Origin of the sequence: Nonomuraea sp. K271 (assembly GCF_009908215.1) — a bacterium.
In the GTDB taxonomy this organism is placed as follows: domain Bacteria; phylum Actinomycetota; class Actinomycetes; order Streptosporangiales; family Streptosporangiaceae; genus Nonomuraea; species Nonomuraea longispora.
This window is the reverse complement of record NZ_JAAAHR010000026.1, coordinates 1-56679: the sequence shown is the minus strand read 5'-3', so window position 1 is coordinate 56679 and position 56679 is coordinate 1. Positions and strand designations below refer to the sequence as shown.

Sequence of the window (56679 nt, the reverse complement as noted above, 5' to 3'; positions counted from 1 at the left end):
CGTTCGAGGATCTCGTGTCGGGTCGGAGACGGGACGCCGTGCACCGTTTCGGGTGTCGGTTTTCCCGTGCCCGCCCAACCGGACGTCCCCGTTAGCCGAGCATCCGGCTCTCCACGTGATCCGATAAATCAGGCGAGGTATTCACTGACCTGGCCGACGAAGCCCACATCATCGTGGTGGGTCTTGCGGAAGCGAGCTCCCTTGGGGTCCACCTCGTCGATGTTGTAGGGCGTGCTGATCTGTGCTCCGCGATAGCGGTAGCGTTCGACCTTCATCTTCGCCGGGTTGTTGAGGACGATGTCGTCCGCCGCGATGCGGCAGCCCGTCCCAGTGCCGCTCATCCACCACGTGCTTTGCACGACACCGGATGGCCGCAGCTGTGCCCGCGCTCGGCCGAGATCCTTGCCGCCCTCATAAACCATCCACAAGCTACGACCACCCAACTCGCCGAGGCGGCCGCCGCTCGGACACCACACCGCTGGACCAGCGCCGAGCAATGGCTGGAGTCCAGCGTCTGAGATGTCGTCGTCGAACACCTTGGGGCGGCCGCGCTCGCGTGCCGACATGATTGCCTACATGCGCAGCTTGCGCGAGCGCGGGGTGCCGGTGCCGGAGATTGCGCCAAGCCGGTCATCCCCACCGCAGGAACAAGGGCGTCATCCGCCGCTGGCCAGCGTCTACCGGGTGCTGGCTGGGGGACACCGTCACCGGCTGATCACGGGTTTCTGTTTGCCGCGGGTTGTGGGAGGTGGCGTTTGCTGATGAGAATTAGTACCAGTGCGATGGTGATGATGGCCAGGCCTGCGGAGCTGTAGAACACGGCCGAGGCGCCGGAGGCGATGGCATTGCCGAGAAGGTCTTCGATCGTTGCGCGGGCGCTTGCGGGGGTGAGGTCGAGGACGCGTTGGACGTCGCCGTTGGCGGCGGCGAGGACGGCCTCGCGCGCTGCGGCGGGCAGGGGCGGTCCGGCGGCGACGAAGTCGGCGATGCGGGCAGTGTAGACGGCGCCGAGGACGGCGGTGCCGATGCCGGCCCCGATGGAGGCCAGACTGGTGATCGTCCCGGCGACCATGCCGGCATGTTCTTTGTCGGTGACGTTCATTGCGACGGCCATCACCGGGGCGCCGGCGATGCCGCCGCCGACGCCCCAGATGAGCAGGGGAATGGTCAGCAGCCATGGGGAGATGTCCGGGGTGGAGGCCAGTGCCAGCAGGGCAGCGCCGGCCGCTTTGCAGGCGTAGCCGGCGGCGATGACGTAGCCGGGGACGTATCGGCTCAAGAGCTTGCCACCGAGCATGCCCGCCGCCATCTGGGCGAGGAAGACGGGCGTGAGGAGCAGGCCGCTCTGCGTGGGATTCAGGTGCAGCGACCATTGGAAGTACTGCACGAAGTAGACCGTGCCGCCGATACTCAGGACACGAGAAATGAAAACCGCCAGGGCGGCGCCGGTGAAGGCCGGCTTGCGGAACAGGGCGAGGTCCAAGGTGGGCGCACCGGCCCGGACCTGGATCAAAAGGAAGAAGGCGAACAGGACGGCCGCGATAGTGAGCTGCGTCAAGGTCGCCGCCGATCCCCAGCCCTGGTCCTCGCTACAAAGCAGCGCCAGGTTAGCCAGGGCGAGTACAGCGATCAGCAGTACGGTGCCCGCCCAGTCGAGGCGGCCGTGCCGGAATCCCTGTTGGGCCCGGCCGGAGGCGTCGGACGGAAGGGTACGCAGGCACATCACGAAGGCCGCGACACCGATCGGGACGTTGATCAGGAAGATCGCGCGCCAACTCAGCGTCTCGACGAGGACGCCACCCAGCAGGGGAGCGATCAGACTGGCGGCGGTCGCCGCGCTGCCCCAGGTGGAGATGGCCATATTGCGCCGTTCGCCGTCCAGGTGCCGGGAGAGCAGGGGCAGCGCATTGACCATCAAGATGGCGCCACCGATTCCCTGGACAGCCCGGGCGAGGTCGAGCACCACGGTGGTCGACGCCGCGCCGCAGACGATCGAAGCGGCGGTGAACAGGGTGATGCCGAGCAGGTACATGCGGCGCCGGCCGATGCGGTCGGACAGGCTTCCCGCGACTTGGGTCACCGCGCCCATTGCGATGACGTAGCCGATGATCACCCATTGGATGCCGGCGAGTGTTCCGCCGAGGTCTTCTTGGATCGCAGGCAGGGCGAGGGTGACGATCGTCATGTCGATCACGACCAGCGCGGTGCCGGCGATGACAAGCCCGAGAATCGCGTGTCCCCGGACGGTCATTGGGTGGCTGGGGGCGGCGCGCTCATCGGAGAACGCCGGAGAGTCGCGTTTGGGTAAGGCACCTAAGGAGGATGACGTAGATCGGGTCTTAAAGTCAACGATACGTGAAGTTCGTTGAGAGCTATGCTCGGGGGGTGCCCCATGATCCCGACAGGGCCGGCGCCGCCGACGCGGAACCCGCCGATACCCAGAACCCCCGCCGACGACGGCGGCCGCTCACGCGCAAGGGCCGGCCGACCCTGACCAAGGACCACATTGCCCAGGCGATGCTCGACCTTGCCGGCGTGCACGGCTTCTCGTCCGTTACCATGCGGCTGCTCGCCGAGCATCTCGGCGTGACGGTGCGAGCCCTGTACAACTACGCCGAAGGCCGTGATGAGATCGTGGCCCGCGCGGTGGCGCTGTTCGTGGAGCAATGGCCGGCGCCCCGGCCGGATCCGAAGCGCTGGGAGCACAGCATCCGGGAGTACGGTGCCGCGATGCGCGCGGTTTACCGGCGCTACCCCCGCGCCCTGCTGGTATCGCTGGACGAGCAGATCGACGGCCTGGCGATCCACGAGGATCGCCTGGCCCACACCGATGCCTTTCTGGGCATGCTGCGTACCGTCGGGCTGGACCTCGCCGACGCTCAGGTCGTGCACAGCGATCTGGCACTGCGCGTCTTCGGGTTCGTCCTGCTCGTGGACTACCGCCAGGACCAGGGCGAGCCGGTCATGGAGCACACCCCGGTCCCGCTGCCCTGGCTGCAGGTACATCCCGCCCTGGCCGTCCCGCACCTGCGCGAAGCGGTCGCCGCCGCTCCTCTGATGACCGTGGACGAGGCGTTCGAGCGCACCATGGACGGACTCATCGTCATCGTGCGCGACCTGCTGGCCACCACACGGCAACTCCACTAGCTCTGACGCCTGGCGTGGCCATCGGGCACGATGGCCACGCCGGGTGGTGACCGCGTCGGGGACGAGTCGCCAATGAGCCGGATCTGCTTCGCTCACAGGAGCAGGAAGCCGATCGCCAGGTCGGAGATCACGGTACGCAAAGCCATCGCCGATGCGGTCTCCAGGCTGCTCACGCGATCCTCGCGTCGGATCCAGGCGAGGTAGTGAATGGTGACCGGGACGGGACACCACCGCCGCGGTGGACAGGGCCAGGCGAGGCGAGTGCTGCCCCAAAACGATCCAGGTGCTGAGGGGAAAGGGCGTTGACGCTGACCTGCCACTGGAGCGCGGTGGCGAGTACCACTCAAATGGTGCGGAAGGCACAGTGAGCGCAGCCGAGGACCGACTTTCCACCCGGACGTTTCCCACCCATCACGCCCGCGTGCTGATCGAGATCGCACGCGATCCCGAGGCGCGGACACGCGACATCCGCCGTCCGCATCGGCCTCACCGATCGTGCGTTCCACGGCATCGTCACCGACCTGCACCAGGCCGGCTACCTGCCCGGTGCGCCGGTCAGATGCTCCGGGAGATCAGTCCTTCGGCGGGTTGGCCTCCTTGCTCTCCAATTGCTGCTTGGCCCCGCGCACCTCTGCGCGTACGTCGGCGGGCAGCCGGCGACGCAGGATCGTCTCCAGCAGCCAGCGCAGGAACGGTACGAATTCGAACGCGAGACGCTGCTCATGATGGCGAGAGCCGTGTGGGACGTGATCGACGGCGACAAGGACCTGGGCCGACTGTCCATGGGTAGATCATGAAATTGGGCTCTGGCGCGATCAGTGGGGAGCTGTTGCGGAACGTGACGGTCGTGTCGGGCACGCCGTGAGCTACGCGCGTTCGCGGTAGGGGACGCAACCGACGGCGAGATGCCCGGCCTGGATGGCTGCGAGGATCCGGGCCTGGAAGGTCTGGTCGTCTCCGACGCGTGCGTCGCCGTGAGCGCCCAGCTGGCGCTTCAGCACGCCGTGGAACTGGTCTCGTTGTGGCCCGGATACGACCTCGAAGCCGAGGCGGACGGACTCGGTAGGCGAGCCAGGTCCTCGATCTGCTCGCTGAGCCGGTCCATCATCTCGCGATGTCGGTCCTGCGCGGCGCGCACCGCGTCGGCGAGCGCCGGCGAATTCTTCGGCTCAGCCCGATCCTGCTCAAGGGGCATGGACACGAGCCTGTCCACGTGGGTCAGGACCCCACGGTAGCCCTGGCGCGACACACCCAGCACCCGGGCCACCAGGGAGACCTCGTGGTGGTCCTTCTCCGCATGGATCAGCCGGAACTTCATCTCGGCAGATCCGTCTCCCGGATGCTCCTATGTCGTCAAGCCGCGGCTGCGATTGGCTGGTCGGTGTCGCGGGCCGAGGTGTCCACGGTTTCGAGCGTGCGGTAGACCACGTCGGATAGGCGTCGGCGGAGCAGCCGGATGGGCCTCGGTGCGGGTCTTGCCCTCGGCCATGAGCTTGTCGACGTAGGACTTGCCAGCCCCGGTGGCGCGGGCTTGGGTGACGGCGATCATGTGAAGGGCGCAGTTCATGCGCCGGTTGCCGCCGCGGTTGAGACGTACCCGGCTGCTGTTGCCCGACCACACCGGGATGGGGGCGGTGCCGGTGAAGCGGGCGAAGGCGGCCTTGGAGCGGAAGCGGTGCACGCCGGCGGTCTCGCCGATGATGGTGGCCGCGCCGAGCACCCCGCAGCCAGGGATGGCCAGCAGTTGCGGGGCCAGAGCGCGCACCAGCTTGCGCAGCTGGCTCTCCAGCTGGTTGATACGCACCGTCAGCTGGCGGCAGCGTTCCAGCAGCTCACGAGCGATCTGCGCGACCACTCCGGGCATGTCTGCCAAGTGTTCGCAGAGCTCATCCTGCAGGCAACGGCGACGCAGGCCGCGGGAGGGAATGTCCAGTTCGGGGTCGAGTTCGTGCAGGTGCCAGCGGAGCTGACTGCAGCTGCGGGTCCGCTGGACGACCAGGTCGTCGCGGTAGTCGGCCAGCAGTTTCACCTCTCGCGACGGGCCGTCCAGGTGCGCGATGGGCAGGTCCGGCTCGCGCAGCGCGACCCGGCCGACCGCCAGCGCGTCGATCGGGTCGGACTTGCCGCGTTCTCGGCCACCGCGGCGCTGGCCCGCCATCAGCTGGGTGGTCACACGCACCACCCGGTAGCCGGCCCGGAGCAGATCGTCCTCCAGACGCCGGGTCACGTGCCGGCAGTCCTCGATGGCGAACACGACGTCGGGCCATTGGCTCGCCCAGGCCACGGCGTCCACGTGACCGTCCGGGGTCGCGCGGACGGTGCGCTCAGCGAGTTTGCGGCCGACCCGGTCGACCGCGACCAGGCTGTGGGTGCGCTTGTGGGCATCGATGCCGATGACGACCAACTGTTCCTCCTGCAGCCTGTTTACCAGGCAGTTCGGTCCATGCCAGTCCGGCGGGCACGCCTGCATCGAGCCGTCGCACGCTCCTATCAAGCCACACCGGGCGGCAGGACCCCGGCGGGCCGCACATCGGGACAAGCCACCAGCACCTAACCGGGGCAGCGAAAAACGAGCGAACCCGCCGGGGACGTCATCGATAATATTTACGCAAAGGAGAGTCGGCGGCGGGAGTTTCACCCGCCGCCGCTCGCAGAACCGTGAGTGAACCTCTCAGCTCACACGGCTCTCATCATCCAGTCGTCCTCGGCGGCAATCGACTGCCCATCAACACCCGCCGCACCTTTATTGGCCGCAACCTTCTGATACGCCTCCCACACCAACTGCTTCGAAATATCGAACGGTTTCGACCTCGACTCATCCACGCGTTCCTCCCGCGCACGGTTGACACGCAAACAAGCCACGGATGACCCGCCCCCTTCGCTCCACTCCCATTACAGGAGGTTCCGCACTACTACGGGACGGTCCGCCCCTGTGCTCTGGACCGGCACTCCGCCTCTCACGGTTTCCGCCGCTTGAGGAACTCCCTCCACCTCGCCTGTCGTGCGAGGATCCCAGGACGACAGGCTCTCCTGTTCCATGCAAGAGCCTGGATCGCGCTCGCGCCCTCTTCATGCCGGACACCACCAGAGCAGCAAACAGGTATCCCTCTGGCTCATCCCGGAACCGCTTTCCCATCCCGGTTTTGATGTCATCTACCGCATTTCGACACGTCAACAAGGGTTCGGTTCCACTCGCCTTCACGATCCACACCTCCGGGCTAACTCCACACTCACCACCCTCCGCTGCTCGCATCAGATGCGAGAAAGCCGCATCCCATGCGAGTCGCTCAGGCAAGCGCAGGTCGTCCGTAGAAAAGACCTGAATCAACCGACCGCCGAGCCCCTCAAATCGCTAACGTCATCCCTGGCGCTGCTCTGTCGCTGCTGGTCGACGCAGTCAGCCACCCGCCCGTCGATAACGCTTCGCGAAGGATCGCGAATTCGCATCAGATGCAATTGGCGGCGTTTGGAGCAATGGAACAGTGGTTGGCGTTAAGCATTGACCGACGTCATCATCACCGCGAAGTCCGCCGGGCGCAAGGTCTCGGCCTCGCCACCGCAGGCGTCCGTCTCGCTTGACCTCTTGCGCGTCAGTCCGGCAGCCAGTGCAGCTCGTGCGCCAGGGTTTTGGCGACGGCACGGATGCGGCGGTGTAGCGGCGACTGCTCGCGTGGGAGGACCAGGTGGATCGTCAGGCTGGGCGCGCCCCGCAGCGGTCGCCAGGTGAGACCGGTCGGTTGTGCCGTGACCGCGGCTTCTCCGGCCGGGGCGAGGGTGACCCCGTCGCGCAGGTCGCGCTGAGACATGTCGAAAGAGACTGCGGGCGTGCGGAATCGGGGGTGTGGCCGGGTGTCTCGGAACAGTGCGGACAGCTGATCGTGGATCACGGGGTTGGCCGCACGGTCCGGGAGTCGCAGCGGATACGCGGCCGCGTCGGCGATCTCGATCTCCGGGTGTTCGGCCAGCGGATGGTGCTGCGCCAGCTGGACCCCGACGCGCATACGCCGCAGCAGGAACCGGCGCACGCCACGGCCCGGCTGTTCACCGCGGGTGATCCCGGCATCGATGCGGCCGTCGGCGACCGCGGGGGAGATCTCCGGTGTCGCCATCGGGACCGCGCCGACCTCGAGTCCGCTGTTGCCGCGAATCAGCCTGTCCACCAGGGCCGGTGCCGTCTCGGCCCCGGCGCTGAGGCTGTATCCGATGCGCAGCGTCCCCAGTTCACCGGCCGCCGCGCTTCGGGCGGTGTCCCATGCCCGGTCCAGCACCGCCAGCGCGGGCGGCGCGGACTCCGCCAAAGCCGCACCGGCCGTGGTCAATACGACGCTACGCGTGTTGCGGACCAGCAGGGCCGTACCGAGTTCTGCCTCCAATCGGCGCATCCGGGCGCTGAGTGCGGGCTGTGCGATACCGATCCGTGCGGCCGCGCGGGTGAAGTTCAACTCCTGCGCCAGCACCAGGAAGTACCGCAGGCTCACCGTATCCGGCGCCACGTGCCCTCCCCGCCGATTGATAACGATCCGTTCTGAGTTTATCCCGTACCGGTCTTTCCCTCGACCGCACATCAAGCCCTAACCTGCGCATATGACGATTCAACTGACCGCAGTACCCGTCGCCAGGATCGATCGATCTGAGTGTCAATTCGAAGTCGGACGTGTCCGGCCCAACACAGGAGATTTCCATGGCTAAGGGCTACTGGGTCAGTGTCTACCCCGCCATTTCCGACCCTGAGAGGCTGACTGCCTACGACAAGCTGGCCGGTCCGGCTGTCCAGGCTGGAGGCGGGCGCGTCCTGTCCCGGATCCCGTCCCGTGGCGGTCGAGTCGTCGCCCGCGAGGCCGGAATCACGCAACGCGTCGTTCTGATCGAGTTCGACAGCTTTGAACAGGCCGTCGCGGCGTACGAGAGCGAGGCATACCAGACGGCGCTGGTGGCCCTCCCCGACGGCTTCGAGCGCGACTTCCGCATCATCGAAGGCGTCGACTGACCGGCGGGCCCAGCCATCGCTGAACGGGTGACCGGCGGGAACGCCCGCCGTCAACGGCGTCCATGACGTCGGTCAATGCTCAACGCCAACCACTGTTCCATCGCTCCCCGAGGCCGGATCCGAAGACCATCCGCAGCACTCTTCTGCATGCATCCAGCTGTACATGCAGGTCAGAGCGATGCAGTGCCCAGAGTAGACAAGGCGTCGGCCGCACTGGACCTCGATAGCCGGGAGCGAAGACACCGCCTCACCAACTGAACCCACCCCAGCACCAACGACTCCCGAGCCAACGCTCGGGAGTCGTTGCATCACCGCTCCGACCAGCTCAACACGACCCGGCGACCCTTTCTGCCAGTGTGGCGCCCCGGCCCCAGCGGCTACTCGTCGGTGCTGTCGCCGGTGGCCCATACTCCGCGTACGTGCCTGATGTGGCGGCGCATCAGGGCTTCGGCGCCGTCGGCGTCGCCCGAGCAGATCAGGTCCAGGAGTTCGGTGTGTTCGTGGGCGGTGGAGGCGAGTTCACCACGGTCGGCCAGTTGGGGGATGCCGTACAGGCGGGAGCGCAAGCGCAGGCCGCGGACGGTGTCCACCAGGCTCTTGTTGTTGCCGTACGCGAGCAGTTTCAGGTGGAACTGCAGGTCGATAGCGCTGAACTCGATCGGGAGCTTGTCGCGCGCCGTACGTTCGAGTTCATCGGCGAGATGGCGCAGTTCCGCGAGTCCAACGACGCCGAACGCCGGCTTGAGCAGTACCCGCACGAGATTTCCGGCGGCATGCGCCAACGAGTGCTCATCGCCATCGCCATCGCCATCGCCAACCAACCCGACGTCCTGATCGCGGACGAGCCGACCACCGCGCTCGACGTGACCGCCCAGGCCCAGGTGCTCGACCTGCTCAAGACGACCGCGGACCGGCACGGCATGTCGGTCATCCTGGTCACCCACGATCTCGACGTCGTCGCGGAGTTCTGCGACGAGGTCGTGGTGATGAAGACCGGGGAGATCGTCGAGACCGGCACCGCACGGCAACTCTTCTCCGCTCCACGCGAGGACTACACCCGTCACCTGCTCGACTGCATCCCGCGCGCCGGCGACCGCAGGCCGGGACCCGAGTTCGACTACCAGGTGGAGACAGAGCCGGTCGTGCGCGTCACCGGCCTGCGCAAGCAGTACGGCAGGACGACCGTGCTGGAGGACGTGGACCTGACGATCCACGCGCGGGAGACCGTGGGCATCATCGGCGAGTCGGGCGCGGGCAAGTCCACCCTGGCCAGGACCCTCATCCGGCTGGAGACCCCGTCGGGCGGCACCGTCGAACTGGCCGGGGCCGACTTCGGCCGCGCCAGATCAAAGCACCTGCGTGAGCTGCGCCGCGACATCCAGATGGTGTTCCAGGATCCGTTCAGCTCGCTCGACCCGCACATGCAGATCCAGGACATCGTGGCCCAGCCGCTGATCGTCCACGGGCTCGCCAACCGCGCCGCTGCCCGAACACGCGCCGCCGCGATGCTCGACGGTATGGGTCTGGGCACGGAATACCTGGAACGGGTGCCACGCAACTTGTCAGGCGGCCAGCGGCAGCGGGTCGCCATCGCGCGGGCGCTCATTCTCGGCCCCGCCCTGACCGTTCTGGACGAGCCGATCTCCGCGCTCGACGTGTCAGTCCGCGCCCAAGTGCTCGACCTGCTACGCGAGGAACAACTCGCGCTGGGCACCGCATACCTGTTCATCGTGCATGACTTGGCAGTGGCCAGATATTTCTGCGACCGCATCGCGGTGCTGTTCGAAGGGCGGATCGTCGAGTACGGCACGCCGGAGGACCTCTTCGAAAATCCGGTGCACCCCCACACCAAGCGACTGCTGGGCGCGATCCCCGACCCATGGAGGAACAACTGATGAGCGTCATCGGACTGCGCGGCGCGACGGTCTTCGATTCGACCGGCCGCGACCCTCACCGTGCCGATCTCCGGCTGCACGACGACGTCATCGACAAAGGCACGGGACCCGCCGACGAGGTGCTCGACCTCGACGGGCATACCGTACTGCCCGGTTTCATCGACGCGCACGCGCACGTGGGCTTGCTCTCGTTGTACGGCCAGGCGTTCTGGTCGGCGGCCGAGCAGGCGGGCTATGTCTTCAGGAACCTGCGAGAATCTCTCGACCAGGGCTTCACGACCCTGCGCGACCTCGGCGGCATCGACGGCGGTGTCCTCAAGGCCATCAAGGCCGGCCTGATAAATGGCCCGCGCGTACATCCGAGCGGGCAGATCCTCTCGCAAATCGGTGGGCACGGCGACATGCGGCCGAAGTTCTCCGACGAGCCGGACAATCCCGGCCTTGGCGGTGGCCTGGTCCGCAATCACGCCCTGTGCACGGGCCCCGACCAGGTCAGAGCCGCCGTGCGCAACCAGTTCCGCCGCGGCGCCACCCAGATCAAGATGTTCGTGACTGGCGGTGTCCTGTCCGAGGGCGACCCGCTGGAGTCACCCCAGTTCACCGTCGAGGAGATCCGCGCGGCCCAGGACGAGGCCCAGAGCCACGGCTCGTACGTCACCGTGCACGCCCACACGGACACCGGACTGCTGCGCGCCCTGGAAGCCGGCGTCCGCTCATTCGAACACGCGTCGATGATCGATGAGGAAACCGCGTCCGCGTTGCAGCGCAGCGGCTCCACCGTCGTGCCGACGCTCGCGGTAGACGAGATCCTCGCCTCCGACCCCGCCGCCTGGGGCGTGCCTGACCATCTACTCGATGACCTCGACCACCTGCACACCGAACAACGCCGCTCCCTCACGATGCTGCACGATCTGGGGGTATCGCTCGGCTCCGGCGCCGACCTCATCGGTACTGAGCAGCGCACCAGGGCCCGCCAGATCTACCTGATGGCCAAGGAGATCGGCCTCGCCAACGCCATTGAGTCGGCCACACGCGTCAATGCCGAACTCCTTCGCATCTCCGACAGGGTCGGCACGATCGAGCCGGGCAAGCTGGCCGACCTCGTGATCTATGAGGGTGATGCCGCCGAGGACCCCGAAATCATCGGCACCCGTCCACCGAAATACGTCATCCAGTCCGGCCGCATCATCCGCAGACTTTGACCCGGGCCGGCACAGTAGGTCTTGGTAGGTTCGATCTGGCGTAGTGTCGGCTTCCCATTCACGCCAGGAGTGTTCAGTCAGCCCGCACGGATCTGGGGTGCTTCGTACCAGCCGAGCATCTCAAGGCGAACGGCACCGCCCGCACCGCCTGTCCGGCGGCGAGTTCCAGCGCGCGGCGCTCGCCCGTGCCCTCCTGCCCCCAGGCCCCGGTCTCTCATCTGCGACGAGATCACCTCAGGGCTCGACACGCTCACCCAGGTCGCGCACGCGCTGTTCGTCGCCGCCCACGACGGGCAGGACTCGCCGCCACGTCCAGATCGGCGGCCGCTCGCCCAGCGATACCTTCTGCATGCCCCGCGACAGTGCGCGGGCTGGACGTAGGCTTGGGTGTCAAAGTTTCCGACAGTGAACAGTATGGTCACCGTCTTCGTTAGTAGCCGGTTAGCCCTATACCGGATGAAGTGGAGTTTTTGTGAGGCGCACCACCTCGACGATCGTGATGTCCGCCGTAGCGGCACTGACGCTGGGAGGTTGCGGCCTCGCCGGAGGAAACGACGAACCCGCCGCGTCCGGGACGCCCAAACCAAAGCAGAGCACTGACAGCAGCAGCGCCCCTGCGGCCGCATTCGTCAAGGAGGGGTTCGTCGGAAGCTGGAGCGCTCACCAGAACGCACGCGTGAAGATCGCCGAACTCGCCGCGGTCGACGGCATGACCAGGCTCACCGTCGAGTACACCAGCCTCGCGGACCGGCCTATCGCGGACGTCGGCAAGAATGACAACGCGATGAGCGTCCAGCACTTCTTCCGCGTCCTGGACCCGGTCCAGCAACTGCGCTACACGCCGTACGAGAAGATCGGCTCCAACATCTGGGACTTTTACGAAGAGGAGCTCTGGCAGCCCGGCGTCACCTACACGCTGGTGGCCTTCCTGCCGCCGCTCAAGGGATCCCCGCAGCGGGTCACCGTCGAGGGCCCCGGCGGCATCGGCGAGTTCGCCGGTGTCCCGGTCGTGCAGGGAAAACCGCAGAACTATCCGTCGGCCCTGCCGGAGGAACGCGCCGAGGGATGGCCGCGCAAGGGCGAGAACGTCATGGTCCCGGTCACCACCGGCGAACCAGACGAGGAGCCGGTCATCACCAAGCTCATCTCCCAGGTGGAGACCGTGGTCGGCCGCCGGGAGACCGACTCCGACCGCGAAACGGTGGCGCTGCGCGCCGATGTGCTCTTCGCCTTCGACAAGGCCGACCTGAGCAGGCACGCCAAGGGCGTCCTCGGCGACGTCATCAAGGAGACCCGCGAGCGCGCCGACCCTGACAAGCCGCCCATCACCATCACCGGCCACACCGACGGAGTCGGCACCGACCGCTACAACCAGACGCTCTCTGAGGATCGCGCCGACGCCGTACGCGACCTGCTCGCAACCGAACTCGGCTCCGACTACGAGTACAAGACGCGAGGCAAAGGCTCCACCGACCCTGTCGAGGCCGAAGGCGGCGACGACGACGCCTGGGCCCGTTCCCAGAACCGCCGCGTCGAGATCTCCTACACCTTCAAGAAGGACGTGGCAGCCGAACCCGAGCCCGAGGACGAACCGGAGACCGAGACCAAAACGCTCACCGTCAACCCCGCCGACGCCGCGCCGCCCGCGAGCTTCCACCCCCTCACCCACGCCAAGCCCGCCGCCGAAGCCACCTTCGACCAGAAATACTTCTTCAGCGGAAACCAGGAACACTCCTGGAAGCTGCAGGTGTACCCGTTCTACCGGGACGGCGCATACCTGGTGGCGCGGTTCCGGACCACCCACCAGGGCGACGACCTGCCGGGGAACAACCCCTTCGGCACCGAAGGCTCCTTCGAGTTCAGCGCCTTCGAACCGAAGACCGGAACCATCTACCCCCAGGTGTACAACGGCCAGGACAAGTCCCACGTGGACCGCGTGGGCTCACGGCTCTGGCCAGCCGCGCTGGCCTCGGGGTCAACCCAGTACGGCTACTTCTACATCCCGGCCCCTCCCGAGGAGACCACGGAGCTGACCTTCAACGGCGGCGGCTTCGGCCTCCTGGAGGGCATCCCCATCGAGAAGTGACAACCGCGCGCTTCCATCCCCTCTGGGGGAAGGCACGCCGGGATATCTTTGGACGGCATCGGCGGCGAGAGTGACCGCGTCGCCTGTGACGTCCGGTCCAGCAGTACGTGGCCAATGCGGGCTGACCGCTTCCACCCGGCGCCACCTTCTCCTCTTGCATTCTGCAGCAGCGCGAAAGTGCTCAGGGCCAGCATGTTCGCGGTGGTGTCGAGCCCGGCGACCAGCAGGACCGGCCATCAGATCCTTTCGCTGTGAGCAGCCGCATCCGCCGTACGGTGAACTTGCCCACCAGCGGCTTACGGTAGTGCCTCTGCCGCGGCTGACCCGACTGAGCCCAGAACAGCGTTGATCTAGCTGTGACTTGCCTGATCGATGTCGGATCGGCCGGCCGGGCGATGCGGCTCTTCGGTCGGTCCCGGGCGCCGCCCTGCAGGAAGCGCCCACGATCCTCCAGCAGCCGCCGGTCCTCGGCGGTCACCTCGGTGCCTCTGGAGTCCCTGGAAGCGGTAGTGCTGGATGGCGGTGCCCTTGCGTGAGATGGAGGTGCTCCAGGCGGTCAGGAAGTTGGCCAGGCGGGTCGTCCACGGGTAGTCGGCGACTTCGGGCTCGCGGCCCGGCAGGATTTCGCGTACCAGCTTCAGGCGGGGTTCCAGGCGCTCGATGTCCTGCGGGGTGTCGAAGCCGGGAGACCTCAGGAAGGGGACGACGGACTGGGTGCCGGCGTACTTCTTGGCCGCCCAGACGTGGAACCTCGTGTAGCCGTTGAAGCAGATCTCGCCTGCGGGGAAGTGGCGGATGAGGCGGTCGAGGAGCGTGGCCAGTTCCTCCTTGGACAGGAACCCGATCAGGCCGTCGGCGACGATCACGGCGGGGCGGTCGGCGGGGACTTCGCTGATCCATCGGGGGTCGTTGAGGTCGGAGCCGATGGTGTGGAGGTGGGGGCGTTCGGGGAGTAGTAGTTGCCTGGTCTTGGCCACGCCGGGCAGGTCGACGTCGTACCACTCGACGGTGGTGGGCGGGTCGACGCGGTAGACGCGGGTGTCGAGTCCGGCGCCCAGGTCGAGCCCGACGGCGTCGGGATTTTTGGCGATGAACTGGCGCACGATGTTGTCCATGACCAGGGAGCGGTGCGCGATGCCCACGACGGGGCTGGCGGAGAGCTTGAACTGCCCGGCGTCGTAGTCGAGCTTCCTGAAGATGTCGTATGCGATCTTGTCGTGCAGGATCGGGTGTTTGGCCTGGTAGTCGAGCGCCTTGCCTGCCAGGGTCAGCCAGAGCGTGTTCTCCAGCGGGGTGAGGTCGGGGAGGGTGATGGCCATCGTGTCAGTCCCTTTTCTGTGGTGACTCATCCAGCGCGGTCCGGGCTGCCTTCAGCGCGGTGTCGTTGGTGAACAGCCCGTGGGTGTAGAGCTCCAGCGTGGGCAGGGCGAGGCGGCGCAGCAGGTCGGGGCCGAACCGCTCGTAGCCCAGCGCCCGCGCCAGGGGCGGCGGCATGGTCAGCGTGGCCACGCTGTTGAGCACGGTTAGCACCGCCAGCGCCCGCACGTCCGAGGACGGTCGCATCGAGCCGTCGGCGATACCGGCCCGCAGGATCTCCTCGGACTCCGCCACCAGCGTGTCGACGAACGTGGCCGCGGCGGGGGTGTCCTCCTCGATCGCACGCAGCATGTACTGCACCTGGAGGCGGTATTCCTCCGGGTTGGATAGGTATTCGCGAAAGAGGTCCTGCATGCCGCTGGGCCGTGCGTTGTCGGCCCGCTGGATCAAGATGCGCAGGACGTGGTCGTCACAGACGCTCCGGAGCTTTTCCTTACTGCCGAAGTGATGGATGACCAGGCCGGGGCTCACTCCGGCGGTGGCTGCGACGGCGCGCAGGTTGGCCTTCTGGAAGCCGTCCTTAGCGAAGTGTGCGATGGCCGCGTTGCGGATCTTGGCCTGGGCGGTCAGGTCCGGCGATGCTGAACACATGTTTAGGACTTTAAACGTATGTTTAATAGTTGGCAAGTGGAGAGCGGTGCCCAACGAGCGCCGCGCGGATGCCGGCTTGGCGTGACATTCCGTTCCGAACTCATCTGGACGAGAACGACGCCGCGAGCCTCCGCGCCAGGCTGATCTCGTTCCGCGATTGAGGCGTGATCAGCAAGCGCGTGAAGGTGCGGCCGGAGTTCGCCAAGGCCATGGAGTACGCCCGCACGATCAAGACCGTCGTCTCGCACCAGCGGGTGATCTTCACGGTGCATGAGATGAAGCGCCTGGGCCGCGGCGCGGCCGAGCTGCTCACCATCGCCGAAGGGCTGCGTCGGGCCGATATCCAGCAGCTGCTGACCGGCCCGTTGCAGGGGTGTACGACCCGTCCGGGCAGGCGCGGCGTTGTTCGCGTTCTTCGCCGGGATGGCCGAGTCCGAACGCGAGTACATCCGGGAGAAGTCTCTCGAGGGCCAGGCTTCAGCCCGCGAGCGCGGCCGCCACGGCGGCCGGCCGAAAGTGTTCGACGACGACATGGTCGCTCATGCACGCAGCCTGCGTGAGCGGGGTCCCGGTGCCGGAGATCGCGTCCAAGCTGGTCATCTCCACGGGCAAGAACAAGGGGCGTCGCCCGTCGTTGGCCAGCGTCTACCGGGCGCTGGCCGAGGGCGCCGGGCCTCAGCTGCCTGGACAGGTCGCTGTCCTTGTCAAGGCTCCCCGGCGCGGCGCAGCACGGCCCAGCTGCCCCAGCCGGCTTCGGACTGCACCGCGCTCCAGGCGTCGCCCAGCGCGCCGATGACGGTGGGTGTGTCCAGGAACAGCGGCCCGTCGGCGCCCAGTTGGTTGGCCCAGATCAGCACGCCGTCGGCGGCCAGCACCCGGGTGATCTCAGTGGGGAACAGCAGCGCGTCGACCAGGACAACGGCGGCGATCGACCCGGTGGCCAGCGGAAGCCGGGCGGCGTCAGCCTGCAGCCGCGGGGCCAGTTGCCCGGGGGCCCGGCGAAGCATCTGCCGGGCCAGGTCGACGGCGATGACGTGGTCGAAGGCAGCCTCAGCGATCTTGGTCACCAAGCAGGCCGGCATCGGTATCATCGCCGACTGGGGCGGCAGCCTGGTCGCCTCCACCGACGGGCTGCGCTTCGTCGTCCAGGTCCGTTCCTGCATTCGCGCCCGTCGCCGCTGTACTTCGGGATCGGCAAGCGGCCGCGTGGCACGACGTGGCTGAACACGGTGTCGGACAAGGTGATGGGGCTCGGCGGGCTGGCGGTGCCGGGGACGATGCGGGATTCGATGTACATCCTGGACGCCACCCACCGCTTCGACGCCACCGAACCCCCTGACATCGTCACGATCGACACCGGTTCCTACAGCGATGTCGTCTACGGCATGTTCGCGTTCTGCGGCTACCAGTTCGCGCCCCGCCATGCCGACATCACCGACACCCAGCTGTGGTGGGTCGATAGCGCGATGCTGCGCGGGGAGATCACTCGAGACCACCGCGGATCCAACGGGGTGAGGCGCGTTCAACGAGCTGCAGTTGCGCCGGGTGTCGGTCCCGGCGACCGTCCAGTACTGGGACGACATGGTCCGAGTCGCCGGCTCGTTGTCGACGAACAAGGTCCGCGCCTACGACCTGATCAAGAGGATGACGGCTGATGGACGGCTGACCGGTCTGGGCGAGGCGTTCGCCGCATACGGGCGGATCTTCAAGACCCTCCACCTGCTCCAGATCATCCACCTCGAGTCCTACCGGAGGATGATCGGCACCCAACACCGGCGAGTCCCGCCACCAGCTCGCCCGCCGCGTCTTCTTCGGCAACCTCGGCCAGCTCCGTCAAGCCTACGAGCGCGGCATGGAGAACCAGCTCGGCGCCCTCGGCCTTGGCCTGAACGCCATCACCTGGTGGAACAGCCTCTACATCGACGCCGCCGTCGCCCAGCTGCAGGCCGGCGGCCTGGGCATCAGCCGCGAGATCAAAGCCCGCCTGTCACCGCTGGTGTTCAAGCACATCAACTTCCACGGCTCCTGCCCCTTCCACCGCCCCCACCTGGAGGAAGGACGCCTGCGGGACCTACGCGACCCCAACGCCGCCGAGGGCGAGCCGCAGGAGTAGGGCACCTGGTGAGCGAGAACCCCACCGCACGCACAGACGAGGCACCAGTCGGGCCCGGCTTCACCGTGCCCTCCCGTCCCGACGGCTGGCCAGACCTGCTCGGGCGCCGCCCCCTGACCAGCACTGAGCGTGCGGACCTGCGGCGGGCGCTGGAGGCCGAGGCCACACCAGCCGGTACGACGCCGGATCCGTTGTTCCTGGCCTACCTCACCATCGACGGCCTGGACCGTGCGGGCGACCCGCGTAAAAGGGATGCGGCTACGCGGCCGGATCCTCGCCGCTGCGGCGGAGCATGTGCAGAACGCCTTGCTCGAACAGAGACTGCATGCGTTGTGCTTGCAGGGTAAGACCGCTGTCATGAGCCCCAACGGGGCTGCCCCTCCAGCAGAGTGAGTCCGGTGAGCACCGCGGCGGCCGCGGCCACGAGCAGAGCGTTCTGGAGGAACGCCTTCAAGACAGGCAACTCCGTCCGGTCACGAAGGAGTTCCACGCGACGCGGCTGCCAGGGAGGCGGGCAGCTCACCACCGCCGTTCAGGTGCTCAATCAGTGCGAGGACGGCCTGGGAGCCGCCATTTGCCTGGAGCCCACTGACTCGCCCGGCATGCACCTCACCGACCGCGTCCAACGGCTGGAGTCATGGGCGTTCGCCGCCGGTGCTGACGTCGCCGACATCAAGGCGGCCGTGGAGCAGCTGCCGGGCACGATCGGGCAGGAAATCCTCGACTACACCTCGCCGGTCCTCGGGGAGATCATGGCGGGCCGCGCTACCCTCGCCACGCGCCAGGACGTGGACGACCTGAAGCGGGAGATGAGCAGCCGCTTCGCGAGCATGGACGCCAAGCTCGACCGGATCCTCGCCGCGCTCGGCGGCGCGGACGACCAGCCGCGGGCCTGATTAGGCGTCCACGCCGGCCCGTGCTACGGCGCGGGAGGCACGTTCAGTGGTTCGTTGGGGCAGCCCGCCGCCAGCTCGGACAGGACGGCTTTTTCCGCGGTGTCGGTTGCGAGCAGCCACTGTAGTTTCACCGTCAGCCAGTCGGCCGCGTACCGGCAGTGCGCGCCCTCGTAGGGGGGAAGACATTGGGCGGGGTCCTGGTCGGCCTTGGACCGAAGCGCGCGGGTTCGCGGATTCCTCGTCTCCGAGCCAGCGGAACTCGTTTGTGATGGGGGGCGAGCGATCGGATGCGGGCGAGTTCGTAACACACGGCGCCGTCCGGCCGCTGGCCGCACGTGTCGCGGGCCTTCGGCGGCCGGTGTCACGCGCGCCAGTCAGCTCGGCTGTCTCCAGACCCGTCGCCCTACCGAACATGGCGTCGCCTGACGACCACAGGTTGACAATGAGCGTTCCAATCCAACACCCTTTCACTATTCGAATAGTGAAAGAGTGCTTTGGTTGATCGAGTTCAACCTGGACCGCGGCTCGGGGGTTTCGACGTACCTTCAGCTCGTTCACCAGGTCAAACAAGCGCTTCGGCTCGGTACGCTGCGGCCCGGCGACCAGTTGCCGACCGCCCGCGAGGTGGTCGAGAGCCTGGCCATCAACCCCAACACCGTGCTCAAGGCGTACCGGGAGCTGGAGCGCGAAGGGCTGGTCGAGGGGCGGCCGGGGATGGGGACGTTCGTCCGGCAGGGCATCGCGGGTGCGACGCTCGCCGAGCACACGCGGCTGCGGCGCAGTCTGGAGGGATGGGTGCGCGACGCCCGCGCGGCCGGGCTCGATCAGGAGGACCTGCGGGCGCTGTTCACCGTGGTCCTGCTCGACGCCGCGAAGGAGGGCGTGGCATGAGTCCCGCGCTGGAGGCGACCGGGCTGGGAGTCCGCTATCGCCGCACGTGGGCGTTGCGCGACTGCTCGCTGTCCGTGCCCACCGGGCGCGTGGCGGCGCTCGTCGGGCCTAACGGCGCGGGCAAGACCACGCTCATGCACGCGGCCGTAGGCCTGCTGCGCCCAGCGCTGGGAAGCGTCCGCGTGGCCGGCGAGGCCGCGTTCGTGGCACAGGAGAAGCCGCTGTACGAGAGCTTCACCGTCGCCGAGATGCTCGCCTTCGGCCGCCGCATGAACACCCGCTGGGACGACGCCGCGGCTGCCGACCGGCTCGCCGGGCTGGGCATCCCGCTGAAGCGGAAGGTGAGCGGGCTGTCCGGCGGGCAGCAGGCGCAGGTGGCGGTCACGCTGGCACTGGCCTGCCGGCCCGACCTGCTCGTGCTGGACGAACCGCTGGCCAACCTCGACCCGCTCGCCCGCCACGACGTGATGCGCTCGATCATGGCGGAGATGACCGGGCAGGAGCTGACCGTGCTGCTGTCCTCGCACGTCGTCTCCGACCTAGAGGAGACCTGCGACTGGCTGGTCGTGCTGAACGGGGGCCGGCTGCAGGTCAGTGGTGACATCGAGGAGTTGCTCGACGGGCATCTCGTGCTCACCGGGCCGGACGCGGCATCGGCGGCGGGCACGCAGGTGGTGGGCGCGAGCCGTGCCGGCAGGCAGGTCAGCATGCTGGTCAGGGGCGCGCCGCCGCTCGATCCGCGCTGGCAGGCGCGGCGGCCCGGGCTGGAGGAGCTCGTCATGGGCTACCTGCGCAGCCCCGAGTCGGCGGCGCTACCGGGACTGACGGGGGTGGGCGCGTGATCTGGGTGACCTGGCGCCAGCACCGGGCACAGATCCTCGTGACGGCGACCTTCCTGGCGCTGCTGGGGGTGCTGCTGCTGGGTTCGGCGGTGGAGGCGAGCCGGTACGTGGCCGAGCATGCCCCGCCCGGCTGTCCCGGGGCCGCCGTGGCGTGCGGAGACCTGGCGGTGGCGCTCGGTCAGCGCTACGACGCGGTCTACTCGATCTTCGGCTGGATGCCGCTGGTGGCGCCCGCGTTGATCGGGGCGTTCTGGGGCGCGCCGCTGCTCGGCCGCGAGTACGAACGCGGCACCCACCGCCTGGCCTGGACCCAGTCCGTGCCCGTTTGGCAGTGGTTGGCAGTCAAGCTGTCGCTCCTGGGCGCAGCGGTCGTGGCGGGCGGGCTGCTGCTGTCGCTCATGGTGAGCCTGTGGCGGCCGGTGTTCAGGACGGGGGTCGACTCCACGTTCGGCAACATCGGCGTGTTCAACATGGTCGGGGTGGAGCCGGCGGCGTGGTGGCTATACGCGTTCGCGCTCGGCACTGCGGCCGGCACCCTGTTCCGGCGTACGCTGCCTGCGATGGCGCTGGTCGTGGCCGGTGTGACGGTATCGATGTTCACGCTGTTCCAGCTGAGCGACCACTACGCCGAGCCGGCGCGTACCGAGCTGTCCGGCACCGTGCTGCTGGACGATCCCGACGCCCGGCTGGTGAGCGCCGCCTGGGTGGAGCCGTCCGGGAGGGAGGTCGCCGAGCCGGCCGACAGCGGCTGCCCGCGTCGGGTGGACGTGGGGCAGAGCAGCAAGAATGCCGAGGCGTGGCAGGCGTGCCTGTTCGGCAAGGGCTACCGGTACGCGGTGTACTACCATCCGCCGTCCAGGTTCTGGCGCTTCCAGTGGACCGAGGCAGGGATCCTGGCGCTCGCGTCGGCGGCCCTCGGCGGCCTGGCCGTGCGCCGCACCCTCCGCCGCCCCGGCTGACAGGCCTGTTCTGTCAGCCGGAGGCAGGCCCGGACTGGTGATTGCTGTCGGGGCACCGCGACGGGTTGCGGGATACTGCTGCCCACTCCCCCTCCCGCCGGCCCTGGCATGGCACCTACCGGCGCGATCGCACGCAATGTCCAGGACTCGGGGGCGGCGTCGCCGCCCCCGACATTTTTGGTCAGGGTCAACCGCACGGTGCCCCACTGCACTGCCCATCCCAGCTTCGTCGCCGGTCGGCGCTTACCCGCCAGCGTCTGCAGCGCCTTGGCGTCCAGCCGAAAGAACTGCTCGAGTTCGGCCACCGAAACCTCGGGCCGGAACCGGCGATAGCGGGCTACTTGCTCATCTGAGAGGAAATCCACAGGCATGAGCAGGCACGTTAGGCGCTCGACCAGGGCAAACAGCCGTCGTCACCGAATCGTCGTCAAGATCGACTCTGTAGCGCCAAAATCCGGTCCGATCCTCAAGGCCGGTTGGCGGTGTTGGGCCAGCGAGCGGTGCGGTGGCGGAGCCAGTCGAGGAGCAGCCGGTGTGTGAGGTCGTCGAGTGGGCAGGCCCGCCCGGCGATGACGATGCGGCGGTTGCCGAGGTCGACGTCGTCCAGGTGCAGCGCGAGCATGTCGGCCGCGCGCGCGGCGTGGACTCCGGCGAGCGCGATCACAACCCGGGCCGCCGGGGTAGTGGCGGCCTGGACGGATCGATCGATGTCATTGGCGAGCAGCGGTTGCAGAACGCCGTAGGGGTACTGGCCGACTCTGACGCGGCGGGTGGGGTCGCGGCCCGGCCGAGTCGACCTGGTCTTCGCCGGGTCAACCCTTGGCGGCGGCCTCGATCATGGCGAACGCGTGGGGCTGGGGGAGCGTGGTGATCACGGGGGTGGAGAGGCCCGCGAGGTGGCACAGGTTCTCGAATTCCTCCGGGGTCCTTTCTCTGCCGCCGACGTTGACCAGCATGTTGAGGTCGCTGAGGTAGGCCAGCCCGCCTTTGACCTGTCCGGCCTGTGGCGGAAGCAGGGGTTCAATGATCAGGACGCGGCCGTGTGCGGGTAGCCGTTCGGCGCAGCGCCGCAGGATGCCGGCGCACTGCTCGTCGTTCCAGTCGTGGATAACGCTCTTGAGTAGGTAGAGATCTCCTCCTGGGGGCACGGAGACGAAGAAGTCGCCCGCCACCTGCTCGGCCCGGTCGGTGACGGCGGCCCGTTCGAAGGTGCCCGCGGCTTGGGCCATGCCCTCGGCGGTGTCGTAGAGCACGCCGTGCAGCGCCGGGTAAGCGTTCAGGATGGCGGCCAAGACGGTGCCGTCGCCGCCGCCAACGTCCACGACGGTGCTGAAGCGGCCGAAGTCGTAGTGGGCGGGAAGCGCGTCAGCGGTGGCGCGGCTGCCCTGGCTCATCGCGGCGTTGAACCTGGCCGACAGGTCGGGCCGACGTCCGAGATGGGTGAAGAAGCCGGCGCCGAAGACCTTGTCGAAGGACGTCTGGCCGGTGCGGACGCTGTCGGCGAGATGCTCCCAGGCGCGGGTCATGAAAGGGTCGGAAAAGGTCCAGATGAGCGAGGCGAGGGAGTCGGACCGGCGCTCGTCCAGCAGCAGGCCGGCCGGAGCGACGGTGAACGCGCCGGTGCCGGTCTCGCTCAGCAGCCCGAGACCGGCTAGGGCGCGCAGCATCCGGAGCGTCGTGACGGGCTGCGTGCCGCAGTCGCGTGCCACCTCCTCGGCCGTGCGTTCCTCCTCGCCTATTACCTCGACGATCTTCAGCTCGACGGCCGCGCGAAGGGTCTGCGCAGCCATGGTGCCGAAGACGAGCTGCATAAGGCGGCCCCGCTCGTTCATGAGGCCCTCGGTTGCCGCGGTGTTGTCCGTCATGGCACCCCTTCGTCCAGCTCAATTAAGCTTAGCTAGCCTTACCATGCTGGAGTCTGCCAATGCCGCGGTGGGTGAAGAAGTGGTCGAGCGCGGTCAGGTGGGCGTTGACGGTGTTGGCCTTCCGCTTGGCCACCGTCTTGAGGTTGGGTCTTGTAGTCGCGCACGGCGAAGTCGCGGCCGTGCGGGTCGGCGAGTGGGTCGGCGTTGTCCAGGTCGGCGCTGTCCAGCCAGGCCAGGAAGGCGCGGACCCGGGAGGCGTAGGCGGACATCCCCCGTCGTTCTCCCGGCAAAGATATACAGAAAGGGGGACGCGCGATCGGTACGACCCCCGCGATCCTTATTCGTCATCGGCGCGGTCACCGCCATCGCCCCGGTCACGACCACGCCGCTGTCGTGGCAGGACTGCGGAGACGGTCTGCAGTGCGAGCAGATCCAGGTGCCGGCCGACTGGGCCCGTGGATCAGGGCCGAAGGTCACGATCGGCCTCGCCAAGCTGCCCGCCCAGGATGAGGCCGGCAAGAAGGGAGTGGTGTTGGTCAACACCGGTGGCCCTGGCGAGCAGATCGCGCTTCTCCGCCAAGGAAAGAAGTACTTCACAGATCTGACCAAATGGTTCGACGTGGTGATTTTCGACCCGCGAGGGTTCGGCAAGTCCACTGCCGTCAACTGCCCCATCCCCTCACCGTTCGCCACTGAATGGGTGTTTCCGCGCAAGTCGGCCTACGACGCATACAGTGCGAAGAATCGCACGTTCGGGCAAGCGTGCGCCAAGGAAGCCGGGCCACTGTCGGGAAACCTCAACTCCTGGCAGATCGCACACGACATGGAGGCGATCAGAAAGGCCCTGGGCCAGGCCAAACTGACCTACGTGGGCAACTCGCACGGCACCGTGCTCGGGCAGTCCTACGCTGAGTTGTTCCCCCACAAGGTCGGCCGGATGTACCTCGACAGCGTGTGGGACCACACCACACCTGACCTGCATGAGTGGCTTCGCCGGCGCGCCCAGGCCCTGGAAGGCAACGCCGAACGCTTCGCCGCCTGGTGTCAGAGCACCACGATCTGCGCGCTGCACGGCAAGGACCCCCTGGCCGTCTGGGACAAGGTGATGGACAAGGCCCGCCGCGAGCCCATCCCCGCGCCCGAGGCCGGTCCCGAGGTGCGCATCAGCGACACCCAGATCGCCTCCCGCGCCAACTTCACCTACGAGGCCACCTGGGAGCACCTGGCCGCCGGACTCGCGCGGGCACAGGCCGGTGACGCCTCGTTCTTCGCCAAGGTGGAAGGAGCGCCGGACCCCAACCTGTCGCGCGTCATCCTCTGCGCCGATCTGCCCTACCCCGGCTACGACAAGCTCAAGAAGCTGGAGACCACGCTGCGTCGCGATACGCCCCACATCGGATGTCGGATGGTGTGGCCGATGGCCAACCATTGCGCGGGCCTGCCCCCGACCAGGACATACGCGCCCCATCCCATCAAGGCGCCGGGCCTGCCGCCTGTGCTCATCGCCAACGGCGAACACGACGACAACAGCCCGGCCGCCGACGGCCGCCGACTGGCCGACCAGCTTCCCCGCGCCCGCTACCTGAAGGCTGTGGGAGGACATGCCCTCTACTTCTCCGGCCACCCGTGCGTACGCGAGCACGTGCACCGCTACCTGACCACGGGCAAGATGCCGCCTGCGGCGCCTCCTGCGGACCGGCGAAGTAGCGTAGCCGACGTGTACGTCAGAGAGGGGCTGCTCGTGCTCGCGGCCACGGCCGTGCTCACCGCCTTCGCCATGCTCGACGGCGGGCCGCCGCGACCCGGGCTGCCCCTCCTGGCGGGCGCCAGCCTCGCCGCAGCCCTGCCTTTGACGCTGCGCGCACGCTTCCCTCTGCCGGGAGCGCTGCTGTCGGCAGCGATAGCTTTGCTCGGCCTGGTGATACCGGGCTGGCCTGGCCGGCTGGTGACCATGGTCATGTTCGGGGCGGCGGCCTTCCACGTGCCGCGCCGCCCATGGCTGGTCATCAGCCTGTCCATTGTCTGGACCATCGGCTACGGCCTGTTCATACCGCAGGCTTACAAGGGCCTGTCCGTGGTCACCGACCTGGTCATCATGGGCGTGGCTCCGGTCGCCGTCGGCCACGCCCTGCGGCTGCACGGTGAGCGGGTCGCGCAGGCGGCGCGGCTCGACCACGCCGAGGCCAGGCGCGCCATGGCCGAGGACCGCGCCGTACTCGCCCGCGACGTACACGACAGCGTCGGCCACCACCTCACCGCGATCCACATGCAGGCCACCGCCACCCGCCGTGCCCTGCGCGGCCAGGCGCCGACCGCCGACAGAGCACTGGGCACCATCGCCGAGTTGTCCTCCGCCGCGCTGGAAGAGGTACGCGCCTTGCTCGACACCCTGCGCGAGGCGCCCGCCAGACCGGGCTTAGAAGAGATCGAGGACCTGGCCGCGCGGCTCTCCACTCCGCACCTGCGGATATCGGTCCACCGCGTCGGCCCCGGTGTCCCGCTGCCGCCCGGCGTGGGTCGTACGGTCTACCGCGTTGTGCAGGAGGCGCTCACCAACGCCGCCCGCCATTCGGGTGCCACCAAGGTGGAGGTGCGAGTGCGGCGCAGCCGGACCGCGGTGACGATGTCGATCACGGACAACGGCCGCGGCCCTGCCGGAGCGGAGGGGCGAGGCATCAGGGGCATGCGCGAACGCGTACACCAGCATGGGGGAACGTTCACGGCAGGCCCGGTCCCGCAGCACGGCTGGCTGGTGGAGGCCGTCGTGCCGATCGCGAAGGGTCTGGCATCACCGAAGGGTCAGGCACAGCCCTCCAGCGCTGCGGGGAACCCGACGTGAGCGACCGGATGACGGATGGTTCGACATCGACAGTCCGGCATCATGGGGTGCATCGCATGCTGGCCCGGCCGACCTGGATGAGGAGTGTGCTGTGATCATTCGGGTGGTGATCGCCGATGACCAGCCGGCCGTACGCGACGCACTGCGCGTGACGCTGGACGGCGAGTCCGACATCGAGGTGGTCACTGAGGCGGCCGATGGAGCCGAGGCCGTGCACCAGGCGCTGTGGCGGCGTCCCGACGTGGTGGTGATGGACCTGCGCATGCCGTATGTCGACGGGATCTCCGCGATCCGGCAACTCGCCGACGTGGAGGCACCACCGAGGGTGCTCGCGCTCACCACTTTCGACACCGACGAGTACCTGTTCGGAGCGCTCCGGTCGGGCGCTGCGGGATTCCTGCGGCGAGCGGGCGGTCCAGCAGGAGGCACTTCGTTCCCCCCGGCCCTGCAATGCCGCGGGGTTCGTGCTGGTTGACCCTTCAGTTCGTAGTGTCGGTCGATTGTCGTCTCGGCCGTCGCGGCGATCACGCGTTCCACTCTGCCCGGCATGAACGCGGTCCCGGTGAGTGCCGGTCCAGGTGGTCCGCTCGCGAAGGAGATCGCGTGATCCGGCTGATCTCTGCCTGCCGCAGCCGGTGACGATACTGACGTGACGCTGCATGCGATGTCGATAGTTTCGTGCATTCGAGCTGCCGATGGCCGCCGTGACGGTCTGAATCTGCGGCCGCGGCGCCCGTAGGGAGGGCTGGACACCGATACGGCCAATATATGGAACGAACATAGAACATAAATCTGCTATTCCTATACTTCCGGAATCGCATTGAAAAGGAGGTGACATACGTGATCACGACGTCGGTTGCTGCTCGCCTTGCCGGCAATGACCTGCAGCAGCACATTTTCGCTTCACAGTCCACCGTGATTCAGGAATGCAACACGAATGGCGAAACCTGTCTATTCGACTGGGACTGCTGCAGCGGATTCTGTAACTGGTACAACTCCAACGGCGCTCCGGACGGCCACTGCCGCAAGGGCGACCAATAAGAAAACCGAGACACTGTGTGCTTCGGTGGCCGTCACTGTGGATCCAGACGGGCTTACGGTGCCGGCCGCTTGGCGTTGAGGCTGGGTTGGGCCGGTCGATGTACGGCCCAACCCAGCTCTTGGGAGATGACGGATCGCGCGCTGATGCCATCCTTTCGATGTGTCGCGTCCGCGCTGCGATTCCGATGCCGGACATGCACGTAACGGAAAGGGATCCCGTGATGGTCAGAAAGGCGGCGATGGAAGCGTACGCGTTTCTTGAGTCGGTACTGGACGGGGTGGGAGCGTACCGGATCGAATCATGGCCGCAGGTGGCGCCGGTCCGCCCGGAGCCGCGGGTCGACGACGTCGTTACCTCGCTGCGGTTGGAGCAGCGCAGAAGCATGGGGTTCCTGGATCCGGTGGAGGACGCACTGTATGTAACGGCAGGACTGCGGAGGTTGGGTTTCCCGGCCACGTTCCACCTCGGCAGGGAAACGGTGCCGGCGACGTCACCGGCGGGATTTTACGCGTGGGTGGAGTGTGACAGCGAAGTGGTGAGCACTTCGCTTCCTGTCAAGGAGACCTACCTCCAGGTTCATCAGTCATGAACCGGGTCGAGATAAGTAGGCGTGGAGTGCGGTCGAGTGGTCCTGGGTCGGCAACTCCCGGCCTACGAACCGTCGAATCGAAGAGTTCTTTCGAACTGGCCCTGGAACTGCCGTCGACACTGCCCGTGTATTACCGGATCGGTTCTTCGGGGTTGGAGTGGGGCGAGGGCTTGGCCGCTGTCGCCGGTGACGCGGGCATCCCTGCTCCGGAGTCGTGGGAGTTGCTCGCTTCGGTGCACGGCGGCGTGGCGGCGCCGGATGACGCGCTGGGGGTGCCTGGCGTTCAGCGACTGACGGTCGGCACAGTGGTGCGGGTGGACGCCGCGGGGGTACGGGTGGAGCGGCAGCCACCACGATTGCCCGGCCCTGAGAGGGATCTGATCGATCTCATCGGATCGGCGCTGCCCGCCGGCGAGTTCGGGATCGCCTACAGCGGCGGACTTGCCTCGGCGTTCCTGGCGGTGGCGGCATACCGGGCGGGTAAACGGCCGCTGCTGGTGTACGCGGATCTGGGCGCGGCCTTCGCGCATTTGCCCCTGCCCGAGGTGCCCGGGCTGGAGCTGCGGCGGGTGCCGATGGATGTCTCAGGACTGCTGGACCACCACCCGATCTCCACCCAGTCGCCACGACCCCTCATGCTGGAGGTGGAGGTGCGCCGCCGCATGCTGGCGCAGCTGTCCTCGGCGGTGGACCTGCCGTTGGCATCCGGGGCACTGCTGGAGGACCTGGTCTCGGTCCGGTTGGCCGAAACCGAGATCAGCGACGAAAAGCTGCTCGAATGCGAGCCGTTTCACGTGGCTGGGAGACTGCCCACGTTGGCCGAGGCACGCAAGCTCCTGGAGGAGCGGACCGTGTACGCGCCCATGGCCAGTGCGCAGGGTCCTCCGGGAGCGCAGCGGCAGGGTGCTCAGCCGCCACAGGTGCCGACGGGAGTGAACTTCGTGCCCGGTCTGACCGAAGCAGGCCGGGAGGAATACGGCATCGCTCAACAGCTGCGCCTTCCGCTATGGAAAGCACACATCGATTCCCTCCCGCCGGTGTTGGGCAAGGCCGACGCCGCTCTCGCCGAACGTGGAGATGCCGGCGCGGTGCTGCCGGCCCTCGACCCGCGGGTCCTTGCCGCGGTGGCTGCACTTTCGGCCGACGACATCGGCCGGATCGAGCGGGGCATGTTCCGCAACAGTTTGCCGCTGTGGCAGGCGATCGGCGCGCACCGTGTGACGGGCGTACGGCGGTCGCCGGCGGGTTACTGGCTGCGCCTGGCCGCTGCGGAACACCTGTATGCACACAGGGACAAGCTGGCGGCATATGTCTGTGATTCCCCCTTGGCGGATGCGGGCCTGATCGAGGCCGAGCAGGTCGCCGCAGCGCTGCGAGACCCTCGGCGGATGAGCGAGCATGCCCTGGCGCTGCTGCGGCTGGTGTGGACTGACCACTGGATGCGAGGTCAAGCATGAGCACGGTGAAACTGGCGCCCCAGGTGACGCTGACCCGCTTGCCGTATGGCGGCGCGGTTCTGGTGAACGGTGTGAGCCTGGCGATCGCCGAGTGCGATGAGCCGCAGACGGCTGCGATCCATGAATTGCTGGCCGGCGGCGTACCGAAAGGGCCGATGGCCCAGGAACTGATCGCGGCCGGATGGGTGGTGCTGAGCAGTGGTAGCTGATGTGCTGGTGGCGGTTCTGGCCGGCCCCCTCGTCGCGTCCGGTGTGGCGAAGCTGGTGGCGCCCACCGAGCGGCTGTCCTGGCCCGTCGGCGACGGGCCCCTGGCGGCGCCGCACGGTCCGCGCCTGGTCGCCTCCGCCGAGCTGGTCGGCGCGGTGCTACTGATCGTGGTGCCCGGCCGCCTTGCCGCGGTGGGTGGCCTGGTGGCCTACCTGGCGCTGACCGGTGTGTCGCATGCACTGCGCGGTCAGGAGTGTGCGTGCTTCGGCTTGGCGCGGCTGGCTTCGGTGGGCCGTACTCACATCGTCATGAACGCCGTCGGCGCGTCGCTGGGAGCCATCGCTCTGCTGATCGGGCCCGGTGCCCAGACGGCGTTGCGTGTCGGCGTCGCGATAGCCGCAACGGCCCTGATCACGGGCGTGGTCGTCGCGGTGGACCGTCGCGCCCGCGCGGTCGAAGCAGCGAAGGAGAAACAAATCGTGGAACGCACCGATGCGGTGTATGGCGTGCAGCTCTACACGACTGAGTCATGCCCATCCTGTCGGGCGCTGAAGAAGCTGGTGGCAGGCATGGAACCGGCCCGCCGCGACGCGGTCGTCGAAACCGTGCTCGGACCTGACGACGCAGCCCCTGGCGCGATGGCGGCGATGGGCGTGCCCTGCGCCCAAGGCCTCGACGGCGACGGCCGACGCGTCGGCGAACCGGTGTCGGGTATCGGCTCCGTCAAGGCCCTCATCAATTCGATCGTGGTCACCGCACGTGTTTGACACCTGGCAGGACAGTTCACCGACCGGCGCCTGGGCGAAGCTGACCGCACCGGCCCAGGCGTCGATCGCGCGGGCGAATCCCGCTGTCACTCACTGGCGCGAACTGCTGGTAGACCCGGACCTGGCCGGGCTCGACGAAAGGCGGGCACGGCTGACGGGCATCGAGATCCACGCGCACGGCACATCAGCGGGCTGGACCTTGCCCGTCGCCGACGTGCTGCCCGCACCACTGGCCTGGCACCCCGAACGACCCCTCGTCGCCGGGCTGGTGGTGTGGGATCGGCGTGCATACCCGTGGGTGGCCGACTATGTCGCCCAGACGGTCACGATGTTCGACCAGGTGCGGGCCGCAACCTCTCACGCCTGGCCACCCTACGCCTGGGTGGGGGATCGCCTCGCGCTGCTCCTTCCACCGCCCCCGGCAGCAGAAGCCCCGCGGACGCATGCAAGTCCGGTGGCGTTGGAGGCGACGGGCCCGAGGTACGTCAAGTTCCTGCCCAGCGTGCCCGAACTCGTGGCCCTCACTGGCGCCCGGCCGGCGGCGCTGGATCCGGTCACCGGCCAGGCGACCGAACTGGCCGGTCCCCTGGTGGTACGGCGTCTCACCAGCATGGACGGTGAGCTCTATGTGGAGTACGCCGAGGAGGACCGCGCCTCCGAGGAAGGGCTGTCCTGGTCCAGCCTTGTTGTCCCGGTGGATGGCTCCGGTTGGCCGCGTGCAGTCGGCGAGGTTCCACGCAAGCCGGCGCGACAGGGGGACACATCGTGTCCCGTATCCACCGGCCTCGCGCCGATCAAGATCCACACCGGACATCACCAGGCCACGCTCACGCATTATCCGGGAAAGCCGGGAACGGTGTTGTGGCTGCGTGATGCCAGGCCCGGCGACCGCGTGACGGCGCCTCCCCTGCTGGATACGGGGCACGCGGTCGCGTACCTGAACCTGCCGTTGCACTGGCCGGCTGACGCCACCGTGGAACTCCTGCACCCGCAGATCATCGACACGGTACGCGCCGCGGTGTCGACCGTGGACGGTCCGGTCCTGGTGGGTGGGCACAGCTTCAGCGCCACCCTCGCCCTGTACGCCCTCGCCCATGTCCCCGAACTGCGTGGGGCGATCGTGCACAGCGGCTGCTACAACCGCACCCTCACCACGACCGGCTGGCAGCACGAAAAGCGCCACCTGTGGCAGGCACCCGACATCTACCGGGCTTTCAGCGCTGTGGAATTCGCCCAAAAACTGGACCGGCCGGTGCTGCTGGCCCACGGAGTCGACGACGCCAACCCCGCCACCCCTGCCGAACAATCCGTCGGACTGTACAAGGCTATCGTCGCCACCGGCGGCACCGCGCGCCTGCTCCTCCTCCCCGGTGAGGGCCACGCCTTCCGCTACGCGGAACACACTGCGTTCCTCACCAGCGAGCACCGCAGCTGGATCGAGCGATGGGCGCAGTGACACCAGGGCTCACCGTCCGCGACTTGTGCGGAGCGGCGGTGCACGCCGTGCGCATGTCCTGGGCGGTGGATCGGCGTGGTGTCCTCACCGTGGTGGGGCTGCAACTGACCACGGCGGGCGGCCTGGCCGGCGCGTTGCTGCTGTTGCGCGGCATGGTGAACGACGTGATGACCCTCGCCCGCGGAGACGGCGCCGGAATCGACCTGGGGAGCCTGGTGTCCGGGCTGGCGGTGCTGGTCGCCCTTGGTGCCGCGGGTGGCATCTTGCAGACGCTCAACGGCATGCGCCAGCAGATCCTCACCGATCGAGTCGACCGGCACGTCATCTCGCTGGTGTTACGTGCCGCCGCCCACACCGAGCTGTCGAAATTCGAAGACCCGGACTTCCACGACCGGTTACAGCGCGCGGTACACGCCTCGCGACGTGAGCCGGCCAAGGTGGTCATGATGCTGGTTGCGATGCTGCAGGCGGCGCTGACCGTGCTGGCCATGGCGGGGGTGTTCCTGACCATGGCCTGGTGGCTGCTCCCCTTCGCGGCTCTCAGCGCGTTGCCGCTGTTCAAAGCCGCCAAAGACCGGCGCAACGCCGTGTACGCGATGCACCACTCCCTGGCCGAGAACCACCGTCGTCGCGGATACCTGGAGCAGCTGCTCACGCGCCGGGACGAGGCCAAGGAGATCCGGGCTCTGAACCTCGGTTCCACCCTCCACGCCCGCTGGGACGCCGAGTACGTTGAAGAGCTGAACGGCATGGCCCGTCTGATCCGCACATACGCTTGGCGTGAGATCCGCGCCAAGCTCCTGTCCACCGCCCTGATCGTCGGTGTCATCTCCTCCGTCTGGGCGATGGTGACCGCCGGCATTGTCTCCCCGGCCGCCGCGTCCGCAGGCCTGGCCGGACTCTGGTTGTTGTCGAGCCGGCTGGAAGTGGCCGGCCAGATGCTCAACAACGTGGGCCAGTCTCTCTACTTCCTCAAAGACCTTCGCACCTTCACGGCCGAAGCCGTCGAGCCGCTCGCCGGACCCGCCGAACCCGTACGCCCGTTCAGGACACTGCACGCACGCGGCCTGACCTTCACCTATCCCGGTGCCGACCGCCCTACCCTCCATGGCGTGGACATCACCCTCCACCAAGGCGAGATCATCGCTCTTGTCGGGGCCAACGGCTCAGGGAAGACCACCTTGGCAAAGCTCCTGGCCGGGCTGTACGCGCCGACGGGCGGGACGCTGGTCCGGGACGGTCGCCCTGCCACCGACCTGTACCAGCTACGCCACGGCTGCGCCGTGGTGTTCCAGGACTTCGTCCGCTACAAGCTGACCGCCAACGACAACATCGCTTTCGGTCGCGTCGGCAGCCGACCCGACCCCAGCCGGATCCGAGACGCCGCCGAATCCGCCGGCGCCGCCAGACTCCTGGAGGGCCTCCCCGACGGCTATCACACCATCCTCGGCCGTGAGTTCACCGACGGCACCGACCTCTCGGGTGGCCAGTGGCAGAGACTCGCCATCGCCCGCGCCTTCTACCGTGATGCCCCCTTGATCATTCTCGACGAGCCCACCGCCGCGCTGGACCCCCAAGCCGAAGCGGACCTCTATGCGAGCATCCGCCAGCTCTTCGCCGGCCGTACCGTCCTGCTCATCTCCCATCGCTTCTCCACCGTCCGCAGCGCCGACCGCATCTACGTCCTGGATTGCGGCCGGGTCATCGAGCACGGCACTCACGCCCAGCTCATGCGTACCCGTGGCCGCTACGCTGATCTCTTCCTCATCCAAGCCGCGGGCTACCTTGGCTCCACGCCGGCCGCGCGGGACTAGCGCGGCACCATCCATCAGGCCTACCGCGACGGGATGGAGAACCAGCTCGGCGCGCTCGGCCTCGTGCTGAACGCCGTGGTGCTCTGGACGACGCGGTACATCGACGCCGCCGTCGACCATCTCGGCGCCGAGGGCCACGAGATCCGGGACGAGGACATCGCGCGGCTCTCCCCGCTCAAGCACCGCAACCTCAACGTCCTGGGGCGTTACCGCTTCACCGCATCCGTCCCGCGCGAGGGGCTGCGGCCCCTGCGCGACCCGGACGCGCCGGAGCTGGACGACGACGAGACCGGCACGGAGTGAACTCGCCAGGCGCGGAAATCATCTTGGTGGATAGTGGCTGAGACCATGACCAGCACGACCTGTCATGACGGGCCTCACCGGGCACGCCGTCAGCTTCGTTCGAGGTTCCACACGAGTACCCGGCCGTCCTCCCCTGCCGTGATGGCGACCGTGCGACCGTCCCAATCAGCGACGCGGACGCCGACAACCTCCCTGCCGTGGTGTTCGTCGAACGGCCCATGGACGAGGCGGCGCTCGGTCTCCATAGAGCACGGCTGGTTCGACGTCCGTAGCACCGTTGGTGTCTGTATGTGCCGCATCCCACATGTATGTACGGTCGCTACAGCTGATGAAGAACGGTCGCCCGTTCAGCCGCACTGTCGCTACTTTCCCCGTACCGCCGTGGTTGAGACGCGCATGCACGCGGACAGCTCCGCTGGCCAGATCCCACTGCGCGAGGGACTCCCGGTACTCGGCCCCACCGACCACGATCCGACCGTCCACGACGGCGGCGCAGACTCTAGTGAACAGCCCGGCGTCCTTGTCATTGTTGGTCGGGAGGTGCCCGACCATCGCGCGGAAGTCGTCGGAACGGTACGGCATGTCCAGCCGGTACTGCGTCCATCGGTCCTTGGACGGCTCCCAGACCCACGCTGGCGGCTCGACGGCGCAGACGACGAGGAGACGACCGTCGATGGTGACAAGGTCGAGGTCCCAGAGGCGCCCGGCTGTTGGCTGGAGTGAATAGGTGCAGTCATGCGCCCGGAGTGTTGGGGCCAGGTCTGATAGACACCGCCAAATGAGGCAGCCTGACCGCGGCGTCGCGCGTTTTCCACATGGCGACAGCCTCGATTAACAGCAGCCCACGCCTCGTCGGCCCTGGAGTTCTAGCCTGCTCTCCAGGGAACAAGTAACCCGCTGGTAGCTTTCATGGCTTCACGACCGCGAACTTCGTCGGTTGACGCGGCACGGTCTTGCTCTGTCGAAGTGCCCGAACACCGTCGGCCTCGGCACACCGAATATGTCGGCGATCTGCTGGACGGTGTAGCGGCGCTTGCCGTCATTGCCCTTCATGTCGTACAAGGGCGCGTGCCGTCATCTGATCGCCGACAGGTTCGACCTGGCCGGGGGCGCGGTGGGGGCCTGGCCGGGGCCGAGGCGGTGCTGAAGTTCCGCGCGCTGGTCGCCATCGGTCATCTGGAGGAGTACTGGGTCACCACCGGGGAGCAGAGCGGCATGGTTCGACCCGCTCTTGAGGCTTTCCCGGCTACCGGCCCAGAACCCTCCACGGAAGGCGGCGAAAAGTCTCCGGGCTCAGTTCAACGACAGCCTTGGAGTCATGAGTGCTGGTGACAACGAGCAGCTTGGCGCGGAGCCTGCCATGGAGACGCGCGGCCGACGGCCACGCCACGGACGGATCGATGCGCGCAACGCCTCCATGACCGTGGCCAGCGAGTCCGGACCCGGAAAGCCCACCGCAGCCCCCGACGAACTGAGCGAGATGACCGCGTGAATCCCGATTCAACCCCCGCCCCGCCTTCCTGGCGGGAACTGTTGGGCCCCCAACATCTCGGAGCTGCGATCGTGCTGGCGGGCGGCGTGCTCGTCGGTGCGGTCAATATCTATCTGGCCTCGAGTCTGCTGCCGACCGCGGTGGCCGACATCGGCGGTGCCGGCTTCTACGCGTGGAACATGACGATCTACCTCGTCGCCATGGTGATCGCGACGATGCTGGTCAGCCGGCTCCTGGCCCGGTGGGGGAACGTCGGCGCCTACCGCTTCGGCTTCGCCGTGTTCCTGGTGGGCTCGCTGGCCTGTGCGGCGAGCCCGGCGATGCCGGTACTGCTGGCCGGCCGCGGCGTCCAGGGATTCGGGGCGGGGGTGCTGTCCGGGCTGGGGTTCGCCGTCATCCGCTCGGCCCTGCCGAGCCGGCTGTGGACCCGCGGCAACGCCCTGATGTCAGCGATGTACGGCGTCGGCAACTTCGTCGGCCCGGCGCTCGGCGGCCTGTTCGCCCAGCTCGGCTCGTGGCGCCTGGCGTTCGTGGCGATGGCGGCGATAGCGGCGGTCTGCTGCGCGATCGTGCCCCGGGTGCTACCGCACGGCGAACGCAGCGACGCGCGCGCGCCGGTCCCAGCCGTGTCGCTGCTGCTGGTCACGGCGGCCACCGCGGCTGTCAGCCTGGCCGGAGTACTGCCCGGCACCATGGCCATGGTGAGCGGCATCGTGGTGGCACTGCTGCTGATGGCCGCCTTCGTCGCCTACGAACGGCGCAGCGAACTGCGGGTCCTCCCCCGCACGACCTACCAGGCCGGCTCGCCACTGAAGTGGATCTACCTGACGCTCGGACTACTGGCCTTCGGTGTCGCGATCGAGTCGTTCGTCCCGCTGTTCGGCCAGCAGTTGGGCGGGCTGCCCCCGCTCGCGGCCGGCCTGTTCGGGGCCGCCATCTCGCTCGGCTGGTCGTTGACCCAGCTGGGCAGCTCATCGGCCACCAGACAGCGCACGGTACGCCGTTTGCGCGTCATCGGCCCGCTGCTCCTGGCGTCCGGCTTCCTCCTCCAGGGACTGCTGCAACGCGAGGACACGCCGACCTGGCTGGTACTCATCTGGGTGCCGGTGTTGTTCATCGCGGGTTCCGGCATCGGCCTGGCCTACCCGCACCTGTCCGTGGCCGCCATGTCCAGCACCCAGGATCCGGAGGAAGGGCGGAGGGCCGCCGCGGCGATCGCCGCCGTGACGAGTCTGTCGATCGCGTTCGGCACGGCCGTGGCCGGAGTCCTGGTCAACCTCGGCGACCCGTCGATGCTCGACTCGGCACGGTACGTACTGTTCGGATTCGCGATCATCTGCGCGATCGGCGCCATCACCGCACGCGCGGCGAACCGTTCGAGCCGCCCGGAGCCCGCCGAGCCGGCCGGCCATGCTCCGCTTCAACAGGGCTCGTAACTCGCGACCCACCGACATGACATCCACCCCGGGGATGACCGGCTCGGGTTTCCGATCGCCTGTTCACGACGCGCCCGGGATCACCCCATGACCGCATCGATGCGAGGAGATTTCCATGGCTGACGCCCTACCAGAGATGCCGACCTTTCCGATGGCCCGCGCGACGGGGTGTCCCTTCGACCCGTCGCCGGAGTTGGGCCGACGACTCGAAGAAGCGCCGGTTTCACGAGTGAGACTGTGGGATGGCAGCACCCCGTGGATGGTCACCCGCCATGCGGATGTGCGTGCGCTGCTCGCCGATCCGCGGGTCAGCGTCGACGTGGCGCAACCCGGCTTCCCGCACACCAACGCGGTGAGCAAGGCACGCGACGCACACATGAAGACGCTGATGCAGATGGACGCGCCGGAGCACACCGCCCAGCGACGGCTCCTGACCTCGGACTTCACGATCAAAAGGATGGAGGCGTTGCGGCCCCGGATCCAGCGGATCGTCGACGACCTCATCGATGAGATGCTCGCCGGCCCGAATCCAGTAGACCTGGTGGAGGCGTTCGCGCTACCGGTTCCCTCACTGGTGATCTGCGAACTGCTGGGCTCGCCCTATACCGCCCGCGACCTCTTCCACCGAGTGTCCCGCACGCTCGTCATGGACGAACCCGACCCTGAACAGGCCATGGCCGCCAGCCAGGAACTGAACGCCTACCTGGAGGAACTGGTGGACAAGAAGAATGCCGAGCCGGGCGACGACGTGTTCAGCAGACTGGCCGTCGAGCAGTACCGGACCGGCGCGATGACCCGGCGTGAGATCGCCACGGTGGGTCAACTGCTTCTGGTGGCCGGGCACGACACCACCGCGAACATGATCGCGCTGGGCACGACCGCACTGCTGGCGCACCCGGACCAGTTGAGCGCGGTCCGCGACGGCGGCGACCCCGCACTGGTGGCCAACGCCGCCGAAGAGCTCCTGCGCTACCTGTCCATCACCCATACCGAAGCCCGCCGCGTCGCGCGGGAAGATCTCGAGATCGGAGGCCGGCTCATCCGCAAAGGCGACGGCATCATCGCGGTGAAAAGCATCGCTAACCGCGACCCCTCGGCCTTCCCCGACCCGGAGACCCTCGATGTCCGCCGCAAGGCCCGCCACCATGTCGCCTTCGGGTTCGGCGCTCACCAGTGTCTGGGCCAGCCACTCGCCCGAGTGGAACTGCAAGTCGTCTACAGCACCCTGTATCGACGCATCCCCACGCTGGCCTTGGCCGTACCGCTGGAACAGCTGACGTTCAAGGAGAACGCGGTCTTCTACGGGGTGCGCGAACTACCCGTCACCTGGTGAACCACACAAGGAGAAACACATGAAGATCACCATCGACCAACACGCCTGCATCGGCTCCGGGCAATGCGTACTCGCCTCACCTGAGGTATTCGACCAACGCGACGCCGACGGCATCGTCGTGCTCCTGCAAGACAGCCCGGAACCCGGGCTACAGGAGGACGTCTGGGAGGCCTCGCGCATCTGCCCAGCCCTGGCGATCACGCTGACCCCGTCGTGAACCAGCATCTCGAATCGTTGTCGTAGGTGCTTCGGCGGCGGGTCTGACCACCGCCGCCGAAACCCTGCGCCGTAAAGAGTTCACCTGGGCGCGTTGACCATGGTCGGTGAGGAGCCGCGACTGCCTACGATCGGCCGCCGCTGTCCAAACAAATCCTGCGCGACAGCCGGGAATCCGACCGTGTGGCGCCACGACGCCCTCACCACGCTGGGCGGACTGGCTGCTGGACATCGCCGCCACCACCCTCGACACCGACGCGCGGACCCGGCCGCCGGCCCCTCGGCCGATTGGCCCCGGCGCGCGAACGCGAAGTGCTCGCGTTGCCGGCACAGGGCCGGTTCAACGCCGGCATCGCCACGGCGCTCACCCTCGGCGACAGCGCTGTCGGCAAGCACATCGACCATGCGACGGTCGAAACCCATGGTTCTGAACCCTCAGTCGGTTGGGATGGGCGGGTGATGCACTGATGCCTCGGACCGTCGGCGGCACGTCGCCCCTGGCGGGGCAGGACCTCAGCGGTTGCTTGGGGTGCGGGTCGCCCCGGTCAGCAGCAGGAGTCCGTGGCGATCGACTGATGCGGAGGTGGCGGACAAGACGACGGCACCGGTTGCGGTGTCGCGGTCGAGTCCGGCCCAGGAGCGAAAGCCGCCGGTGCCGCCGTTGTGCCAGGTGACCGGGCGCCCTTTGACCGTGATGGTGATCCAGCCGGCGCCGATGTGTGCGCCCTTGCCGAACGGGGCGATCGGGTCGAGGGCGTGGGCCCCGGGTGCGGAGCCGTCCAGCAGCCCGGCGATCAGGCGGGCCATGGCACCGATGGTGGCTCGGATGCCGCCGGCCGGCCCCATCGCTTCCCCGGTCCACGGTTGCCGCGGCCTGCCTCGTCGGCTGGTGCCGGTGAGCGCGTCCGGGCTGAGCTGGTCGGCTGTTACGGGCAGGTAGAGGCGGTTCAGTTGCAGCGGGCCGGCGATGCGCTGCTGCACCAGATCGGCGTAAGTGGTTCGGGCCGCGACGGCGATCGCGTGGCCGAGCAGTTCGAAGCCGAAGTTGGAATAGCGGGCCCGTGGCCGGCCCACCCGCACGGTGCGGGCCTGGTCGAGCAGTTGCTGCAGGTCCTCGCCGTAGGGGTTGGTGCCGTGCCGCCACAGGGCCAGGGTCCGCCGCATCGGCTGGGCGGACTTGGGTAGTCCGGGCAGTCCCGACCGGTGCCGGCTGAGCGAGACCAGCGTCAGTTGCGCGGCCGGGACATCGCCGAGCGGCAGCAGTTCACCCAAAGTCTTCTCGGGCCTGATTTCGCCGCGGTCCAGCGCATCGGCGTACAGCAGCCCGGTGACCGCCTTGGAGATCGACCCGATCTCGAAGTCGGCGTTCAGATCGGCGCCCCGGCTGGCCACCGTCACCCCGGCAGGGCTGATCAGGGCGGCGGCCGCCACAGGGTGCCGGGGGCCCAGCAGCTCCTCGATCCTGGCGGCGAGCCCCGCGTCGCCGTGTACCGCCGTCACGACCGGTCCCCGAACACCCGGCGGCCCCGACACTTGCGGTGCACCGTCTGCTTGGACATCCCCAGGGCGGCAGCGATCTCCACCCAGGTCGCATCGTTGTTGCACGCGCGACGGACCAACACCGCCTCGGTCCGCTCCATCTCTGCACGGATCTGGGCCACGGCGCCCTCCACCAGTGGATCCTTGCTGTCCGCCGTCGCGACCACCAGGCCGGTCAGCTCTTCAACGTCCATGGCGGTCAACCTATGTTGACCGCCATGCTGTGTCAACCTAGATTGACCCGCCATGCTGAACAGACGTGGGTAAGTCCGTGTTGCGGAGGTCGCCGCTCGGCTGGCCGAAGATTTTCAAGGCCGAGTTGCGCGGCGAGATCAGATGAGCTTCCGCCGCGTCGACGTCGACGGCCCGCCATCGGGAACTCGGCAGGTCACTCCGCCTGGCAGCCGAACATCGTCGGGACATCTGGTGAGCGCCCGCACCGCCGCGCCCGCCGCGGCCCGTTCGTGCACGACCCCGCTGCCCGTCCGGCCCGTGGCCCCGGTCAACGAATATCACGTTCGCGTTCCTTCCTCAGACGCTCAGCAGGGCGATGCTGTACGCGACGATCCAGGAGGCCCAGCCGAGCCAGCCGAGCAGGCCGGTCACGGCGATCCGGTTGGTGCCGTCAGCGTTGTACGGGGCGGCCATGGAGGAGACGAACAGCAGGGCCGCGCTGACCCAGCCCAGCCACGCGTGCCAGGCGGGGATGAACGCGAGGCTCACTCCGGCGGCGGTGAAGCCGAGCACCGCGATGGCAAGGAACACCTGGTTGAACCCGAACAGGACGGTGCAGAAGGCCCAGAGCCCGGCCACCGAGCCGCGGTGGTGCCGAGCTGCCGCCACCATCCCGAACCGCAGCGATTCGACCACCATGAAGGTGGCGTTCTGCATGAGGACGCCGGCGAGGCCGGCCAGGGCCCAGGCGTTGCTGCCGGGCTGATCGCCTCGCCAGAGCGCCGCGAGCAGTCCGGCGGCGAACAGCGTGGTGAACAGCCAGGCGACCGGGGCGAAGACCGAGGGCGCGTTGATCCGCTTGCCGACGCCGGCCAGCGCGTCGGTGATCGCGTCAAGGGACTGGCCGGAGGTGGGCTGCGGGAGTCCGGCGCGGACGTAGAGGACGTTGATGACGATCGCGAGCAGGACGAATGCGATGCCTGCGACACCCGCCAGACCGATGAGGGTCATGGCGACCACCAGTTGATTTTACGATGCATATATTGAATATAAGTTACGTAAAGACGTGGTGCAATCGTGGAGAATGAGAGATCGGGGTGAGCAACCGGCGGGCCACCGTTGGCCACCGAGAAGGATCTTGGTCGCAGCGAGTGAGGTCGCCCACCAGTGCACGCGTTGCCATGCTGCGGGGGTGGACCTGCAACGCAACCGTTTGTACGGTAAGCGCCTTCCCCCAGGTTGGGGCGTGCGCTGAAACAGGCTACGGCCAAGGACGGCGGCGGGACGGCACGGAATTCGTAGGATGGCGGACAGACTCTCCTGAGCGCTACGCGAACAGGTCCTTCCGCATGCGCGTCGAGCAGGACGATGTCGGCCTGCTTGCCGCGCGTGAGCGTGCCCGTCCTGTCCCCGAGCCCACGGTGCTCGGCGCCGTTGAAGGTCGCGTACCGCAGCACCCCCTGGACGGTGAGCAGGGTACAAATGAGGAACCCTCCCCTTGCTCGCGAGTGCTGGAAGATCGCCTCACGGTAGTGCTGCAGCGGCCACGCAGGAGGTATGTACGGGACGGCCGCGGAGCGCACGGCCGCTGATGGCCGACCGGCGCATCAGCGCGTAAGAGCCTGTCGGTAAGGATGGCCCCACCAGCCGCCATCTGCGCCGTTCCCGCAGGTAGACAGGAGTGAGGGGGCCGGGTCCGAGCGCGATCTTGGAGTAGACATCGGTCACGGTGCATGCGATGAAGTCCAGAAACGTGCGGATCTGTGCCCGGTGGCGCTCCGCGGTGCGGCCCTGCCAGTCGAACAGGCCAAGTCGGCGGCGGGGACCTTCACCTGGCCGACGCGGAGGCGGCACTTTCCTTCCCGAATCACATCCCATCCTGGACATACATGGTGTGCGGTACCCACAACCCGCGAAGTGCCGATATCGATTGGCAAGTCGGCACTTCGGTTCCGGTGGGCGGGCGCCCTTCCGGCATCAACCGATCGGTTGATGCCGGAATCCACCATCCCGCTCTCCTGCCGGACGATCCGCCACCCCCGTCCCCTCGAGATTCTCAAGGCATGCCAACACACCGGGAGCCCGCTCTGCGCACCATCGGACTCCGCAAAGCCTTCGGCGACCACCTGGCCGTCGACGACATCCACCTCACCGTCCCCGCCGGATCCTTCTACGGTCTGGTCGGTCCCAACGGCGCCGGCAAGACCACCACCCTGGCCATGGCCGTCGGCCTGCTCCGCCCCGACGCCGGCAGCGCCGAGATCTTCGGCGTCGACGTCTGGCGTGACACCGTTCAGGCCAAGGGACTGATCGGCGTGCTGCCCGACGGCAACGCCATGCCGGAACGGCTTACCGGGCGCGAGGTCCTCACCTACCTCGGACTGCTGCGTGGCCTGGAACCCGCCGTCGTCGCCGAGCGCGCCGACGAACTTCTCCAGATCCTCGAACTCGGCTCCGCCGAGCGGACCCTGGTCATCGAATACTCCACCGGCATGCGCAAGAAGATCGGCCTGGCCGTCGCCCTCCTGCACGCGCCCCGCCTGCTTGTTCTGGACGAGCCCTTCGAGGCCGTCGATCCTGTCTCCGCGGCCACGATCAGGACCATCCTGCGCAGGTTCGCCGCCAACGGCGGTTCGGTGATCATCTCCAGCCACGTCATGGCCCTCGTCGAGCAGCTCTGCGACCACGTGGGCGTCATCTCCGACGGCCGCGTCGTGGCCGCCGGGCCGCTGGCCGATGTACGCGGCGCCGGAAGCCTGGAGGACGCCTTCGTCGACCTCGTCGGCGCCCGTACCGGTGGAACGGAGGGGCTGGCATGGCTCACCTCCTGACCTCCGGCCCGGTCGCCGCCCAGCACATGGTCCGCATGCGGCTGGCGATCATGCGCAACTCCCTGCGCGGCGATAATGCCGCCAACCTCTACGCCGGCGTCTCGGGCGGGCTGCTCCTGGCCTTCGGAACGATCGCCGTCGCCGTCCTGTGGCCCGCCTACCTGCCCCTCACCCTGGCCGTGTGGCTCTCCGGCTGGATCTTCGGCCCCATCTTCATCGGGGGCGGCAGCGAGACCCTGCGCCCCGAATACTTCTCCATGCTCCCGGCCACGCCAGGCCGGATCACGACGGCGCTGCTCGCCGGAGCTTTCGCGGGCCCCGCACCCGCGGTCAATCTCATCGCCCTGCTGTCCCTGCCCGTGTACGGCTGGCGCTTCGGCCCAGCCGGAGTGCTCATCGGCCTGGCAGCAGCCCTCACCACGCTCATCACCATGGTGATGATCTCCCGCGTCATCGTGGCGCTCATCGGGCTGTTCGTCAGATCCCGCGTCACCGCGGCCGCCGTCGGCATCGTCACCGGCACCGCCATCGCCCTGTGCAGCAACGGCTGGGCACCCGTCGCGGCTCTGGGCGGCACCGACACCGCCGCCTGGTCCCAGATCCTCGTTCGCGTCCTCCCCTCCGGATGGGGCGTGGCCGCCATCGAAGCCCCCTGGCCCCTCGCCCTCGCCGTCCTCGCCGCCAACGCCGGCGTGGTCGCCCTCCTCCTGGCCGCCTGGGCCGGCCTGCTGGCGCGGCGCGTCGTCTCGGCCGCACGCGGGGGTGTGCCGTCTCGCCGTGGCACGCCCCGCCCCTTCCCGGCCACCGGCGGCGCCCGCATCGCCGCCGCCAAGGAACTGCGCGCCTGGTGGCGTGACCTCGTCCGCATCCAGCTCCTCGCCACCGCCTTCTCCTACGCCATCGTCACCCCCCTCCTGCTCCTCGCCCTCGACGCCTGGATCATGGTCCCCTTCACGGGACTCATCGCGATCGTGATGGCCGCCGCGTCCTCGGCCAACCTCTACGGTGCCGACGGGACCGCTCTCTGGCTCACCCTCATGATCCCCGGCGCGGAGCGCGCCGACGTACGTGGCCGCCAGTTGGCGTGGCTCCTCGTCGTCGGCCCGGCCGCAGTGCTCCTGTCCCTGGCCGGCACTCGGGTCAGCGGCCAGGCGTGGGCCTGGCCATGGGTACTCGGCCTGCTCCCCGCCCTCCTCGGCGGCGGCGCCGGACTCATCGTCCTGCTCGCCGTCACCTCGCTCGTCCCCGGCACCGACCCCCACAAGCGCGGCGGCAACCCGCTCAGCACCGGCGCTGACGAAACCGCCGAAACCAGCCTCGCGTGGCTCGTGCTTGTCGCGGTCCCAGCCACCGCCCTGCCCGCGGCCGGTGTCATTCTCCTCAACCCCTGGGCCGGCATCATCACCGGTGTGCTGACCGGCGCCCTCAGCGCCTGGGGACTCGGCAGGATCGCCTACCGCAGGCTCGAGAGCCACGGGATCGATCTGCTCAACCTCATGAAGCATGGCCCGGCACCCCAGGCTGACAAGCCCACCACCGCGGACCTGCCGATCCAGCACCGCATCGGCGTCACGATCAGTTACGCTATTGCCTGGCTTCCTCTGTTTCCCCAAGGACTCGTGCCCATGGTCATGAAGATCCTCGGCATCGAGGACCGCGGATGGTTCCTCGCCCTTCATCTCCCGCCGGTCTGGCAATGGCCCACCATCATCTTCATGATCGCCCTTGGGTTGCTCATGTACGGCTACGCCATCCTGATCCCCATGCGACTAAGCTCGCCCTCACCGGCCGCCACCAGGTGAAAGCTGTCCATACCCGCGAGGAGGAGCACGCTCCGGATGCACGACCCCTTTCCGCCTTCGGCCTGGGAGCAACGCTTCGAGCGCGCCGTCGAGATCGTGCCCTACCTCACTCTCGCCACTTCCCTGGTCATCAGTCTGGCCTCACCCGACCAGCCCGAAGGCGGGATCGCCCGTACTCTCGCGCTCACCGCCCTGGCTCTCGCCTGGATTCTCGGCGCCCACACCCTCCTGCCCACGGCCCTGCGCGGACGCCGGGTCGTCGTCACCGTTCACTTCGCCGGCGTCCTGGCCACCGCCGCGCTGCTCGCCCTCCACGACCCCATCTTCCTCATCTACTGCATCTCCGGCTTCTTCCTCGCCGCCAACTTCGCTCCCTCCAAGTGGACCTTCGCCGCCGTCGCGGCCACCTCCTTCGTCCTGTACGGTTCGACGCTCGACTGGACCCAGGCCACCATCCAGCTCATCGCCTTCTACCTGGCGATCATCGCCGTGCAGACCGTCGCCATCGGCGGCGGCTCCATCGCGGGCATCAAGATCGAGGACCGGCAGCGCAAATACCGGAAAGCGGTCAGCGATCTTCAGACCGCCATGGAGGAGAACGCCGACCTCCACGCGCAGCTCCTCACCCAAGCCCACCAGGCCGGCATCCTCGACGAACGCCAGCGCATGGCACGCGAAATCCACGACACCCTCGCCCAAGGCCTCACCGGCATCATCACCCAGCTACGCGCCGCCCAACGCGTCGAGAACTCCGACGCCCACCTGGCACTCGCGCTCACCCTCGCCCAGAACAGCCTCACAGAAGCCCGCCGCTCCGTCGCCGCCCTGCAGCCCCACCAGCTCGAAGACGCCCACCTCCCCGAAGCCATGACCACCCTGGCCCGCAACTGGAGCAAGAGCACCGGCGTCGACCTCCACGTCGAAGTGACCGGCGACCGCGTCCCCCTCAGCCCAGCCATCGAGGTCACCCTCTTCCGCGTCGCCCAGGAAGCGCTCGCCAACATCGCCAAACACGCGGGCGCCACCCGCGCCGGCCTCACCCTCTCCTACACCGGTGCCGTCGTCCTGCTCGACATCCGCGACGACGGCACCGGCATCCACAACCCCAACGGCAAAGGATTCGGCCTCAGCAGCATGCGACAACGCCTGCGCGGCGTCGGCGGCTCCCTCGAAATCGAGAGCAGGCCCGGCGAGGGCACCGCCGTCAGCGCCACCGTCCCCGCTCTCCAAGGAAACCCCCGGTGATCCGCCTCCTCATCGTCGACGACCACCCCATCGTCCGTGACGGCCTGCGCGCCGCCTTCGAAGCCGAACCCGACATCCACGTCGCAGGCGAAGCCGCCAACGGCCTCGAAGGCATCGACCGCGCCGCAGCGCTCAAGGTCGACATCGTCCTCATGGACCTGCGCATGCCCGAAATGGACGGCGTCACCGCCATCACCGCCCTGCGCCACTCCCACCCCCACATCAAGACCCTCGTCCTGACCACCTTCGACGGCGACTCCGACGTCCTGCCCGCCATCGAAGCCGGCGCCACCGGCTACCTCCTCAAAGACGCCCCCACCGACGAACTCCTGCGCGCCGTCCGCGCCGCAGCCGCGGGCGAGCCGGTCCTGTCCCCCTCGGTCGCCGGCCGCCTGATGGGCCAGGTACGCAAACCAGTGAAGGCTGCCCTTACCGACCGCGAACTGCAGGTCCTCGCTCTCGTCGCTGATGGCGCCTCCAATCGTCAGGCGGCCGCCAAACTCTTCATCAGCGAGGCCAGCATCAAGACCCACCTGCTGCACATCTACGACAAACTCGGCGTCCGCGACCGCGCCGCCGCCGTCGGCGAGGGGTATCGACGCGGTTTGTTGAGTTAGTCGACCAACCACCCGCGCGCTGCCTCCATTTCCTCACGCGAGACCGACTCCCAGTAGCCCTCGGGGTCGAACAACAGCAGAGCGAATTGCATCGAACCAGTGCGACAGATCGATTGTCGATGACCAGTTCGAATATCTAACCGAGCGGCATAGAGACACCTGAACGTCGGCAACGTGGTGAGGTTCGCGGCGCCGTCCACCGCCCCGTTCACGGGGGCTCCTGCGTGCCGGCGGTGAGGCGTCGTCCCCAGGCGCGCATGTAGGCGATGGCTTCCGGTGGACCGTGGACGACGACGGGGGCCTCGAGCGCTCCGATGCAGAAGGTGGCCCAGTCCAGGGAGTCGGTGGCGATCTCCACCCGGCACCAGGTGTCGTCGATGGATTCCACCGTCCCGTAGTGCGCGATCTCCTCCCGCACCTTCTCGGCGGGGGCCCCGACGGTGGCGCGGACGGAATACCTGGCGGGCATTGCCCTGATCCGGGCGCGCACGTACTCGACGGGATCGTCGGCGGGCAGGGGGCGGAGGGCGAACGTCGTGCCGGTGCGGCTCACATCGCCCATGCGGTCGACGCGGAAGGTGCGCCAGTCGGCCCGATCGAGGTCCCAGGCGATGAGGTACAGACGTTTCTCGACCCGGACGATGTGGTGCGGGTGGACTGTCCTGGCCGTGGTATGACCGGTGCGGGCGCGGTAAGCGAACTCCACCGTCTCGGTGTCGCGGCAGGCCAGGGCGAGGGTCGTCAACGAGGCGACGTCGGCGACGTCCACGCTTGCCTCGGGGTTTCGCGCCGGGAGGGCGACGACGCGCAGGCTGTCGATGCGGCGTCGGATCCGTACGGGAAGCACTTGGACGATCTTGGCCATGGCGCTCAGCGCGGCGTCGGCCGATCCCGGGGAGGAGCCGGAGGTGATCTCTTGGAGCCCTATGACGATGGCGGCGGCCTCGTCCTCGCTGATCACCAGAGGTGGGAGCGAGGCGCCGGGACTGAGTTGGTAGCCGCCGCCGGTGCCCCGTGTGGCGGTGATCGGATACCCGAGCTCCTGGAGGCTGCCGATGTCGCGGCGGAGCGTGCGCTGACTGACGCCGAGGCGGCGCGCGAGCTCGTGGCTGGGCCAATGGCGCCGGTTCTGCAGCAGTCCGAGGAGTTCGAGGACGCGGGTGCCGGTCGACATGAGCCCACCCTAGGCCTCACTTGTGGACATATACCGGCCACAAGATCGGTGAGGATGAGGGCCACCGAAGCGGAACGGAGCGTACGGCGACACATGATCAGCACTGCCGACCTGTCCCGGAGGGCTCCCGGGCATCGACCTCTCCATGGCGCACGGGACAACGGCGCCGGGCACACCCAACGGGCCCTGGACGAGGTCGTCACCCCTGGCCGCGTCCACGGCCTCGACCGCGCCGGAGCGGGACTGGATGTTCTGGACCGTGCACCAGACGGTCCTCTTCCGCCGGCGATCCTCTCCGGGATGCTGCTCCCCCTCGATGAGGGGCCGCAGTGGATGCGCGTCCTCGCGCACTTCAACCCCCTCGCCCACGTCGTCGAGGCCGAACGCAACCTCTTCGCCGGACAGATCGCTTCTCCCGATGTCGGCTACGGATTCCTCGCCGTCGGTACGACAGCCGTCCTCGGGCTCCGCTCCATGCGCGCCGGCACCAACTGACAACACCCACACGGAAGGACCACGAACATGCGCATCCTCGTCACCGGAGCGACCGGCCAGGTCGGGCGGCACCTCGTCGCGCAACTCCACGAAGCCGGGCACCACGTCCGCGCACTTTCCCGCACCCCCGCCAAAGCCGACCTCCCGGCCGGTGTCGAGGTGGTGGCGGGCGACCTCACCGATGCCGCCACGCTCGGAGCCGCCTTCGAAGGGGTCAACGCGATCCACCTGATCACCTTCGGTGGCGACCACGACCTGACCAACGGCCCCGAGATCATCGACATCGCTGTACACCACGGCATCACGCGGGCCACGGTCCTCGGCGGCTGGTCGCCCACCAGTATCGAAAGCGCACTGGAGGCCAGTGTGATCGGCTGGACACTGCTGCAGCCGGTGGAGTTCATGTGCAACGCTCTCGAATGGGCCGATGAGATCCGCTCCCATAGCACCGCGTCCATGCTCGCCACCTCCCCCAGCGCGATGGTGCATGAGGCTGACATCGCCGCCGTGGCCGCCACGGCGCTCACCCACGAGGGCCACGAGGGTCGGAGCTACACGATCACCGGGCCCGAAGCCCTTACCCCGGCGGAACGCGTCCGGATCATCGCCGAGGCCACCGGGCAGGACATCGCCTTCGTGCACCTGAGCGAGGACGCGGAGCGGGCCCGGCTGCGCGGCTACGGATACGACGAGGACTACGTGGAGTTCGGAATCCAACTGGCCACGAGCCCGCCCGGGGCCGGCGGTGTGGTGCTGCCCACCGTCGAGGACGTCACCGGCACGCCCGCGCGAACCTTCGCCCAGTGGGCGCGGGAGCACGCTGAACGGTTCCGCGCCGCGCGCTGACCCGCACGGGGCGGACCCCGGGGCGCCGCACGTCCGCGCTGGTGGAGAAGTGATCGCTTCCTCGGACCCGGACCAGGGCCTGCGGCCGCTCGGAGCGGCGTCTTCGGCGGTCGTGGACGAGGACGGCGTCCGCAGCTCCGCAGGTACGTATCTTTCCCAAGGACCGGTGCCGGAGTCATGCCGCTGCGTCGTCGTAGATGGCCGAGGGCGATCGCCAGGTCGCGCAGGCACTCTCCGAAGACTGGGCCCGGGTCGGTGTAGGCGAAGTCCAGTTGGTGCAGGACTTCCATGCACAGCAGGCCGTACAGCCTGATCCAGCACGACGGGAAGACGTGGGCGGCCTCGGGCGGCAGTCGCCCATCGATGGCGGCGGAGTAGGCGGTCAGCTGGTCACGCAGGGAGGCGGGCACGCAAGAAACGTGTCAGCAGGCCAGGGAACGAGGTCCTTGCCCCGCGCGCACGAGTGGGGTGCCGAAGATATGACGTAGTACGTGCAGGCCGGACGGTTCGGCCGGTCGTCGTTGGGCCGGCGAAGGAGGGCAGCAGCGCGATGACCGTGTCCCGCGCGGAGGCGTTCTTCTCCACCTCGCGCAGGTAGCGGCGGGCTCGGCGTTCGTCCAGGGCTTTGGGGGCCGTGCGGCGCTGGGCGCGTGCGCGGCGGGCGGTGGTGACGGCCAGGGCGCGGCGAGCGTGGCAATCGTCGACGGCGGCCAGCATGTTGTCAGGAAGGCGAGGAAGCCGCGCACCCGCCAGCGGAACCGGTTGGCGACCGCGCGGAACCGGCAGCGTGTCTCCGGAAGCTGTCTCAGCGTCCTGCACCCCTCGCATTCGCGCGTTTCCGGAAGTCATTGCCACATGCTGCTTCTGGAATTCCAGAAGCACACGCCTGACGGCGCTCGACTCTGCCTGTCGTTGACAACGCTGTCGCCAGGAACACGGGAACAGCCATGGCCCAGGTCTAGGCGCAGCGGAACTACCCGTGACTAGGCGGTACCGGCACGTTGGAAGAGCCCGCCCAGGTCGCGAAGGTAGTGGCGGAATTCGGGGGAATCGATGACGTCGAATTCCGCGCCCACCGCGGCGAGAATGAGCACCGGCCAGTCGAAGGCGTCCACCTGCAGGCGCAGGTGGCAGGAATGGTCGTCGACGGGCTCCACCCGGCCGCCGGTGACGGCGACGACCCGCTCGACTGCGTCGGCCGGTGCGTGGAGTAAGACGGTGATGTCGTGCCGGGTGGGGCGGGAGCCGAGCCGCTCGACGACGAAGGCTGCGGCGTCGGCGGCGGGCAGGTCGCGCGGACGGAAGCGGGCTCCGGCGGCGGCCGGATCGGTGAGGCGGTCGAGGCGGAAGACGCGCCAGTCAGCGCGATCGAGGTCCCAGGCGACCAGGTACCAGCGGCGCTTGAGCGAGACGAGCCGGTGCGGCTCGACCAGCCGGGCGGCCGGTTCGCCGGATGGGGCGGCATAGGTGAAGGCGAGCCGTTCGTCGTCGCGGCACGCCTGAGCGATCACGGTGAGCGTGGAGGCGTCCACCTGAGGGCCGTCCGCCGGGGCGGTGACCGTGTAGGCGCGCAGGGCGTCCACGCGGCGGCGCAGGTGAGGGGGCATCACCTGGACGACCTTGGTCAGAGCGCGCAGCGAGGTCTCCTGGATGCCTTCGACGGTGCCGCCGGCGGCGTTGCGCAGGCTGACCGCGATGGCGACGGCCTCCTCGTCGTCGAGCAGCAGGGGCGGCATCGCCGTACCGGATCGCAGCTGGTAGCCGCCGGCGACGCCGCGGTTGGCCTCGACCGGGTAACCCAGCTGGCGTAGCCGGTCGATGTCGCGGCGCAGGGTGCGCTCGCTCACGGCGAGCTGGTCGGCCAGTTCCAGGCCAGGCCAGTACCGGTGAGTCTGCAGCAGGGACAGCAATCGCAGCATGCGTGAGCTCGTGTTCGCCATGATTGCAGGCTCCTTCACATTCCGGTCATGAAGTGACCGGAATTGACTCTAGCGTTGCTTTCGTGAACGACACAGCGGAAGGAACGCACATGAAGATCTTGGTGACCGGGGCGACGGGAATCGTCGGCCGTCACGTGGTGGACCAGCTCGTGCAGGCGGGCATGAGTGTGCGGGCGCTGACCCGTAACCCCGCGGCGGCCAAGCTGCCGCCGCTGGTGGAGGTGGTCGAGGGCGACCTGACCGCACCCGGAAGCGTGGCCGCCGCGCTGGACGGCGTGGAACGGATGTACCTGTTTTCGGTGGAGGAGGGTGCCCGCGAGGTCCTCGCGCTGGCTAGGCAGGCGGGAGTGAAGCGCGTCGTGGTGCTGTCGGCGGGGTCGGTGACCGCCGGCTTGCACACCAATGGGGTGGAGCGGGCGGTGGAGGAGTCCGGGCTGGAATGGACGCATGTGCGGCCATGCGGGTTCATGACGAACATGCTGCAGATCTGGGCGCCGTCCATCCGGGCTGAGCGGGTGGTGCGTTACCCGTTCGCGGACGAGCCGATGAACCTGATCCACGAGGCCGACATCGCCGCGGTCGCGGTCGCCGCGCTGCTGGAGGACGGCCATCACGGCAGGGCGTACACGTTGACCGGGCCCGGCCTGGTCACTGTGCGCGAGCAGGTGACGGCTATCGGCGACGCTCTCGGCGAACCGGTCCGCTACGAGGAGGTCAGCCGCGAGCGCGCCCGTGAGCTGATGAAGGCGCAAGGGGGGTTCGCCGCCGAGTCGGCCGACCTCATGCTGGGCTTCGTCGAGTACGGCGGTGACGCCGCGACCGGCGCCGACGGCTACGCCGACCAGGACTGGTCGGCGCTGATGCGGGTCTGGCCGGACGTGGAACAGGTCACCGGACGCCCCCCACGCGACTACGCCGAGTGGGCCCGCGACCATGTCGCGGACTTCCGCTGAGCGTCATCGACCTGCCTGGGCGTCCTCTCCCACCTCGAACGGGACGCCCCGCCTCCACACAGAGTGAGGAACCCATCAAATGACCGACGCCCTGACACTGCCGGCGACGCCATCGGCGACACCGCCCCCCGCCGCGTCCACGTCCTACCGGTGGCGGTGGCCGGCTCTGGCGGTGATCCTCACCGGTTCGGTGATGGAAATGCTGGACTCCACCGTCACCAGCATCGCCGGTCCGACCATCCGGGCCGACCTTGGCGGCGGCGCGTCCCTGATTCAGTGGCTCGGGGTGGCCTACACCCTCGTGTCCGCCGGGGCCTCCGACGAGTTCTGCCTGACGGGTCCCGGTAGCAATGAAGAAATTTCCAACGAAGTAGCCTCTGACCTGGATTGATCCGTTCGCGCTACCGGTTTCCCGCCTGGTGACTGCGAACTGCTCGCCCCATACCGCCCGCGACCTCTTCCACCGAGTGTCCCGCACGCTCGTCATGGATGAACCCGACCCTGAACAGGCCATGGCCGCCAGCGAGGAACTGAACGTTTTTACTTGAGCAATGATCGAAACCTGTGGATCTGCCGGGAAGGGTGTACCTTCCCGGATCATCCGATGACGGTTTCGAGATGTGGCCGACGCGCCAACGTCGGTCGGGAAGGCACATGGCCTCCCGCTCTCATGATCTCCCTGTCCTGGAGGAGCCGGAACCGCGGACCGGATTTCGACAGTTTTCCGCCAAAGTGTGTCGAAATCCGGGCTCCGGCTTCGACTCCCCCTGGATGCTGGGCAGTGGAGACACGTGGACAAGGTGACATCAGCGGATGGGACTCCCATCGCGTTCGACCGGCTTGGGGACGGCCCGCCGATCATCGTGGTCGCCCCGGCTTTGTGCGACCGGGCCTTCGGGCAGATGAGCCAGGATCCCCGTCGGCTCATCGCCCGCCACCTGTCCGCCGGACGCCATCACGTGCTGCCCGGCCAGCACCACCTGGTGCCGCCGGAGGTGCTGGTACCCGTAGTGACCAGGTTCCTCGATGGGTGAGCATGCGGAGGTCCTCCGGCCGCTGACCGTCGATGGCCTGCTCGCCGTGGCGCGGGCGGGGCTGCGCCGCATGTCTCCCGCCGAAGCCGGCCTGCCAGTAGGAGCGGAACGGCGAACCGGGTTTACTGTCACATCCGTTGACACTGCAGGTCTGACCAGGCCAGTCTTGCCCGATGGCAGATTCTGAGGGTGTGGCGTTCCTGCGTGCTGATGTTGATCGCTTTTGCCGGGAGATCGCTGACCTGGCGCCTGCGGTGCGGCTGCGCCGGTTGGCGGAGCTGCGCGCGATGCTGGAGGAGGTGACCGGTGCGGCGCTGATGGTGGCGATGGCGGATGCGCGGGGTGAGGGGTGGGGCCTGCGCAAGATCGGTACGAGCACCGGGATCTCGCATGAGCAGGTACGCCGGATGCTCGCCGAGAGCCGTCCGGCCCGGGAGCATCCGGCGCGCTGAACGCGAGGGGGTTACTCGGCGGGCGGGGGTGTGCGCAGCGGCCGCAGCTGCCCGTCGCGGACCAGGTCGGGCAGGGAGAAACTGTAGCGTCCGAGCATGTTGAAATGCTCGAAGCCCAGGGGTGAGAGCCGGGCGACGTCGGCGGCGGAGATCTTCTTGCCCTCGGCTCGCATTTCTTCCAGGGCGCGGGCCGTATAGACGGTGTTCTACAGAATGCAGACGTTGGTCATAAATCCCAGGGCGTCAAGTTGGTCCTCCTGGCCTTCTTTATATTTTTGCCGGAGTTCGCCTTTTTGGCCGTGGAAGATTTTGCGGGCCAGGGTGTGGCGGGATTCTTGCCGGTTGAGCTGGGTGTTGACTCGGCGGCGCAGCAGTTCGTCGTCGTAGTAGCTGGCCAGGTAGGTGGAGCGATCGAGCTTGCCCAGCTCCATCAGGGCGCGGCCGATGGGGGTGGGGGTGCCGCCGCCGGCGAAGTAGCGGAACAGTTCGCTGGCCTTGACCGCTCCGGTGAGAAGCGATCCAGCCACCCGTAGCAGATCATCCCAGGAGTCGTTGATCAGCTTGATGTTGACCCGGCTGCGGACCAGGGCGTCGATGGACCCGTAGTAGGCGCCGGGGTCGGCGCGATACAGGGTGGCGCTCCCGACATCGGCCAGGCGCGGGGAGAATTGCCAGCCCATCAGCCGGAAGATGCCGAACGCGATTTCGGAGGCGCCCGCGGTGTCGGAGGTGATCTCGGTGGGCCTCAGCGACGTCTCCTGATCCAGCAGCCCTTCCAGGATGTAGTACCAATCCTTGGGAGTTCCGGGAATGACGATGCCGTGAAAACCGGTGAATTGATCGGAGGTGAAATTGTAGTACGTGACGCCCTTGGCGCCCTTTCCCTTGCCGAAGTATTTGGTGTTGGGTCCGGCATTGATGGTTTTGACCGGCACCACGAACCGCAGCCCGTCGGCGGAGGCGAGTTCACCGCCGCCCCAGGCCTTCGCCAGTTCCAGGCCGGAGTGGAACTCGACCAGGGCGGCGTTGGCGGCGGTGAGGGTAGCGGCGCGCAGGTAGTTCTGTTCCACCCAATAGAGCCGGTCCAGGGCGAGGGCGGGTTCGCCTTCGGCGGCCATCGGCCGCATGCCGACGTTCATCGCCTGGCTGACCAGGACGGCGGCGATCGAGGTGATCATGTCCTGTTTGCGGGAGGGCGCATCGCCGGAGACGTGGGTGAAGTGGTCCAGGCAGGCGGTCCAGGAGTGCACCTCCAGCAGGGCTTCGGGCAAGTCCACGATGGGCATGCGGGCGTCGATGTCGGCGCGCAGCGTGGTCAGGGAGGCGGGCTCGTCCAGGCGGTCCAGGCCGGTGAGCACCAGGTGGTCCTTGCCGTCGTCGTCCTTGGCCAGGCGTACCCACTCGTTGCGGCCGTCTTCCTCGCCGGACAGGCCGGCGGCGAGCTGGCGGTAGGCGAAGTCCAGCGTGCCGCCCCAGCGCTCCACGTCGGTGCCGGGCTGTGGGGACAGGTTCAGCTCATCGCAGATGCGGGGCCGGGCCCGCTCCCACTCGGCGCCCTTCAGCAGCCCGGCGGTGGGGTCGCCCCACTTGCGCAGGCCCGGCACGAACACCTCGTGACGGCGCAGCGATTCGCGCAGCCGCTCGACGGCCGCCACGGTGTAGGCGCTCTTGTTGAAGGTGCCGGCCAGCTCGCCGCGCTTGGGGAAGACCCGCCGGTGCCAGGCTGAGGACAGCAAGTCCGCGGGAACCTCGCGGGGGTCGATGTCGGTGCGGCGGCGCTCGATCGCTTTGAGGAAGTCCAGCGCCTGCAACACCTCATGGCCGCGCCGCACCCCTTGCCCGGGCGTCTGGTCGGCGCCGGCGTCGAAGTCGAGGTGCTTGAGCAGCTTGGGCAGGAACCGTCGGACGGTGGCGTAGCGATCCAGCAACTCTTCTTGGAAGTCCTCATCCGGTTCGCGGGCGATGTCGCCGATGACGTCGGCGGCGGCGTGGATGGCGGCCAGATCCATCTCATCGAGAGCGGCTCGCATGTCGCCGTCGGGGATCTCGGCGACGGAGCGGATCTTCAGCCACACCTCGCGCAGCACGATCGCCGCGACATCGAGGTCCTTGAGGGTGCGCATCCGCTCCTTGGTCGCTTTGAACGCCGAGGTGCGCAGCAGGTCGCCGACCGCCAGGTCGAACACCTCGACCGCGTCGTCGGCCGACTGCGGGGCCATGGTCGCGGCGAAGGCGACCAGGGTAGCGAGTTTGCGGCTCCCGGCCAGGTCGGCGACGGCCTGGGCGCGGGCGGCGTGGGCGAAGCGCGCCAGCGTGGCGATCTTGCCGGGCGGCACCGCGCTCAGGTTCCAGCCTGCCGCGCCCAGGTCGCGCAGTTCCACATGCCGATCCAGGGCCTTGACCAGGCCGGTGCTGCTGACGTCGGTGGGGCTTTTGCGCAGTCGGTCCAGCCGGGAGACGCGCCGGCCCTGTTCGACCTTGACCAGGTTCTCCAGCACGACGGTCTGGTTCGGGCTGGGGGCTGCGGCCAGCAGCGCGTACTGGCGGGCGGCGACGCGCTCGCGCAGCGCGGCGATCAGCCGTTCCAGGGTGGTAACGCCGGGCAGCAGGATCTTGGCCTCCACCAGGCGGTGGGTGGCCAGGTCGAACAGCACGATCGGGCGCTCGCCGGTGGTCCAGGCCCGCTTGTAGAGCCAGCAGGCCAGCGCGAACCACTGCTCGCCCGCAAAGGCGGTGTAGCCGTAGCCGGTGCGGATCTGCTCCTGATGATCCCAGCGCGCCTCCTTCTCGCCGTACCCCTTCAGGTCGGCAGCCTCCAGGCCGAGCTGCTCAGCGACGTAGTCGACCACCGCGGCGGGAACGTCCTCGGGATCGTCCAGGAAGCAGTTCAAGAACCGTGCTGTGCCCAGTTGCACGGACCAGCCGAGCTGGTTGCGCGCGCCGTTGGCGGCCATCGCCCGGCGGCGGTCATCGGCATCCAGATGGAAGAAGGCGCCCAGCTGGGCGATGTCGGGGACGGCGTTGAAGACGCCATATCGGCTGCGTTGCTCGGCGGACAGGAAACTGACCGGCATAGGGGGCCTCCAGGCATGCGAGGGCGCCCCCACCGCACGGCGCGGTGGGGGCGCCCTCGGATATCAGCAGCGGTCAGGCCAGATGATCGACGTGACCGATTACGTGGTGAATTGTGCCAGCCTCATGCCGGTCATGATCGCTGTCGTCCAGCTCATGACGGCCGGGTTGCACGCGTGTCAGAAGTCCGCGCCTGTGCTCTGGCTCCGTGCACTGCCACCGAGCCCTGCACGTGCCTGTCGTGCGGGGCGTAGGTGGCGAGGCGCTTGTCGAGCTTGGCTGGCAGCGTAGTCGGGTGGGAGTTCCGAGCGGCCCGCCGTGGTGGCTGAGACGATCGCCCGTTGGCGGCTCCTCTAGGCGCGTACCCAGAAGGAGTCCGGTAGTGCTTCGATCTCGACCACGGCCTGTTCGAGGTTCGCGGCGATCGGCAGTAGTGCCTGTAGGCCGGCTCACCTCCCTCGGCGAGCCGCCGGATGATCCCCCGCAGCCAGGACACGATCTCGCTGGTGGAAATCAGTTGCCATTCATCCGGAACAGCCTTGTAATGAAAGCTGCGACGTTCTATCTTCCTTGTAGGCCGTCGACGGGAGGACGAGATGGGATCCACTGCGGCGCAGGCGGACACGCGGATGATGGGCATCGTGCACGGGGCGCTGCGCCGGGATCTGGACCGCACCCGTGCGGTGCTGACCGCGACGCCGT

59 protein-coding genes and 3 pseudogenes (1 of these 62 only partly in view) are annotated in these 56679 nt (G+C 68.1%); 38 read left to right on the top strand and 24 right to left on the bottom strand.

Features of this window, described 5'->3' with window-relative positions:
• The 3 genes from GUY59_RS51335 to GUY59_RS12315 form a co-directional block, all read right to left on the bottom strand.
• Nucleotides 1-44 carry the beginning of an ATP-binding protein gene (locus GUY59_RS51335; protein WP_442938975.1) on the bottom strand. The gene continues 106 nt to the left of window position 1, outside the view, so the window shows 44 of its 150 coding nt (coding positions 1-44); its start codon is at nt 42-44; its stop codon lies beyond the left edge, outside the window.
• Nucleotides 45-128: 84 nt separating this feature from the next.
• Complete coding sequence (locus tag GUY59_RS47420) at nt 129-566, bottom strand: hypothetical protein (RefSeq protein WP_201760774.1); 438 nt, start codon at nt 564-566, stop codon at nt 129-131.
• Nucleotides 567-715: 149 nt separating this feature from the next.
• Nucleotides 716-2251, bottom strand: coding sequence for an MFS transporter (locus GUY59_RS12315; protein ID WP_138199867.1), 1536 nt, complete (start codon nt 2249-2251; stop codon nt 716-718).
• Between the two features lie 134 nt (nt 2252-2385).
• On the opposite strand from GUY59_RS12315, the gene GUY59_RS48570 reads away from it, so the two are divergent.
• Nucleotides 2386-3147 (top strand): TetR/AcrR family transcriptional regulator, encoded by a 762-nt coding sequence (locus tag GUY59_RS48570; protein ID WP_201760773.1) that lies wholly within the window; start codon nt 2386-2388, stop codon nt 3145-3147.
• A 608-nt stretch (nt 3148-3755) separates the two neighbouring features.
• Nucleotides 3756-3944: a hypothetical protein gene (locus tag GUY59_RS12305; RefSeq protein ID WP_161714513.1), complete on the top strand. Its 189-nt coding sequence runs from the start codon at nt 3756-3758 to the stop codon at nt 3942-3944.
• A gap of 69 nt (nt 3945-4013) precedes the next feature.
• Here the strand turns inward: GUY59_RS12305 and GUY59_RS49975 are convergent, their stop codons facing one another.
• From GUY59_RS49975 to GUY59_RS12285, 5 genes are all read right to left on the bottom strand, one after another.
• Complete coding sequence (locus tag GUY59_RS49975; RefSeq protein WP_269128775.1) at nt 4014-4148, bottom strand: hypothetical protein; 135 nt, start codon at nt 4146-4148, stop codon at nt 4014-4016.
• On the bottom strand, nt 4142-4465 hold the full coding sequence (locus GUY59_RS12300) for a hypothetical protein (protein ID WP_138199866.1): 324 nt from the start codon (nt 4463-4465) through the stop codon (nt 4142-4144). The genes GUY59_RS49975 and GUY59_RS12300 overlap by 7 nt, the downstream gene beginning before the upstream one ends.
• Nucleotides 4466-4492: 27 nt before the next feature.
• Nucleotides 4493-5551, bottom strand: coding sequence for an IS110 family transposase (locus GUY59_RS12295; protein ID WP_201760772.1), 1059 nt, complete (start codon nt 5549-5551; stop codon nt 4493-4495).
• A gap of 272 nt (nt 5552-5823) precedes the next feature.
• Complete coding sequence (locus GUY59_RS12290; RefSeq protein ID WP_161714512.1) at nt 5824-5970, bottom strand: hypothetical protein; 147 nt, start codon at nt 5968-5970, stop codon at nt 5824-5826.
• Nucleotides 5971-6737: 767 nt separating this feature from the next.
• Entirely contained in the window at nt 6738-7640 is a 903-nt protein-coding gene (locus GUY59_RS12285; protein ID WP_138199865.1) for a LysR family transcriptional regulator, read from the bottom strand.
• Between the two features lie 188 nt (nt 7641-7828).
• On the opposite strand from GUY59_RS12285, the gene GUY59_RS12280 reads away from it, so the two are divergent.
• Entirely contained in the window at nt 7829-8134 is a 306-nt protein-coding gene (locus GUY59_RS12280; protein ID WP_138199864.1) for a DUF1330 domain-containing protein, read from the top strand.
• 377 nt (nt 8135-8511) lie between these two features.
• On the opposite strand, the gene GUY59_RS12275 is transcribed toward GUY59_RS12280, so the two are convergent.
• Nucleotides 8512-8892, bottom strand: a complete 381-nt coding sequence (locus GUY59_RS12275) for a GntR family transcriptional regulator (RefSeq protein ID WP_161714511.1) — start codon at nt 8890-8892, stop codon at nt 8512-8514.
• Here GUY59_RS12275 and GUY59_RS12270 point away from each other — a divergent pair.
• From GUY59_RS12270 to GUY59_RS12255, 3 genes are all read left to right on the top strand, one after another.
• Complete coding sequence (locus tag GUY59_RS12270) at nt 8836-10029, top strand: ATP-binding cassette domain-containing protein (protein WP_138199862.1); 1194 nt, start codon at nt 8836-8838, stop codon at nt 10027-10029. The two genes, GUY59_RS12275 and GUY59_RS12270, sit on opposite strands and share 57 nt — an antisense overlap.
• A 119-nt stretch (nt 10030-10148) precedes the next feature.
• On the top strand, nt 10149-11231 hold the full coding sequence (locus GUY59_RS12265) for a metal-dependent hydrolase family protein (protein ID WP_161714510.1): 1083 nt from the start codon (nt 10149-10151) through the stop codon (nt 11229-11231).
• Between the two features lie 472 nt (nt 11232-11703).
• Nucleotides 11704-13317: an OmpA family protein gene (locus GUY59_RS12255; protein WP_252374851.1), complete on the top strand. Its 1614-nt coding sequence runs from the start codon at nt 11704-11706 to the stop codon at nt 13315-13317.
• A 350-nt stretch (nt 13318-13667) separates the two neighbouring features.
• Here GUY59_RS12255 and GUY59_RS12250 read toward each other — a convergent pair whose 3' ends face one another.
• The 5 genes from GUY59_RS12250 to GUY59_RS12235 all read right to left on the bottom strand — a co-directional run bounded on the left by GUY59_RS12250 (nt 13668) and on the right by GUY59_RS12235 (nt 16352).
• Nucleotides 13668-14636 carry a class I SAM-dependent methyltransferase gene (locus GUY59_RS12250; protein ID WP_161714509.1) on the bottom strand — a complete coding sequence of 323 codons (969 nt, stop codon included), beginning with the start codon at nt 14634-14636 and terminating at the stop codon, nt 13668-13670.
• 4 nt (nt 14637-14640) lie between these two features.
• Complete coding sequence (locus GUY59_RS12245) at nt 14641-15285, bottom strand: TetR/AcrR family transcriptional regulator (protein ID WP_138199859.1); 645 nt, start codon at nt 15283-15285, stop codon at nt 14641-14643.
• Between the two features lie 100 nt (nt 15286-15385).
• Nucleotides 15386-15550: a hypothetical protein gene (locus GUY59_RS12240; RefSeq protein WP_161714508.1), complete on the bottom strand. Its 165-nt coding sequence runs from the start codon at nt 15548-15550 to the stop codon at nt 15386-15388.
• Between the two features lie 212 nt (nt 15551-15762).
• Complete coding sequence (locus tag GUY59_RS49970) at nt 15763-15885, bottom strand: hypothetical protein (protein WP_269128773.1); 123 nt, start codon at nt 15883-15885, stop codon at nt 15763-15765.
• Between the two features lie 104 nt (nt 15886-15989).
• Nucleotides 15990-16352, bottom strand: a complete 363-nt coding sequence (locus tag GUY59_RS12235; protein WP_138199858.1) for a methyltransferase domain-containing protein — start codon at nt 16350-16352, stop codon at nt 15990-15992.
• Here GUY59_RS12235 and GUY59_RS48555 point away from each other — a divergent pair.
• The 7 genes and pseudogenes from GUY59_RS48555 to GUY59_RS12205 all read left to right on the top strand — a co-directional run bounded on the left by GUY59_RS48555 (nt 16345) and on the right by GUY59_RS12205 (nt 20986).
• Nucleotides 16345-16509 carry a hypothetical protein gene (locus tag GUY59_RS48555; RefSeq protein ID WP_236667097.1) on the top strand — a complete coding sequence of 55 codons (165 nt, stop codon included), beginning with the start codon at nt 16345-16347 and terminating at the stop codon, nt 16507-16509. The genes GUY59_RS12235 and GUY59_RS48555 overlap by 8 nt on opposite strands.
• Nucleotides 16443-16940 carry a transposase gene (locus GUY59_RS49965; RefSeq protein ID WP_252374853.1) on the top strand — a complete coding sequence of 166 codons (498 nt, stop codon included), beginning with the start codon at nt 16443-16445 and terminating at the stop codon, nt 16938-16940. The genes GUY59_RS48555 and GUY59_RS49965 overlap by 67 nt, the downstream gene beginning before the upstream one ends.
• A pseudogene (locus GUY59_RS49960) lies at nt 16867-17398 on the top strand (Tn3 family transposase). The gene GUY59_RS49965 and the pseudogene GUY59_RS49960 overlap by 74 nt, the downstream one beginning before the upstream one ends.
• Before the next feature lie 398 nt (nt 17399-17796).
• On the top strand, nt 17797-18294 hold the full coding sequence (locus GUY59_RS12220; RefSeq protein ID WP_138199855.1) for a hypothetical protein: 498 nt from the start codon (nt 17797-17799) through the stop codon (nt 18292-18294).
• 498 nt (nt 18295-18792) lie between these two features.
• Nucleotides 18793-19185, top strand: coding sequence for a GntR family transcriptional regulator (locus GUY59_RS12215; RefSeq protein ID WP_138199854.1), 393 nt, complete (start codon nt 18793-18795; stop codon nt 19183-19185).
• Nucleotides 19182-20027: an ABC transporter ATP-binding protein gene (locus GUY59_RS12210; protein WP_138199853.1), complete on the top strand. Its 846-nt coding sequence runs from the start codon at nt 19182-19184 to the stop codon at nt 20025-20027. Before GUY59_RS12215 ends, GUY59_RS12210 begins: the two co-directional genes overlap by 4 nt.
• Nucleotides 20024-20986 (top strand): ABC transporter permease, encoded by a 963-nt coding sequence (locus GUY59_RS12205; protein ID WP_138199852.1) that lies wholly within the window; start codon nt 20024-20026, stop codon nt 20984-20986. The genes GUY59_RS12210 and GUY59_RS12205 overlap by 4 nt, the downstream gene beginning before the upstream one ends.
• Here GUY59_RS12205 and GUY59_RS51330 read toward each other — a convergent pair.
• The 3 genes from GUY59_RS51330 to GUY59_RS12190 form a co-directional block, all read right to left on the bottom strand.
• Complete coding sequence (locus GUY59_RS51330; RefSeq protein ID WP_138199851.1) at nt 20869-21357, bottom strand: DUF4158 domain-containing protein; 489 nt, start codon at nt 21355-21357, stop codon at nt 20869-20871. The two genes, GUY59_RS12205 and GUY59_RS51330, sit on opposite strands and share 118 nt — an antisense overlap.
• Before the next feature lie 95 nt (nt 21358-21452).
• A complete protein-coding gene (locus GUY59_RS12195) occupies nt 21453-21650 on the bottom strand; it encodes a hypothetical protein (protein ID WP_138199850.1) in 198 nt (65 codons plus the stop codon).
• 148 nt (nt 21651-21798) lie between these two features.
• Entirely contained in the window at nt 21799-22851 is a 1053-nt protein-coding gene (locus tag GUY59_RS12190) for a methyltransferase (protein ID WP_201760771.1), read from the bottom strand.
• A 436-nt stretch (nt 22852-23287) separates the two neighbouring features.
• On the opposite strand from GUY59_RS12190, the gene GUY59_RS12185 reads away from it, so the two are divergent.
• From GUY59_RS12185 to GUY59_RS47410, 15 genes and pseudogenes are all read left to right on the top strand, one after another.
• Nucleotides 23288-25690, top strand: coding sequence for an alpha/beta fold hydrolase (locus tag GUY59_RS12185; RefSeq protein WP_161714505.1), 2403 nt, complete (start codon nt 23288-23290; stop codon nt 25688-25690).
• Nucleotides 25691-25781: 91 nt separating this feature from the next.
• A complete protein-coding gene (locus GUY59_RS47415) occupies nt 25782-26165 on the top strand; it encodes a response regulator (protein WP_201760783.1) in 384 nt (127 codons plus the stop codon).
• Nucleotides 26166-26530: 365 nt separating this feature from the next.
• Complete coding sequence (locus tag GUY59_RS12175) at nt 26531-26731, top strand: hypothetical protein (protein WP_138199847.1); 201 nt, start codon at nt 26531-26533, stop codon at nt 26729-26731.
• A gap of 194 nt (nt 26732-26925) precedes the next feature.
• Nucleotides 26926-27321: a lasso peptide biosynthesis protein gene (locus GUY59_RS12170; RefSeq protein ID WP_171055331.1), complete on the top strand. Its 396-nt coding sequence runs from the start codon at nt 26926-26928 to the stop codon at nt 27319-27321.
• Nucleotides 27322-27446: 125 nt separating this feature from the next.
• Nucleotides 27447-28778, top strand: a complete 1332-nt coding sequence (locus GUY59_RS12165; RefSeq protein ID WP_138199846.1) for a hypothetical protein — start codon at nt 27447-27449, stop codon at nt 28776-28778.
• Entirely contained in the window at nt 28775-28987 is a 213-nt protein-coding gene (adfB, locus tag GUY59_RS12160; protein ID WP_138199845.1) for an actinodefensin-associated protein B, read from the top strand. Before GUY59_RS12165 ends, adfB begins: the two co-directional genes overlap by 4 nt.
• A complete protein-coding gene (locus tag GUY59_RS12155; RefSeq protein ID WP_138199844.1) occupies nt 28977-29753 on the top strand; it encodes a hypothetical protein in 777 nt (258 codons plus the stop codon). The genes adfB and GUY59_RS12155 overlap by 11 nt, the downstream gene beginning before the upstream one ends.
• On the top strand, nt 29746-31209 hold the full coding sequence (locus tag GUY59_RS50660) for an alpha/beta hydrolase family protein (protein WP_138199843.1): 1464 nt from the start codon (nt 29746-29748) through the stop codon (nt 31207-31209). The genes GUY59_RS12155 and GUY59_RS50660 overlap by 8 nt, the downstream gene beginning before the upstream one ends.
• Nucleotides 31197-33023, top strand: a complete 1827-nt coding sequence (locus GUY59_RS12145; RefSeq protein WP_138199842.1) for an ABC transporter ATP-binding protein — start codon at nt 31197-31199, stop codon at nt 33021-33023. Before GUY59_RS50660 ends, GUY59_RS12145 begins: the two co-directional genes overlap by 13 nt.
• Nucleotides 33024-33326: pseudogene (locus tag GUY59_RS12140) on the top strand (Tn3 family transposase); the annotation flags it as partial.
• 1318 nt (nt 33327-34644) lie between these two features.
• On the top strand, nt 34645-34818 hold the full coding sequence (locus tag GUY59_RS12135) for a hypothetical protein (RefSeq protein WP_161714504.1): 174 nt from the start codon (nt 34645-34647) through the stop codon (nt 34816-34818).
• Nucleotides 34815-36254 carry an MFS transporter gene (locus GUY59_RS12130; protein ID WP_138199841.1) on the top strand — a complete coding sequence of 480 codons (1440 nt, stop codon included), beginning with the start codon at nt 34815-34817 and terminating at the stop codon, nt 36252-36254. Before GUY59_RS12135 ends, GUY59_RS12130 begins: the two co-directional genes overlap by 4 nt.
• Before the next feature lie 115 nt (nt 36255-36369).
• Entirely contained in the window at nt 36370-37587 is a 1218-nt protein-coding gene (locus tag GUY59_RS12125) for a cytochrome P450 (RefSeq protein WP_138199840.1), read from the top strand.
• Between the two features lie 19 nt (nt 37588-37606).
• Nucleotides 37607-37804: a ferredoxin gene (locus tag GUY59_RS12120; RefSeq protein ID WP_132329055.1), complete on the top strand. Its 198-nt coding sequence runs from the start codon at nt 37607-37609 to the stop codon at nt 37802-37804.
• A gap of 287 nt (nt 37805-38091) precedes the next feature.
• Complete coding sequence (locus GUY59_RS47410; protein WP_201760769.1) at nt 38092-38271, top strand: hypothetical protein; 180 nt, start codon at nt 38092-38094, stop codon at nt 38269-38271.
• 45 nt (nt 38272-38316) lie between these two features.
• On the opposite strand, the gene GUY59_RS12110 is transcribed toward GUY59_RS47410, so the two are convergent.
• From GUY59_RS12110 to GUY59_RS51325, 4 genes are all read right to left on the bottom strand, one after another.
• On the bottom strand, nt 38317-39303 hold the full coding sequence (locus GUY59_RS12110) for a serine hydrolase domain-containing protein (protein ID WP_201760768.1): 987 nt from the start codon (nt 39301-39303) through the stop codon (nt 38317-38319).
• A complete protein-coding gene (locus GUY59_RS12105; protein WP_138199839.1) occupies nt 39300-39536 on the bottom strand; it encodes a hypothetical protein in 237 nt (78 codons plus the stop codon). The genes GUY59_RS12110 and GUY59_RS12105 overlap by 4 nt, the downstream gene beginning before the upstream one ends.
• A gap of 337 nt (nt 39537-39873) precedes the next feature.
• Nucleotides 39874-40536 carry a hypothetical protein gene (locus GUY59_RS12100; RefSeq protein ID WP_138199838.1) on the bottom strand — a complete coding sequence of 221 codons (663 nt, stop codon included), beginning with the start codon at nt 40534-40536 and terminating at the stop codon, nt 39874-39876.
• On the bottom strand, nt 40524-40973 hold the full coding sequence (locus GUY59_RS51325; RefSeq protein WP_201760767.1) for an amidohydrolase family protein: 450 nt from the start codon (nt 40971-40973) through the stop codon (nt 40524-40526). The genes GUY59_RS12100 and GUY59_RS51325 overlap by 13 nt, the downstream gene beginning before the upstream one ends.
• Before the next feature lie 606 nt (nt 40974-41579).
• Between GUY59_RS51325 and GUY59_RS12090 the strand changes: the two genes are divergently transcribed.
• Genes GUY59_RS12090 through GUY59_RS12075 form a run of 4 tightly spaced genes read left to right on the top strand, consistent with a single transcriptional unit; the run spans nt 41580 to nt 46011 of the window.
• A complete protein-coding gene (locus tag GUY59_RS12090; RefSeq protein ID WP_138199837.1) occupies nt 41580-42347 on the top strand; it encodes an ABC transporter ATP-binding protein in 768 nt (255 codons plus the stop codon).
• A complete protein-coding gene (locus GUY59_RS12085) occupies nt 42332-44149 on the top strand; it encodes a hypothetical protein (protein WP_138199835.1) in 1818 nt (605 codons plus the stop codon). The genes GUY59_RS12090 and GUY59_RS12085 overlap by 16 nt, the downstream gene beginning before the upstream one ends.
• 36 nt (nt 44150-44185) lie before the next feature.
• Nucleotides 44186-45394, top strand: coding sequence for a sensor histidine kinase (locus GUY59_RS12080; protein WP_138199834.1), 1209 nt, complete (start codon nt 44186-44188; stop codon nt 45392-45394).
• On the top strand, nt 45391-46011 hold the full coding sequence (locus GUY59_RS12075) for a response regulator (protein WP_138199833.1): 621 nt from the start codon (nt 45391-45393) through the stop codon (nt 46009-46011). The genes GUY59_RS12080 and GUY59_RS12075 overlap by 4 nt, the downstream gene beginning before the upstream one ends.
• A 208-nt stretch (nt 46012-46219) precedes the next feature.
• On the opposite strand, the gene GUY59_RS12070 is transcribed toward GUY59_RS12075, so the two are convergent.
• Nucleotides 46220-47185: a helix-turn-helix transcriptional regulator gene (locus tag GUY59_RS12070; protein ID WP_138199832.1), complete on the bottom strand. Its 966-nt coding sequence runs from the start codon at nt 47183-47185 to the stop codon at nt 46220-46222.
• Nucleotides 47186-47485: 300 nt separating this feature from the next.
• On the opposite strand from GUY59_RS12070, the gene GUY59_RS12065 reads away from it, so the two are divergent.
• Nucleotides 47486-47680 carry an ABC transporter permease gene (locus tag GUY59_RS12065; RefSeq protein ID WP_138199831.1) on the top strand — a complete coding sequence of 65 codons (195 nt, stop codon included), beginning with the start codon at nt 47486-47488 and terminating at the stop codon, nt 47678-47680.
• A gap of 27 nt (nt 47681-47707) precedes the next feature.
• Nucleotides 47708-48526 carry an NAD(P)H-binding protein gene (locus GUY59_RS12060; protein WP_138199829.1) on the top strand — a complete coding sequence of 273 codons (819 nt, stop codon included), beginning with the start codon at nt 47708-47710 and terminating at the stop codon, nt 48524-48526.
• Between the two features lie 983 nt (nt 48527-49509).
• Here GUY59_RS12060 and GUY59_RS12055 read toward each other — a convergent pair.
• Entirely contained in the window at nt 49510-50466 is a 957-nt protein-coding gene (locus GUY59_RS12055; RefSeq protein WP_201760766.1) for a helix-turn-helix transcriptional regulator, read from the bottom strand.
• Nucleotides 50467-50555: 89 nt separating this feature from the next.
• Here GUY59_RS12055 and GUY59_RS12050 point away from each other — a divergent pair, with 89 nt between their 5' ends.
• From GUY59_RS12050 to GUY59_RS12035, 4 genes are all read left to right on the top strand, one after another.
• A complete protein-coding gene (locus GUY59_RS12050) occupies nt 50556-51419 on the top strand; it encodes an NmrA family NAD(P)-binding protein (RefSeq protein WP_138199827.1) in 864 nt (287 codons plus the stop codon).
• 79 nt (nt 51420-51498) lie between these two features.
• Nucleotides 51499-51810, top strand: a complete 312-nt coding sequence (locus tag GUY59_RS12045) for a hypothetical protein (protein WP_201760765.1) — start codon at nt 51499-51501, stop codon at nt 51808-51810.
• 400 nt (nt 51811-52210) lie between these two features.
• Nucleotides 52211-52453, top strand: coding sequence for a hypothetical protein (locus GUY59_RS12040; RefSeq protein WP_138199826.1), 243 nt, complete (start codon nt 52211-52213; stop codon nt 52451-52453).
• A 191-nt stretch (nt 52454-52644) separates the two neighbouring features.
• Nucleotides 52645-52905 carry a hypothetical protein gene (locus tag GUY59_RS12035; RefSeq protein ID WP_252374850.1) on the top strand — a complete coding sequence of 87 codons (261 nt, stop codon included), beginning with the start codon at nt 52645-52647 and terminating at the stop codon, nt 52903-52905.
• Nucleotides 52906-52916: 11 nt separating this feature from the next.
• On the opposite strand, the pseudogene GUY59_RS12025 reads toward GUY59_RS12035, so the two are convergent.
• Nucleotides 52917-55979 (bottom strand): annotated as a pseudogene (locus GUY59_RS12025) (Tn3 family transposase).
• Between the last annotated feature and the right edge of the window lie 700 nt (nt 55980-56679).

Excerpts from the sequence above, each read along its gene's own strand:
- GUY59_RS12170 (WP_171055331.1), top strand. The coding sequence starts at position 26,926 with ATGCACGTAACGGAAAGGGATCCCGTGATGGTCAGAAAGGCGGCGATG.
- GUY59_RS12050 (WP_138199827.1), top strand. The coding sequence starts at position 50,556 with ATGAAGATCTTGGTGACCGGGGCGACGGGAATCGTCGGCCGTCACGTG.
- GUY59_RS12300 (WP_138199866.1), bottom strand. The coding sequence starts at position 4,465 with ATGAAGTTCCGGCTGATCCATGCGGAGAAGGACCACCACGAGGTCTCC.
- GUY59_RS12210 (WP_138199853.1), top strand. The coding sequence starts at position 19,182 with ATGAGTCCCGCGCTGGAGGCGACCGGGCTGGGAGTCCGCTATCGCCGC.
- GUY59_RS51330 (WP_138199851.1), bottom strand. The coding sequence starts at position 21,357 with ATGCCTGTGGATTTCCTCTCAGATGAGCAAGTAGCCCGCTATCGCCGG.
- GUY59_RS12065 (WP_138199831.1), top strand. The coding sequence starts at position 47,486 with ATGCTGCTCCCCCTCGATGAGGGGCCGCAGTGGATGCGCGTCCTCGCG.
- GUY59_RS12125 (WP_138199840.1), top strand. The coding sequence starts at position 36,370 with ATGGCTGACGCCCTACCAGAGATGCCGACCTTTCCGATGGCCCGCGCG.
- GUY59_RS12135 (WP_161714504.1), top strand. The coding sequence starts at position 34,645 with ATGAGTGCTGGTGACAACGAGCAGCTTGGCGCGGAGCCTGCCATGGAG.
- GUY59_RS12190 (WP_201760771.1), bottom strand. The coding sequence starts at position 22,851 with ATGACGGACAACACCGCGGCAACCGAGGGCCTCATGAACGAGCGGGGC.
- GUY59_RS12280 (WP_138199864.1), top strand. The coding sequence starts at position 7,829 with ATGGCTAAGGGCTACTGGGTCAGTGTCTACCCCGCCATTTCCGACCCT.
- GUY59_RS12105 (WP_138199839.1), bottom strand. The coding sequence starts at position 39,536 with ATGGACGTTGAAGAGCTGACCGGCCTGGTGGTCGCGACGGCGGACAGC.
- GUY59_RS12045 (WP_201760765.1), top strand. The coding sequence starts at position 51,499 with ATGACCGACGCCCTGACACTGCCGGCGACGCCATCGGCGACACCGCCC.
- GUY59_RS49970 (WP_269128773.1), bottom strand. The coding sequence starts at position 15,885 with ATGACCAGCTTGGACGCGATCTCCGGCACCGGGACCCCGCTCACGCAG.
- GUY59_RS12090 (WP_138199837.1), top strand. The coding sequence starts at position 41,580 with ATGCCAACACACCGGGAGCCCGCTCTGCGCACCATCGGACTCCGCAAA.
- GUY59_RS12315 (WP_138199867.1), bottom strand. The coding sequence starts at position 2,251 with ATGACCGTCCGGGGACACGCGATTCTCGGGCTTGTCATCGCCGGCACC.
- GUY59_RS12070 (WP_138199832.1), bottom strand. The coding sequence starts at position 47,185 with ATGTCGACCGGCACCCGCGTCCTCGAACTCCTCGGACTGCTGCAGAAC.
- GUY59_RS12270 (WP_138199862.1), top strand. The coding sequence starts at position 8,836 with ATGGCGCAGTTCCGCGAGTCCAACGACGCCGAACGCCGGCTTGAGCAG.
- GUY59_RS12120 (WP_132329055.1), top strand. The coding sequence starts at position 37,607 with ATGAAGATCACCATCGACCAACACGCCTGCATCGGCTCCGGGCAATGC.
- GUY59_RS12060 (WP_138199829.1), top strand. The coding sequence starts at position 47,708 with ATGCGCATCCTCGTCACCGGAGCGACCGGCCAGGTCGGGCGGCACCTC.
- GUY59_RS47420 (WP_201760774.1), bottom strand. The coding sequence starts at position 566 with ATGTCGGCACGCGAGCGCGGCCGCCCCAAGGTGTTCGACGACGACATC.
- GUY59_RS12080 (WP_138199834.1), top strand. The coding sequence starts at position 44,186 with ATGCACGACCCCTTTCCGCCTTCGGCCTGGGAGCAACGCTTCGAGCGC.
- GUY59_RS12055 (WP_201760766.1), bottom strand. The coding sequence starts at position 50,466 with ATGGCGAACACGAGCTCACGCATGCTGCGATTGCTGTCCCTGCTGCAG.
- adfB (WP_138199845.1), top strand. The coding sequence starts at position 28,775 with ATGAGCACGGTGAAACTGGCGCCCCAGGTGACGCTGACCCGCTTGCCG.
- GUY59_RS12145 (WP_138199842.1), top strand. The coding sequence starts at position 31,197 with ATGGGCGCAGTGACACCAGGGCTCACCGTCCGCGACTTGTGCGGAGCG.
- GUY59_RS12245 (WP_138199859.1), bottom strand. The coding sequence starts at position 15,285 with ATGTGTTCAGCATCGCCGGACCTGACCGCCCAGGCCAAGATCCGCAAC.
- GUY59_RS12085 (WP_138199835.1), top strand. The coding sequence starts at position 42,332 with ATGGCTCACCTCCTGACCTCCGGCCCGGTCGCCGCCCAGCACATGGTC.
- GUY59_RS12250 (WP_161714509.1), bottom strand. The coding sequence starts at position 14,636 with ATGGCCATCACCCTCCCCGACCTCACCCCGCTGGAGAACACGCTCTGG.